We start from the raw sequence: 57108 nt of genomic DNA, 5'->3' as shown, positions 1-57108 counted from the left end.
AAGGAAGAGGATGAAGAACCTTTTCCAAATAAGAGCTATATCAAGATCGTGTCTTCCGGTAAATATTCGCATCGTGGATACTTAGATACTGACGAGAGAATTTCGGTTCGCATTGATTTACCCCACACCGAGCACAACTGGAAGATTATCTTTGAAACCGACCCCGATGATTATGATGATCTAGAGAGTAAGCAGCGTGGTCTGAATACATCTAACCCAGATTCAAAAGGTGCATTTGGTGGTATTCGTCTTCAAGATGAGAAGCTCAGTCACTGGATAACCAGTTTTGATATCGGCATCAAGATAAGACTTCCTCTGGATCCGTTTGCCCGGACCGAAATCTATAGGGTGGCTGAGATATCGGATACTTGGACAACTCAAGTGAGTCAGGAATTCTTCTACTTTAACTCCAAAGGGCTGGGATCGCTCAGTACTCTGAATTTTTACTACGATGTCGACAAAGCCGCGGGGCAGATATTCACTATCGGTTCTAGTGCTCAATATCTTTACGATGATGATAAATGGGAAGTTCTCCATCAAGCTCAATACTTTGATCGCCTGAGCGAAAAACAACTTCTGCAGTATTCGTTAGGGATTAGCGTCTTACCTTATGATGAAGATGAAGTGAGTAACATCTGGTTATCGGCCTCTTGGATACAGAAACTCTATAAGAACTGGCTATTTCTAACTGTTACTCCTCAAATCGAAGTACCGAGAGAATATGATTACAAGCTTAACCCCGGAATTTTCGTTGAGTTTGAAGCGTTCTTTTCTAAGAATAGAAAAGTCGACCGGTTGAATCGCTATATTCCTGAGCAAACAACGAATCATGAATAGTTCTTCTTCGATGATCAATTGGACGATCTTTCGAAAAACAGTGTTTAGTTGTTGAGATTGGTAGCAATATGTCAATGCCCACTCAATAAGTGGGCACTATTTGGGGCTGGTATTTATCCAGTCTATGCGCAATAAGCGATAGCGATAGCGATAGCGGATGCCAGTCTTGCATTGTTAAGTACAAGTTGAATATTGCTGTTTAAGCTGTCTCCACCAGTAAGTTCACAAACACGAGCGAGTAGGAACGGTGTTGAAGCTTTGCCGTGAATGCCTTGTTCATCCGCTTCGCGCAGAGCTTGTTCAATAGCACTATCAATCACATTTTTTGGCATAGCAAATTCAGTAGGAATTGGATTGGTAATAACTGCACCGCCTTTTAAACCCAGCTTCTGCTTGGCTTTTAATACAGAAGCAATATCGCTCGCTGAATCTAGTCGGTAGTCAACTTTGAAGTCACTGGATTGGGTATAAAACGCAGGCAAACTTTCAGTTTGATATCCAATCACAGGTACGCCATGAGTTTCTAGGTACTCTAGAGTCAGACCAAGATCGAGTATCGATTTCGCGCCTGCGCAAACCACGGCTACATTGGTTTGAGCAAGTTCTTGAAGATCTGCTGAAACATCAAAGGTGGTTTCTGCGCCACGATGCACGCCACCGATACCGCCAGTAGCAAATACACGAACGCCAGCCATATCCGCTAAGATCATAGTCGCTGCCACCGTTGTTGCACCGTGTTTTCCTGCTGCCACAATAAACGGGATATCTCGACGGCTGACTTTAGCCACGCTTTGACCCGCTTTGCCCAGCAGTTCAATTTCTTCCGGAGTTAAACCCACTTTGAGGCGACCGTTGATGATAGCGATTGTCGCTGGTGTTGCACCTGATTCACGAACAGTGTTCGAAACCTTTAATGCGGTTTCTACGTTTTGTGGGTACGGCATACCATGAGAAATGATGGTTGATTCTAGGGCAACCACAGGCTGATTATTGTCTAATGCAGCGCGTACTTCAGGGTGGATATCAAGAAAATCATTCAGCATGGTTCACCTCCATTAAACGTTTGACTGCGCGGTCTGACATGCGCGGGTTGATAGTGTCATAAGATTGCGTTGCAAGTTCAGCGCAACTAAAAGCAAATTCGATACTCTTTTTCCAAGACCACATCTCTAAAGTGGCGTGTGCTAGCCCAGCCATTAATGCATCGCCAGCACCTGTAACGTTAGTTACGCTAGTGGTTCTTGGTTTGAGTCTAAAGGTCTCTTTTTGGTTGCTAGCAAAGATGCCTTTTGAACCAAGGCTTAGAACCACTTCTTTTACACCAAGATGATGTAGCGCATCGCAAATTCGAGGGTAGTCATCTTCAGACGTCACTTTGATACCGGAAAGAAGCTCGGCCTCAATAAGGTTGGGTTTTAATAAATCGATTTGAGCTAAATAGGGTTTGAGTTTTAACGCTTTGTTTGCAGAAACAGGATCGACATAGATACGTGTATTGTCGATACAGTTAAACAGGTAGGAGAGCGCGTCTTCACTCAGGTTTGCATCGATTACAACTAAATCACTGTGTGAGATAAGAGACTTATGCTTGGTCAGTTGTTCAGCATTGAGTTGCTCCAATACTTTCATGTCATTCAGTGCGATTTGCATTTCACCTTCATTGTCATGAATAGAGAGATAGGTCGCCGTTCTGCCTTGTTGGCAACGTAGAAGGTGGCTAACACCAACGCCTGCATCTATGCAGGCAGAGACTAATTGTTCTCCCCACTGGTCGTTGCCTATACTGCTGATCAATTCGACTTTGCTACCAAGTCGAGCTAAGTTGTCCGCAATGTTACGAGCAACGCCTCCAGGGCTGTAATGAAGTGTGCCCGGATTCGAATCACCATTGAGCAAAGGTACAGAAGCCTTGCCACAAAGATCCATATTGGCACCGCCAATAACAATCGCAGTTTTTTGCGAGGCAAGAATATAACCTTTGCCTTTAATTAGTCCTTTATTGGTTAAGTTCATGATGTGACCGGCAATCGCACTGCGACTGATCATCAGTTGATCCGCCAGTTCCTGTTGTTGAATCATTGGGTTCTCGCGCAATATGGCGAGTATCTGCTGCTCTCTAGGTGTCACAAACATATATCCGTTTATCAAACATATGTCCATATTATCGACTTGTTGCTATTCGTGTTGTGGAATACGGACTTGTTCCATAAATAGAACAATATTTCATCTATTGCAGTTTAATTTGTGACCACGGCGACTTTGTTAGATCAATATACACAAGCAAAGTGCTAGTAATTGGAGAGTGCAAACAAAGTTGTGTTTGGAGATGAGTGACGTGATAATTGGCTCAATGTGTTTTAAAGGTGTTGGTTGCGGTTTTGAAAACCTTGAGTACTGAGCGCGAAAAAATAACGGTCTTTTTTCCTTCTTTAGTTCGACGTATCGGCGGCGAAAAAACGAAAGAGTTAAAAGCAATTGCAACTGAGCACAAATGTGAGCTTAAAAGGATCCGACGCTCAAGGAACTGGCAGATATCAGGTTTTTTCGAGCAACTATCTGACTACAACCAACAGCTTAAAGTCGCTGGCATAGTTACAGATACGCCATTCATAGTTGAAAAAATCAGTGAGGCTCTGAAACCTTATGAGCAAGCTTCTCTTCCTGAACGGTTAGCCGCTCTGATTTCGAAAAATGAAAATATTACTCTGGCAGAATTGATGGACAAAACGGGCTGTACTATTGCACAAGCCCGTTTAGCACGAGACGAAAATGAGCTTTAAGACTGTATGGCTCTCTTCTTGTCCTTTACTTGCTAGTGATCGTTAGTCGAGTTCTTTTAATAATTCTTTTAGCACCACTAGTACGCCACTGTCGTCGTTGCTCGGTGCGCTGAAGCGAGCAAAAGATTTAACCTCTTCATGGGCGTTTTCTACCGCATAAGAGTGGTAGCTGGCTTGTAGCATTTCCACATCATTAAAGTAGTCACCGAAGCTCATCGTTTCTTGGGAAGTAAAGCCAAGTTGATTTTGCAGATAGGCAATAGCGTCGCCCTTGGAGGCGGCAGGGTTCATTACATCTAGCCAGATTTTTGCACTGACCACGACTTTTTGAGTATCACCGAAAGCAGGGTTAATCACAGGGAAAACATGCTTTTCTGAACCTTCAAAGTGACAAATTGCAACTTTCAAGAAATCGTCTTCGATAGTCGTTAAATCTTCAACGATTTCACAACGGTGGTAGTATTTCTGCACTTCCTCTCGAGCACGTTGATCTTCCGTTTCTATGTAGGCGGAACGTTTACCACAAAGAACAATGTGTGCGCCGTCGATCGAACGAGCTGCTGCAATCAAATCATTAATGACTGCTGAGTCTAAAGGCAGACTGTAAAGCTCTTGGCCTTTATGCATCACCAAGGTGCCGTTTTCAGCAATAAACATGATCTGGTCTTTCACATCTGAAAAGGTATCCAGCAAGCTGTAGTACTGTCGGCCTGAAGCCGCGGCAAATATGATGTCTTTCTCGACGAGCTTTGGGTGAAGCGTAAAAAATTCAGGGTCAAGCTGTCCGCGGCCGTTGAGAAGTGTTCCGTCCATATCGGTTGCAATAAATTTGATGTTACGTTGTGACATATATTGAATTCTCTTGTTTGAATGCGTTTGGCTACGGAAACTAAGACGTTAATCCTGTTAAGACTGCGTACGATACAACGTATCGAAACAAATGATAAGTGCCGAATAAACCAGTTACTTAGAATTCTGCCTGAACTCATTGAGTGCATTGTTACCACAACTACCACTCAATGTGCCAATGCAGGATAAGTAAAGAAAACAAGATGAGCAAAGTTAAATGCAAAGTGGGCAAGTACTGAGCACCAAAGTCGTCCGGTGAAATGGAATATTAGTCCATATCCTAAACCTGCAAAAGTCGCGAACAGCGCAAGTAACATCCCACCACCAATATGAGCCAACCCAAACAACACGCTTGCGGTAACCAGACCGATCCACCAAGCGTAGCGACGAGAAAGAGACTGTTGAATCAACCCACGAAATAACGCTTCTTCCGCGACACAGGTAATCATCAAGTTGTTGAGTGCAAAAAGCCACCACCAGTCAGGAAGGCTAGGTTCTACTTTTAAGCCTCCGGTTAAAGAGGCTAAGGGAAGCAAACTTACGAGCATAACTATCGCCAGCAAGACACCTTTGAAATGAAGTTTCTGTTTATTCCCCAAAAGCTGCGGATAAGCTAACAGCAGGGAAAAAAACGCTATCGGTTTGTCCAAATTTAAGTACATCGTAAATGGCAGACTTTGCGGACCCGCATAGACATGATCCAAAACCAGTAAATTGTTGAAACCGGGTAGGCGATGCAAGAATAGAAGGCCACAAGTCAGGATAACAACTGTCCAACAAAGGTTGATAAGCAGCTTATTATGCTTATGTGTCACTAAAGTAGGAATGCAATGAGCAACCAAAAGTAAAACGGTAGAAATAGCCATTGCCAACGGTTCTACACGCCCAAAGATAAGCGCGCATACTAATGCTACCGCCAATAAAACAAAGGTAATGAGTTTATGGCGAGTGAACCCGCTGAAGATTGCTGCAATCAGAGGTAACCATATCCAGATGGCAGGCGTTAAGAGCATTAAACATTCCTTATTTATCAGTGAGCTTTGCCGTTGCAAGGCGAGGATAGCACTAAATCAGGGGCTGTTGCTGCTCAATAGTAAACATTCAAAAAACAAATGAGTGATGAAATTTACATGTGCTGAACATTGTGTTTGGTGATCTCGTGTAACCTAGCGCGCGAGATTGGACCTCAATATAGCTTAACCAATTACAGTGTTAGGAAAAGTAAGGATCGTGAATGACTTAGCATTGCAATTTTATATAAAGGTACAGATTTGAAAGGTATTGCCCGAAAATTGAAGAGAAGGATTGGAAGATTATTGGTCACATTGATCACTGTGGCTTTCTGTCTGCCTTTGGTGCTGGTTGTTATCTTGAAGTTTGTGAACCCGCCGACTTGGGGCTGGCAGGTATCCCGTACCTTGTTTCCTCCCAAGGGATACCCAGAGCAGACTCAGCACCAATGGGTATCGATAGATTACACATCTCCGTCGTTGCCTTTAGCGATTATGGCTTCGGAAGACCAGAGATTTCCCTATCATTGGGGCGTCGATGTTTCGGCAATACTGTCTGTGATCAGTAGCAGTGGAGACCAAGGACCAAAAAGAGGTGCGAGTACCATTACTCAGCAGACAGCAAAGAATATCTTTCTGTTCCCTAGTCATACTTATCTGCGCAAAGCCTACGAACTTTATATCGCGCTGCTGATCGAGTTAGTTTGGGGCAAAGAACGAATCATGGAAATGTATTTGAACGTTGTTGAGTTTGGCCCCGGTATTTACGGCGTTCAGGCGGCAAGTGAGCATTATTTTGGTGTTTCGGCACATCAGTTAACGCCTTATCAAGCCGCTCAATTGGCGGTTGTATTGCCAAATCCTTACAGAATTCAGCCGGTACCCATGACTCCTTATGTGCAGCAGCGAGTTCACTGGGTATTAAAGCAGATGAGCAACCTAGGCTCACTGGCATTTTAGTAAAAGCAAACGACCTATTTATTCATATTCATAAACGAGTGTAAGCGGTTCTCATATATAACTAATTGTGTTAGTAAAACGTTTTATCTATAACTATTGTTTGCGAGGTAAAACGTTTTACTTGAATTGATTACTTTGTAAATAAGCCTTTTAGAGAGTCATATTGTAGTTGAAACATGGTGTTTCCCATGGTGGTTACAATTTTAAGGAATGAATATGACGAAATATTTGCGGGCATTGGCAACTCCTCTATCTCAGTTATCGCTCATAGGGCGCGCACTGATGTTGCCAATTTCATTACTTCCAGCCGCAGGCTTATTACTTGCGTTTGGTGACAAATTTGGCATGCCATTAATGATGCATGCTGGTGGTGTGGTATTTGACAACTTGCCGTTACTTTTTGCGATTGGTTCTGCGGTAGGTTTGGCTTCAGAATCTGGGATCGCTGCTCTATCAGCAGCCGTTTCAATACTCATTATCAATTCAACAATTAGCGCTTTACTTGGCATTACTCCAGAAATGGCAAGTGCAGGTGGTAAATACGCATTAGTACTTGGTATTCCTTCGCTACAAATGGGCGTATTTGGTGGCCTGATTTCCGGTATCTTAGCGGCCTACTGCTATAAGCGTTATCACGACATTCGATTGCCTGAATTTTTAGGCTTCTTTTCCGGCAAACGATTCGTAGCCATTTCATGTGCGTTTTACTCTTTTCTATTAGGTTTAGTTTTACCCTACGTTTGGCAATACGTTCAGAATGGTATCGATGCTTTATCCACCGTTGTTAATGGCGATAACCAAATGCTATCTACCTTTATCTTCGGATTGACAGAAAGGGCACTGATTCCATTGGGTTTACACCATGTATGGTACCCATCATTCTGGTTCACTTTTGGTGAGTATGTGACACCAACAGGCGCTGTTATTAATGGCGACCAAACTATTTGGTTTAAGATGCTGACAGATGGTGTGAAATCATTCAGCTCTGATACGTACAACGATGCTGGCAAGTTTATGCAAGGGGAATTCCCTCTGATGCTTTTTGCATTACCTGCCGCATGTTTGGCGATGTATCACGAGGCACACACGAAGAACAAAAAAATAGCAGCGGGTATTTTGTTTTCGGCAGCGTTGACCTGTTTCATCACCGGAATTACTGAGCCTGTTGAGTTTACCTTTATATTCGTTGCGCCAATTTTGTATGTGTTTAATGCTGTAATGGCGGGGCTGTCATACATGATGATGTATGTGCTCGATGCACATATCGCGAAGTCATTCTCGGCAGGGCTGATAGACTATATTTCTTTTGGCATCATGCCTTCACTAAATGGTTTTGAAACGAATTGGGTCAAAGTAATCTTCATTGGTATCCCTATGGCGATGATCTATTACGGAGTCTTCCGAGTAGTGATCCGTAAGCTAGACGTAAAAACGCCGGGTAGAACGGATGTTTCTAACAATCTGGATGAAATTACCGATGAAGAACTCACGACACAAATTTTGTTAGCCATCGGCGGAATGGATAATATTGCAAGCTCAACCGCGTGTATTACGCGCCTACGGTTGTAAGTGAAAGATAAGGATAAAGTGAATCGCGATGCGTTGAGCGACTTGGGTGCGAAAGGCGTGGTCTATGTTGGTGATACTGGTATTCAAATCATATTTGGTGCACGAGCACAGTTCCTTTCTGACCAAATAGAGTCACTGCAACAGCAAATGGCATAGTGACGCGGTAACATATTGCGAAGCGATGGGGTATCCCATCGCTTTTTCTATGCGGAGTTCCGATGAATGAACTTGGCTGGCAGTAGCATGCTTTTATGATCGGAATCGCAAGGGTTACGAATACTGTCTAGCAAACGCAGTGCAGCAGATTCACCAACAGAATAAGGATCTGTGTAGACACAAGTCAAAGAGGGATGATTGAGCATTAGCTGTTCAGAATCATCAAAGCTGATTAAGGCTACGCGCTCATCAATAAACAGTTCTTTTCCTATCTCTCGACCACTTTTTCGAACACCGTTAACACAGCTTAGAGCGCTGGAAGCATCGTGACAGAGGATCGCTGTAATTTGAGTTTGCTCTGTAAGTAGCATATTCACGGCTTGAACCAGATCTTCGGAGATGAAATCTCCGTCTAAAATCCATTCCTGTTTTGAAGGTAATCCATATTGGCTTAGCGTATAACGGTAGCTAGCGATGCGTTCATCTCTGCATGGAGAGCCAGTTGTTCCGCCAACATAAGCGATACGTCGGTGTCCCTGACGAATCAGGTGCTCTGTTGCCAATTTTGCGCTGTGTGTATTGTCTGGAGTGATGTAATCAATATCGCTATCGAGTTTTGCTGAAGATAGACAAACTAATGGTATTTGAAAGCTTTCTGGTTTTCGAAGTGATAGCAGATGCTGATCATCGATAGGAGACATGATGATCCCTTCGACCCCTTGCTGATATAGGGTGAGAAGCTTTTGATCGTAGACCTCTGCGTTTTGTCCGCATTGTGTCAGATAGAGCATGTATCCATTTTGCTCAAGAACGTCGCTAATTCCCGCCACCATACGATAAGTCGAAAAGTCATTTTTGTTGTTGACCATCAAACCGATCGTTTTGGTCGATTGAGTACGTAAGTTTGCTGCAGTCTGATTTCGAACAAACCCCAACTCATCAATGGCTTTTTGAACACGAGCGATTGTCTGGGCTGAAATTCGACCTTTTTGACTCAGTACAAGTGACACAGTAGTAACCGAAACATTGGCGTGTTGAGCAACGTCTGTAATGGTTATCTTTTTATTGCTTTGCGACATAAAAGGTCCAAATCCATGTGGGTAAATGCAGTGTAACAAAAAGGTTCTTACGGGTCACAGTTGGCTATCTAAGTTGTAAAACAGATCGGCAATCTGTTTTATTTTCTCGTCGATATCGTCCGTTGAAATATTACCAAATCCGAGCACTGCGCCTTGCCAGTTGCGCAGCTTGAAATCTGGATGCTCGTAGTAACTTAATGGCCTTATGATAATCCCTTTTTTGAACGCTTTTTGTGACAATGTCACCTCATTAACATCTTTTAGCCACTTAAGCGTAACGTGAAGGCCCGCGGCTTGGCTGATAACCTCAGCATCATCACCAAAATGCTGGTTTATGGAGAGAATCATCTGATGATGTTTTTCTTTATAAAGTCTACGCATCTTTCTGATATGACGCAGAAAATCGCCTGAACTTATGAAATCAGCAAGTGCAGCTTGGATGTGTGCAGGGGAGTCTCCGGTCAATGCATCTTTTATCGCTAAGCATTTTTCGACCAAAGCGGAAGGAACGATGAGATAACCCATTCTCAAACTGTTGAACATAGTTTTGCTCAACGACCCGATATAGATAACTCGCGAATCGTGGCCGATTTCAGACGATAGACCTTGCAGACTGGTGTAAGGACGATGTGCGAACTGAAACTCACTGTCATAGTCGTCTTCAATAATCCAGTGATTCCCCTGAGTTGCCCATTCAATCAGCTTTAAACGTTGCTCCGTATTTAACGTTGTGCCCATCGGGTATTGGTTACTTGGCGTAATGTATAAAGCGCGGGCTTTACTGTTGAGAATGCTCTCCAAGTCAAAACCTACATACTCTTCAACATGAACAGGCTCAAACCGGTAGTTTAAAAGCTCAATGATTTTACGCATTTTGGAATAGCCCGGTTGTTCCATCAATACCGAATCATGGCTCTCCATTACTGCCATCAGCGCTATCATTAACGCTTGTTGCGCGCCCGACGTAATAATGATTTGGCTGGCATCGCAATGTACAGAGCGACTGGTAGCAAGATAATTTCTCAAGGCCATTCTAAGAGCACTATCACCTTGGATACCATTATTGCCAAGTAAGTATTGGCGGGTGGAGTGTAGCTGAACATACTTGTGCCACTTGGCAATAGGGAACTGATGCAGATCGGGAACACCCGGAGCAAACGCGCTGTTAATAGAAGGTATGCTTTTGTTGGTTTCGGTTGATTTGACGATGTCTGCACATGGCAAGTAGTGATCAGGCAGTTCAACCGTTACGTAGAAGCCAGAACCGGAGCGTGCTTCAATGTAACCTTCAGCAGCGAGCTGTTCATAGGCCGCAGTAACAGTATTTCTGCTGAGTTGAAGTTCTTCGGCAAGCTTACGTGTTGAAGGAAGCTTTCCTCCTTTATGCCAAAGCTGCTTAACGATTTTTTCGCGTATAGCGTGGAACAGGCTTTCCTGTTTCGATGATTTGTCGTTTTGAAGTACTAAATCGCCGGAGTCGATGGGTTGCAAAGTGGATCTGTCCTTAATCCAAAACTGGTTCTTCTTAAGGTACCAGTGTGTTGCTACATTGCAACCATGAAGTCAGATTTAGATAGGGATAGACGATGCTTTCAAATACACCGAGAACGCAGATTAAAAAAGCAGTACACAAAGCTCAGTTTGATTTGGAGAGTCTTCACCAAATTATTGATGAAAGCCTAATCGCACATATTGCGATTAATAATGAACAGGGACCGGTGGTCATTCCGATGTTAGCTTGGCGCGTGGACGATCATGTCTACATCCATGGTGCCAATAACAGCCGCTTGCTACGTTCACTAAAAAACGGGGTGCAAACCTGTTTAACTTTTACCTTGTTTGACGGATGGATACTGGCTCGGTCTGCTTTTCATCACAGCGCTCATTATCGCTCTGCTGTTGTCTTTGGTCACTTTACAGTCGTAGATGACAACAGAGAAAAAGATCGTTTGCTGAATCATTTTGTAGAACACATTGCACCTGGGCGTACGCAAGAAGTGCGTTTGAGCAACGAGAGAGAACTTAGTGCAACCATGTTACTGCGCATTCCACTAACTGAAGCATCGGTTAAAGTCAGCATAGGTGTGGTTAATGACGATAAAGAGGATTTGGATCTGCCTGTATGGGCTGGTTATTTGCCTTATCGAACCGTTGTTGGGCCACTAAAAGCGGTTGATGAGTTAAGTGATGTTGTAGAAACACCGGATTACAGCGCCGCTTACGGACATCGCTGGCACAATGCCTAAACAAAGCTAAAACGAAAAAGCTCCCTTTAAGGGAGCTTTCGGAATTCATTTTATGTTAGCCAATCATACGTTGGCTGCTTTCTTCAAATTCGTTAATCACAATTGTTTGTGCGCGTTTGAAAAAGTTAAAATCTGTTGCAGTTGCGCTTGTGTATGCGCCCATCATACGGCCGATGACCAAATCACCATTTTCCAATTTTGGTAGCATGATGTTCTCTGCAATCACATCGATACTGTCACAGGTTGGGCCTGATAAAACGCTAGGTACTAATTCGCCATCTTGCTTTAATGTCACTAGCGGATATTCAGTATGGTCAAACATCAAGCCACTGAATGATCCGTAAATGCCGTCATCTAGGTAGTACCAAATCTGGCCTTCACGTTCTGCTTGTCCCATTACTGACGCAACGCTGGTTACTGCAGGTGCGACAATGAAACGACCAGGTTCCGCAATTACCTGTACTGTTTCTGGCAACTCGTTTAACGCTTCGTTAATCGGTATGCAGAATTGGTCAATAGGCATCACCTGTTGAGTGTAAGTCACTGGGAACCCACCGCCGATATCTAGCGTACTTAGCGCTGGCAGTCCACGTTCAAACACTTGGTCCATTACTTCTTTACAGCTGCGAATTGCATCCACATATTTTTGTGGATTAGCCGTTTGAGAACCCACATGGAATGACAAACCTTTGATGTGAATGTTCCACTCTTTTGCGGTTTCAATGATCACTAACGCCTGCTCAGCAGAACAACCAAACTTTTTAGATAAATCAGCAAAAGCTTCAGTGTTGCGGAAGCTAAGGCGAACAAGCAGTTCAACTTGATCTTTGTACGGTTTGAATTTTTCTAATTCATTGAGGTTATCAACCACAAACACATTGCATCCGTAGACTAGTGCATCGCGAATGTCGCGGTCACGCTTGATTGGGTGTGTGTGGATTGTACGCTCAGCGGGTACACCTTGTTGCTGAACAAGTTCAACTTCACCTGTGGTTGCTAAATCGAAGCATGCACCTTCCTCCAAAAGTGTTTTAACAACATTTGGATGAGGGAGTGGCTTAAGAGCAAAGTGCAGTGCAACATTAGGTAATGCATTGCTTAGCGCACGATATTGAGAGCGAATAATATCGCAATCAAGAATCAGTAAAGGAGCACCAAACTTCTCTACAGAGGTTTCGATTAGGTCGATAGATTCTGCAGACAAAGCTTGAGAAGAAAAAGATTGAAAATCCAATACAGAAGCTGAATTAGCCATAGCAATTCTCCAAAATAACAAGGCACTTTTCATGGTCTTGGATGATGAAAAGTGGAGCGTCAATAAAAGCGCGTTCGCGCCGTCAAAGTCACTCTTGGATAGTTGCTCTATCGCCTTGCCACAAAACTGCTGTGATGTACTCGGATTGGCTATCATCAAGAAGCAGGGCGATAATAAGGTCATACTTTTTCTCACGCAATAAAAAATATCCCAATAAAACCAAAAATTTTTTATCGAAAAGATAATGATTGGTTGTGAATAAATATTCAGTTTTTGAATCCTCACCCTTAAGGATCTTTATTTCAATTAATGCCCAACTTTAAGTAAAACAACACCAGACAAAATCAAGAACACACCTAGATAGCGAACAAGTGAAGAAGCGTCCCCATAGACAAATACACCAACGAGGAAAGTTCCTGCTGCACCGATACCTGTCCAAACCGCGTAGGCAGTGCCCATAGGTATGCTCTTTTGCGCCAGAAATAACAGTGTTCCACTGATTGCCATAAAGCTGATGGCCATTAGAATCCCCAGCCACTTGTATTGTCCGCTTTGCGCAAGTTTCAGGCCTACGGGCCAACCAATTTCCGTCACTCCAGCTAAAACCAAATACAACCAACTCATAAACAATACACCTTCAATTTAACAAACATGATTTGCGGCTAATGGTATCTGTATCTATGATGGATAAAAGTTAATACCTATCGAATAAATTCATATGTTGAGTCTTGAACAAATTAAAATGATGGTACTAGCAGCGGAACTTGGTTCGTTTTCTGCCTGTGCGCGCAAAATGGGGAAAGTGCAGTCAGCGGTAAGTCACGGCATTAGTACTTTGGAAATAGATTTAGGAGTTGAGCTTTTTGATCGCTCTTCTCGCAATCCCAAATTAACCGTTGCCGGTGAACGGTTGATTCGAAGCGCAAGAAACTTGCTCGCGCAAGCGAATGAGTTTGAGAAAATCGCTCAATCGATAGAGCGAAAAGAAGAAGGTGCATTAACCATAGCTATTGATGATGGGGTAATGAATAAAAAACTGGCTAAGTTGTTTAAACGCTTAGATGATAAGTTTCCTTCAACTCAAATTGATGTACTAACAATTGCCTCTACAGATATTTGTCAGGAAATTGCGTCTAACAATGTCGATCTAGGTGTGATGTTTACGGAGTTAGATATGACAAAAGAAGTGGACTTCTGTTATGTCGGCAGCGTGGATTATATTGCGGTTTGTCATCCTCTTTATCCTCTTTCAAAATTAGAAGTGAAGCTTCCATCAGATTTGTCTTCATATCGGCAGATAGCAGTGCGAGGAAAGCTGAAACAAGAGTCTCACAATTTAGCCAGTATAAGTCCTAAAGTTTGGTGGAGTTCAAGCCACTACAATGTATTAGAATTGGTGAAACAACAAGTCGGTTGGGCTTACTTACCAATATTTATGGTTGAAGACTTGGTGGCATCAGGAGAACTGCATAAAGTTAGCGTTGCGTTCGACCATAAAGCATGGAACGTACCAGTAGATTTAGTGTGCAGTAAAGGCAAAGATAAAGGGCCTGTATTCAACTGGCTGTTCGATGAACTAAAGTTGATATTTAATTAAACAATAAATGTGTTATGTGACCGCTTCCATATACAGTACGTGTGAAAATAAGAGGTTGATTTACATCAATGATATTATTCAGAAAAATTGATGAAGATGATTAATACTTTTAGGTGATACTGTGTGCTATAGGCTTCTATAGTAAAGATTATTAGACCTAAAAGGATGGTTGTCATGATCGAAATCTTAAATCAACTAGATAAGCAGTTAGCAAAACCGGATATAGGTAAATTGGTATTACGTGTCAGTTTCGCATTTATGTTTTTATTACACGGTATACACAAAATCTATGGCGGTACGGACTTCATTCAAGGATTACTGGTACAGAACGGTTTACCCGCATTTATTGCATATGGTGTTTACTTAGGTGAGGTGGTTGCTCCAATTCTGATTATTGCTGGCGTATTTACGCGTTTGTCATCAATCGTCGTTATTGGTACGTGTGTAGTTGTCATTTATCTATTACATATGGGCGACTTCTTTTCGTTAAACAAATACGGAGCTTGGGCTGTTGAGGGAATAGCAGTTTATCTGTTTGCTGCTATTGCAACCTTATTCTTAGGTTCAGGTAAGTACGCGTTAAGACCTGACGCATAACACATAAGAACTAAGCCGGATGCAAGTTAGCATCCGGTTATTTTTAATACTTATAATGCACTATAACTTAATCTTGATTTACTAACTTCTAAATGGTTGAGCGAACATCTAACATCCTCAAACCACGCAACACGAGTGATTAATTTAAACACAACAAGCTTATTACCAGAGAATGCGCCAGATCCCAAAAAAGGGCTGAAATAGGTCCTATGATTTAGATACTGAATGCGCAACTCAGGCCGTCGCAGAAAGCTTTGGAGCACGTTTGAACTATGAACTCAACTCAACATTCGCCAGTTCCTTGTCTATTAGATACTTGGGCGACAACTGAAGCTGCTCTGTATCGATGGTTAACTCAGCATTGTTCCTGTCAGGACTTGGCGTATGACCTGTTGCAGGAAACCTTTCTTCGAGCATTACAAAGAGAGCGAGCATTTTGTGATATTGAAAATCAAAAAGCTTGGTTGTTCACGGTTGCGAAAAACTTACTTGTTGATGAATGGCGAAAATCGGGGCGTTTAGAATCTATTTCTGATAGCAATGACCGATATGCTTTAGACATTAGATCGGAGCGTGAGCCAATAGAAAGTCTCGCTCAGTGTCTTCCTAAAGCTCTGGCATGTTTGAGTGAGGATGACCGTTCTGTTATCGAGTTTTGTGATTTACAAGGACACAGTCAGCAAGAATTTGCGAAACTCCATCATTTAACGGTAACGGCAGTAAAGTCACGTATTCAAAGAGCACGGCCGAAGCTTCGAGCACAGCTTAAAGTGAACTGCCACATTACCTTCGATGAACAGCATAAAGTCTGCTGTTTCACACCTAAACGTTCATAGTTTTTCCTAACAAACGTTGAATCACGATCTTTTTCATTTCTTCATGAAAATTTATTGCGTCTTTTTAGCGCTTATCACGTCTTCATTAATAAGCAACGAGCGGGTTGCCCTTTAATGTTCGATGTAGGGAGAGTGAAAGATGTTCTGGGTTTTTACATCATTAGCTGATTGGTTTACGTATCAACTACTGGGATTAGATGCCGAGACTCGGTTAGGCCAAGCGGTCCATTTTTTTGTTGAAGACACCAGTAAGATCCTCGTTTTATTGGCAGTAATGATTTATTTGATAGCTCTTTTACGCGCCTCTCTCAATGTGGAGAAAGTGAGAGATTATCTCTCTGGTAAAAAACGCGTTGTTGGCTACTTTATGGGGAGTGTTTTTGGCGCTATTACTCCATTTTGTTCATGTTCAAGTATTCCGGTATTTCTTGGTTTTACGACAGCGGGCATACCACTAGGTATCACCATGGCTTTTCTTATTACTTCTCCCTTGGTGAACGAAATAGCAGTATTACTCCTCATCAGCCTCTTGGGGTGGAAGTTTACTCTTCTGTATGTATTAGCCGGTATGGTTATTGGCATGTTCAGTGGTTGGTTACTTGATTTGCTAGGAGCTGAACGTTGGCTTCAACCTTTTGCAGCTAAAGCGATGAAGAATGCGCCTAATATTGCTTCTGGAGTCGTTAATCAATGCGAAACCAGCCCGATGACATTCAAACAGCGTAATGAATTTGCGAAAAACGAAACACACGAAATTTTCAGTCGAGTGTGGAAGTGGGTTTTGATAGGTGTTGGTGTTGGTGCTGCGTTACATGGTTACGTACCAGACGGTTGGATTGAAAGCCACTTAGGGAGCAGGCAGTGGTGGTCTGTACCTGCATCAGTACTCATTGGTATACCTCTGTACTCAAATGCGACGGGTGTTATTCCAATTATGGAAAGCCTGCTACGGAACGGGTTGCCCGTAGGCACAACGCTAGCGTTTTGTATGAGTACGGTCGCTGCAAGTATTCCTGAGTTTGTGATGTTGAAACAGGTTATGCAGTGGCGTTTGCTAGGGATACTTTTTGCTTTATTACTTAGTGCATTCACGATTATCGGCTGGATGTTCAATTTAATTACTTGGGAAATTTGAAGAGGTTATATATGAAAGTGTTCAAAGTGCTTGGTTCTGGTTGTGCAAATTGTATCAACACAGCAAAACTGATTGAGAACGTGGCGGAAGCGGTAGGGGTTGATGTGAAGGTAGAAAAAGTCACGGATATGGAAGCCATTATGAACTACGGTGTTATGTCAACGCCGGCGGTTGTCTTGAATGAGCAAGTCATTCACTCAGGAGGGGTTCCCTCTGAAGAGAAAGTTAAGTCTTGGATTTAAAAATGTTAGTAATGGTGTAACTTATTTTGCTACAGTGTCACAAAATAATTTGCACCATTTTTGAAACATAACTTATTGTAAAATAGGCTTTACTTGATTTTTTCCGCATTTCTTTGCATCCAACAGGAAGTTGTCGGCGCGCTCAAAAGCTGAAACAAAAGTATCGTCTGAGGTAATTTCCACGACTCCGAAGCTGCATGTGATGTTTCTTTCTAAAGATGGGATACTCAAACATTCAATACTATCTCGGATACGTTCCGCGGCTTGAATCGCATGCTGCAAATCGTCACTTGGCAATAACAGCATGAACTCATCACCACCAAAACGCCCAATAAGGTCGGCAGGTCGTATCTCCTTACTTACATGCTGTGAAACCGTTGTTAGCACTTTGTCTCCAACTGTGTGACCAAAGGTATCGTTGATTTGTTTGAAACCATCTATATCAAATAACGCCAAAGATAACGGTTGGTTAATTCGACGACAGCGACTAATTTCATTCTTCACATTTTTAATAAAATATTGCCTCGTCTGAGCGCCAGTAAGTACATCTCTTTCTGCAAGAATTCGAAGATTTCGGTTATCAAGTAGTATATGAGGTACCCATAAGCCAAAATAGGTGTTTGCAGCAAGCAGAGATATCGTAAATTGATAAACCATCGCGTGATTTCCCAACTGCAACCATGAGACTAAGATAGCGGTCGTTGTGCTGAGTATTCCCAAACTTAGAAATGCTCGTCCAGCACTCTCGGTAAATACAATCCACATCTGAACTATGCCCAAAAAGAAGACACAGAACACTACACTGGATGCAGGATATATAGACACTAAAACACTAATGAGAGCCAGTACAACAATCGCTATGGCCTGCTTATACAGGTAATTCGATAATGACGACTGCTCATAAACAGACTTAAAATTTTCAACCAGCCAATGGCTTTCTTTGGGGTAGTATTTTGACAATATCGCAACCGTTATGGGAGCTATAACGACGACCCCAACTAAATCGCCTACCCACCAAGGGCCCCAAAGTGACATGATTTCACTTGGTAAAATGATTCCAGTAATTGCTATAACGTTGGAACCGCCAATAGCCGCTATTAGCGATGAGGTCGCTGCGATGGTGAGAAACATCAAGATCAAATAGGGTATACGGAATTGTTTTCCAGTTTGGCTGAGCTTTCTTAATATCGTTGCACCTAGCCAATAGGAAAAACAGTGTGCAGTTGCAAAGAGCAGTCCGGTTAATAATAGAGTGGAACTACTCTGATGAGCTTCATAGATGCTATCTTCCCAAAAGGTGGTTGTTATCGAGGCAAATAGAACGATTGGAATTGCTCGCCAGCCGAAAATAAGAAATACAGCGTAAGTGACTCCAGAAGGTGGAAACCATATACTCGCGTGCGGTGCATATTCCATAAGTGCCGCCGCTCGCCACAGTAATATCCAGGCTACTGTAATTAATACTGGTTTAGATAACGTACTAAACCACTTGTTTCCAAACCTCGAATGTCTTTCTGGGCAAGATCCTTCCATCCCTATACGTCCTTTATATTTGCTTTTAGTTTTTTTGGGGAAAGCACTCTATTGTTCTAAAATTTAACGAATTTATCATTTATTTAGTTGTACCATTCCAAGATTAGCTTTAGGTTTCAAATATCGCCACTTTTACTGATACTTAAGGCAGTAAATGAGATTTATACTGCTAAATTATTACTATAGATGCATACTTCCATTAAAGTTTAGTTTGATTTCCAATCACAAAGGATCGGTAATAAGTGTTTGTTAAAAGAACCACACTGTTTGCACTTTGTTCTCTTGCTTTTGCCTGTAATGTTCCTGCAAAAGGGTTTGATGTCATTGAAAATTTTTTAGAGCAGAGTTTTGCCTATACAGTGGTACTTAGTGATAGTGATGTGTTCACCGTTGGGATTAAGGATTTCAATCCAAACGAGCTTTTCAATACCGACAATCCAGAGTTGGGAACTGAAGACTCGGTTGCCAATCGAAAGAAGTATGGAATATCGACTCTACCAATGTCTTTTCGCCTAAATGACGAAGAAGAGAAAAACAAGCATGAACTCTTTTTCCGAATGTCAGGTTTAGCGACAGATGAAAATGTTAAATGGGGCAACGAAACTGTCTTTGACGATTTCCGTCAAGTCATCTTAGATGTGTATACCGCTTATCGATATGAGTACAAGTTCGACGAACACTGGACGATAACTCCGGGGATAGGTACGCATTTAATGCGTTATGAAAATACCATGGACTACAACAGTGCCACAGGTAAATCATACGCTCCCATTTTGGATGGACTGTTGTTTAACACCACAGCTTGGGCCAACATCTACGAACCCCATTTAAAGCTCAGCTATAAGAAAAATGAAGATTGGGGCAAATGGCAAGTTTCCTCTGCTGGACACTATTTCTATGGCTACGGATGGGGTGAAGCAAACCAAGGCGAAATCGGCAATAGTGAAGGATGGTATATCGTTAACAGCGCTACGCTCGTATACGACATAGAGCAAATCGGCCGCTCAATTCAATCGGTCTATAGCACAATCCGAAGGGTCGATGTAGGCAGTGATGTGTCACAACCTCTTGGTACTACTTTCTATTACGAAGCAACGGTCGGGTGGTTGATGACGCCACCATTTGAGATCAGCTTTGTTGACAATATAGGTTTAGGATTAACTTTTAACTACGGAAGTGCTTTTAAAGGAGGAAGCTTGGTATTGTTCTTTAATCAAGATTAAGACGCAATTTTGATTCTGTTTCTACCAGCTTTTTTTGCTTGATAGAGTGCTTCGTCTGCTCGTTTAATGGCTTCTTTTGCTCTTCTTTCCAAAGAACTGTCACACACACCAACACTTATTGTAATGTTTACGGATTGGCTACGATTATCTGAACGTTTCGTTGCACCATATTTATCATCTTTAGGACGACTGTCTGAATCTCGAATCACTAGGTCATATTGTTCTATGTCTTGGCGAATATGCTCCAAATACACTTTCGCTTGTTCGGCTGTTTTCCCTTTGAACAGAATCGTAAACTCCTCGCCACCGTAGCGATAAATCTTTGCTTTTCCTTTAACTAGGCGAATGCGGCTAGCCACAAGTTTCAATACATCATCACCTGTATCATGCCCATAGGAATCATTGAATGACTTGAAATGATCGATATCAACCATAGCGATGGCGAACTTGCGTCCCGGGCTTCTTAAGTCGATTTCGAGTGCGTGTCGTCCGGGTAGCTGCGTCAATTGATCGTTAAAGGCCATCTCGTGGCTGGCTGAAATTAAATAGAGCATCATCAGCGCACCAGACAACGAAAACATTGTGCTGGAAACAAACTGAAGTTGAAAAAATATAAAGGTGGTCGAAGACATCAAAATGGCGGTATAGATGAATACATCCATAATTCGATTTTTAGTCAAAACAAAGATACCTGTGATACCAACCATTGCGAGCAAGTAAAGTACCAATATAAATGGAAGCTTTGATATCTCCGGAACGGAAAACAAGAAAGTATCTTTGAGGCTTCCGTATCCGCCAGAAACATAGTAATCAACCGTTATATACGCCCAAAGACCGAAGCATGCCAATAGTATTAAGTAGACAAAAAATGCGCGGCTAAGCAAATCACCATTTTTAAATGCATAACTCAATAAACAGGCGACAGGTAACACAAAGCTGAGAATTGAGAGTTCAAGAAGAGTAGAGCCTGTATAAAGAGGGGATTGCAAACGACATTGAATCACCCAATAACTGATTAGCATGGTGCAAGCAACCATTGCCATTCGGCTTTGTTTGAAGATAAATGCAATGGCAATAGAACTGAGAAATAAAGCGTAAGGCAAGCCACCCGCTAAACCACTATTGGCGCGGGTAAGAACAATAACGTTGTTCATTCCATACCAAATAGCTGCCAAGAGCATCAACGGGAATGTAAAACGAAACCAAGGCGACGTAACTAAACTCGACGACATGCTTATAAACTAGCCAACAGAATAACTACTAATTGTGTTTATGATTAATAAACTAAGAATAACTTTATTTAATGAATTTCCAAGCTTTTTGCTAAACTTTAGTTATAAAAGCGCGCGCTTGAGCAAAGATTGTTCAAGTAGGTTCGATCTTCGTTTGATTAAAGATCATTGATGCAATAACTTTGTTAGAACATATCACATCGACACATCGGTATAGGAGAACTCGTATGCAACTGAATGTTGAAGTGCACAATTATATGGAAACACTCGTTGGACAAGTGATAGCACAAGACAAGTATGCTACGACATATAATCACGACCAATTAGCAGATCTCGCGTGCTTGGCTCTTAGCCAACTTCGTCCAATCTATATTCGATTTGATATTGATTTTCTCTCTGCCTTACCCGAAGAGCGCCTCGTTATTTTAAAAGAGCATGCACAGACAGCGGTTGAAGCAGCGGAAAGTATGATCATTGATGACAGACGTAAGGATCGTGATACCGGTATACCTATTGTTATGTCTCAAACGCAATTTGATGAAGATGCCGAGTTAGAATGGTATGAAAAACCAATTCTGGGCCATAAGCAGCACAACTTACCTTAAGGAGTTATCGTGGGATTTTTTTCTCGTTTTTTCGGTAGTAAATCAGAAGTAAAAGAAGCGTCGGTTGAACCCGTAGAGTACAAAGAGTTTTTGATTTACCAAGAGGTCATTCCTGAAGGTGGCCAGTATAGAATTGCAGGCAGAATAACTAAAGAAGAAGACGGCGAACTTAAAACTCACCGTTTCATTCGATCCGATGTACTGTCGAACAAAGCTGACGCAGAAGAACTCATGTTAAAGAAAGCGCAGATGTTCATAGATCAAATGTCTGGTCGGATCTTTTAGTTACCCATCAAGTCGTTGACAGAAATCATAAATTTAAGAGCTACAAGTGTATAGTCTTGTAGCTCTTTATTTATTTTGGCACTACGAAATTTCAATACTTGCCTATACTGGTTTGAGCTCTTACTTCAAATAAACGCTTTGTAATTTCAGCAAAATTGATAAACAGTCGCAACTTAACGTTATAACCAACAAAACTAAAATATTGTTATAAATATCTTGAGTTTGAATTAGGCGTTAGATAAAAAAGATTATTCACAGTGCCAATAGTCAAGGAATCGCTATGCAGATTGGTGTACCAAAAGAAATACTCGCGGGCGAAACGCGGGTCGCTGCTTCTCCTTCATCGGTTCAGCAGCTTGTTAAACTGGGATTTGAGGTTTCAATCGAATCTCATGCCGGTGATTTAGCCAGTTTCGATAACGCATCTTACGAACAGGCTGGAGCCAAAATCGTTTCAAAGGAAGAAGTGTGGAACTCGGAATTAATTCTGAAAGTTAATGCTCCGCTATCTAATGATGAATCGGATGAAATTGCTCTTATTAAAGAAGGCGCAACATTAGTTAGCTTTATCTGGCCAGCACAGAATCCAGAGTTAATGGAAAAACTATCCACAAAAAGTATTAACGTGCTGGCTATGGACTCTGTACCTCGTATCTCTCGTGCTCAGTCTTTAGATGCATTGTCTTCAATGGCTAACATCGCGGGTTATCGCGCTGTCGTTGAAGCGGCGCATGAGTTTGGTCGCTTCTTCACGGGGCAAATTACAGCTGCAGGTAAAGTACCACCAGCTAAAGTATTTGTTGCTGGTGCAGGTGTTGCAGGCTTAGCTGCTATCGGTGCCGCTGGTAGCCTAGGTGCAATTGTTCGAGCATTTGACGTACGCCCTGAAGTAAAAGAGCAAGTTCAGTCAATGGGTGCAGAATTCTTGGAAGTTGATTACCAAGAAAACTCGGGCTCAGGTGACGGCTATGCTAAAGAAATGTCTGACGAGTTTAATAAAAAAGCAGCAGAACTTTATGCAGAGCAAGCTAAAGATGTAGATATCATTATCACAACTGCTCTTATTCCAGGACGTCCTGCACCAAAATTAGTCACCAAAGAGATGGTTGACTCAATGAAAGCGGGTAGCGTTATTGTCGATTTAGCAGCAGCGAATGGCGGTAACTGTGAGTACACAGTGAAAGACCAAGTGATTACCACTCCGAACGGCGTAAAAATTATCGGTTATACCGATATGGTAGGCAGATTACCAACTCAGTCTTCGCAACTTTACGCAACCAACCTAGTAAATCTACTAAAACTGCTATGTAAAGAGAAAGACGGCAATATCAACATCGATTTCGAAGATGTGGTACTGCGTGGCGTTACGGTGGTTAAAGAAGGTGAAATTACTTGGCCAGCTCCACCAATTCAGGTTTCAGCACAGCCACAAGCTAAACCACAGAAAGTTGATCCTAAAGCAGCGAAAGTAGAAGAACCAACCTCTCCAGCTAAGAAAATTATTGGCTTGGCTGTTGGTGTCGGTGCGTTTGCATGGGTTGCAAGTGTTGCACCTGCTGCATTCTTAGGTCACTTCACAGTGTTTGTACTTGCATGTGTGGTGGGTTACTACGTTGTATGGAACGTGACTCACTCTCTGCATACTCCGCTAATGTCAGTAACCAACGCAATTTCAGGCATTATCGTTGTGGGCGCATTGCTACAAATCGGGCAAGGTAATGGCTTTGTAAGCTTCTTGGCATTTATCGCCGTTCTTATCGCAAGCATTAACATTTTTGGTGGCTTTACCGTTACCAAACGTATGCTTGAAATGTTCCGTAAAGACTAAAGGAGTAAGCAATGTCTGCAGGATTGGTACAAGCAGCTTATATTGTTGCTGCTTTATTCTTTATTATGAGTTTGGCCGGATTGTCGAAACAACAATCAGCTAGAGCAGGTAATTACTACGGCATTACGGGCATGGCAATCGCACTGATTGCGACTATTTTTAGCCCTAATGCTGAAGGATTTACTTGGGTCATCATCGCAATGGTGATTGGTGGCGGTATTGGTATCCATTTCGCTAAGAAAGTTGAAATGACAGAAATGCCAGAGCTAGTGGCAATTCTTCATAGCTTCGTAGGTATGGCGGCCGTGTTGGTTGGCTACAACAGCTTTTTAGATGCTCCAGAAGTGGCGACTCATGCTGAACACGTTATCCATATGGTTGAAGTGTTCATTGGTGTGTTCATCGGTGCGGTAACATTTACGGGCTCTATTGTCGCGTTTGGTAAGCTTCGTGGGATCATTAAGTCTTCTCCATTAAACTTGCCACACAAACACAAGCTAAACTTAGCGGCAATAGTTATCTCAACACTGCTAATGATTCATTTCATTAATGTTGATGGCAGCATGTTTGCAATGATCGTGATGACACTGATCGCTTTCGCTTTTGGTTATCACTTAGTTGCATCTATCGGTGGTGCCGATATGCCAGTAGTCGTTTCAATGCTGAACTCTTATTCTGGCTGGGCAGCAGCAGCGGCTGGTTTCATGTTAGCAAACGATCTATTGATTGTTACGGGCGCACTAGTAGGTTCTTCGGGTGCAATCCTTTCATACATTATGTGTAAAGCGATGAACCGCTCTTTCATCAGTGTTATTGCCGGTGGCTTTGGTCAAGAAGTAGTAATCAGCGAAGATGAAGAGCAGGGAGAGTACCGCGAAACAAATGCGGAAGATGTAGCAGATATGCTTAAAAACTCTAAGTCTGTCATCATCACTCCAGGATACGGTATGGCGGTAGCGCAAGCTCAATACCCTGTTTATGAGATTACTGAGAAACTAAGAGCATTAGGTGTAACTGTACGTTTTGGTATTCACCCTGTCGCAGGTCGTCTTCCGGGTCACATGAACGTGCTATTGGCCGAGGCTAAAGTACCGTACGATATTGTTCTTGAAATGGATGAGATCAACGATGACTTCTCAGACACAGATACTGTGTTAGTTATCGGCGCAAACGATACTGTTAACCCAGCAGCTCTTGAAGATCCAAACAGCCCAATTGCAGGTATGCCTGTACTTGAGGTTTGGAATGCGCAAAACGTTATCGTGTTTAAACGTTCTATGAATACGGGCTATGCAGGTGTTCAGAACCCATTGTTCTTTAAAGAGAATACGCAAATGTTATTCGGCGATGCTAAACAGAGCTGTAATGATATTTTGAGCCACATCTAATGGGCTGACCTTTATTGAAACGACAAAGAGCAACTGATGTTGCTCTTTTTTTTTTGCTTGGAGTAGGCCGTATTCTCAAACAAACTTGGTACAAACGTACAGGTTCAGCAAAATCCGACAATTCACACATTGCAATCAATAAAACCGTAAATAAGTATTATTGACATCGATATAACATGCTAGATGTTCATTTTGAGCATAATACGTTATAGTTTTTTAAACTTATGATTTAACGAACAATCAAATTGATAAAAGCGATTAAATTAACATTTGCCCTAATTGTGACGACTTTTTCGGCTACCACATTTGCAGATTCGCTCCCAGAGCGTATTGATCTGTTTGTGTCGCTATTTGATTATGATTCCGCCGTCGATTTTTACGATATCAGAGGAATACAAACCGACTACCCAACTCGTTTACTTACTCCTGAAAGCATGCTCCCGCAAACAGCTCAATATCCAATAAAAGATATTCAAATGTTGTACAAGCTTGCATTGAATTGTGCTGGAAACCTTCCGCTTAATCCGTTGGTAACAGAACCACTCGTTTTTACCAGAGCAACATGTAAAGGCACCCAGTTGTCTTCACGCTGGTTTGCTCGAAGTGGCCTGATTCACCCAGGTGGAGGCACATATGCTGAACGTTATGTAAAAAAGTATCCTGAAAAGCTTAATGAGCTAGAGCAATATATGCATATTCAGGAACGCGCAAAAGCTGAACCTAATACTTTATTAGGGCGTTTACAAGCGATGGATGAAGAGTCTATAACAGCATTGATCTCTGGAGCGATGATGTTCGCAGAAGGAGAGGAGCTTTGGCTTAGAAAAGGAGACGAGTATTACATTTTCGATAAAGATACGTGGGATGCGAACTCAACTCAGGCGGGATTAACATACAGTATTGCTTCAATAGACAATACTTGTTTTGTTCAACGAGGAAATATTTGCTGGAATGTTGAAGATCATTCCGATCTTTTGCGTATAAGTATGATCGGACTTGTTATCGCCAACATTTTGTTGGTGATCGGCTGGTCTATTTATCGTTGGAACAGTAAGCGGCAAGAGATGAAAAGTCGCATGCTGGTACTGCAAATACTGACACATGAACTAAGAACGCCCATCGCGAGTCTATCTCTTACTGTTGAAGGCTTTAGGCGAGAGTTTGAACGCTTACCAGATTCCTTATACGATGAGTTTCGCCGGTTGTGCGAAGACTCTAGACGTTTAAGACAGTTGGCTGAAGCAAGCAAAGACTATTTGCAATCAGACAATAAACCACTTGCAACTGATTGGGTTCCATCTGTGCAAGAATGGCTGCAGTATAAAGTGGAAGAAGAGTTTAATAATGATATTGAACTCGTCATTAATGATGATATTGCTGCGAAATTAAATGTATATTGGCTAGGCACATGCATAGACAATTTAATACGTAATGCCGTGAAGTACGGTGTTGCACCAGTGACGTTAGAAGTAATCACAAAATCTGATTCAGTGACGATTAAAGTTACTGATCAAGGGACACTAACAAACAAGGATTGGCGTCACCTACGTAAGCCATTTGTAAGTAAGAGTGGCTTAGGACTTGGCTTAACTATAGTAGAATCGATGGTCGATAGAATGGGCGGTAGAATGACCCTAATTGGCCCACCAACTACTTTTATATTGGAGATACCCTGTGAAACAGACGTTGCTTCTTGTTGAAGATGACAAAAACCTAGCTGATGGTCTTTTAGTAAGCTTAGAGCAAGCAGGATATGACTGTTTACATGCAGAAACAATCGCAGATGTTAAGCAGCATTGGGAAAAGGCTGATTTAGTGATTCTAGATCGCCAGCTTCCAGATGGTGATTCTGTTCAACATTTACCGGATTGGAAAAAGTTAAAAGATGTACCTGTCATCTTATTAACCGCGTTAGTAACAGTAAAAGATAAAGTAGCAGGCCTAGATGCAGGCGCTAACGATTATCTGACAAAACCTTTTGCTGAAGCAGAATTGTTCGCACGCGTTCGCGCTCAGTTACGTTCTCCGGAATCAGATGGTCAAGACGACACTAAAGTTGTGTTGCCAGAATTAACAATAGACAAAGCGACTCGTGATGTATTTTACAAAGGCGAATCGGTGACACTTACACGTACTGAATTTGATTTGCTGCTTTTCTTAGCGAGCAACTTGGGTCGAGTATTTACGCGTGATGAACTGTTGGATCATGTTTGGGGTTACAACCATTTCCCAACAACACGAACGGTTGATACGCACGTTCTTCAACTACGCCAGAAATTGCCAGGTCTTGAGATCGAAACATTACGAGGCGTAGGATATAAGATGAAAGCGTAATCAATGCGAAAAATAGCATTCATCGTTGGCACGCTATGTTGCGTGCCATTAACCGCAAATAGTGTAGAGTGGTTTGAAAGCAATTCACCACTGACGCAAGCTCATCAGCGTCTTCTAAATAATGATCTCGAAAATATGTTCGTTTCACTTGTAGAAGTGTGGCAGCTGGAACATAACAAAAATATCAAAAATCACCTTAATGATTTGCTGCTCCAAGCCTTAACCGTGGATTGCGGCAAAGGATTAGATGCAAACCCTTTACCTAGCTGGATCTCATCAATCAATATTCGTCGGCTCGATATAAGAAGCCCTGGCAGAGATGCCTATCAGGTACTGGTTGATGCAAAGAGTCAAAAAGAACTCAATTCCATTGAACTCACACAATGGGTGGATAAACCTTTATCTGGTGATACAACGTTTACCAAAATTAACCGTGACAACGTCACTCAAGGTTCTACGTCATTTATTAAACGTTATAACTTAAACAATAAACCAGATATGGGTTTATATCGTTTAGATATTTCTACGTCAGACAACGAGTCATGGAGCACTTGGGTTATTTTTACCGAAAGTAGAGCAAAACAGACGGTTCGCTGGGCTTCAAAAGATCAATGGACAGTAGATAAGAATGCATTACTTAATCGTTTTTGCCCTTTACCCAAGCTAGATATTAATGTCTATGACTACATTGATGGAAAATATAAAGAAGTGTGGTCAAAAGAATACGAGTCCGATTATCCAACAAATCTGGAAGCAACAGATCTTTCGCCTGATAGATACATTTTAGCGGTATCGATGACGCATCTTCGTTGGCAAGGACCGATTTCTATTGAGCAATCTCAGGTTATCAGTAAGACATATGATATTTCCGTAGAGGAATAACTAAAGTTAGTTCACAATATGCCGTTATAAACGAAAAGGAACTAACGCTTATATCGTCATGAATAATAAAATTAAATTTCTCACACTTTCTATTATGCTAAGCGCTCCTACGGCGTTTGCGGCTAACTATGCAATTGAAGCTCGCGGTGACGCAATGGGTGGAGTTGGTGTCGTATCTGGGAGCTTTCTTACCGGCCCGTTTTATAATCCCGCTTTAGTTGCAATATATCGCCGCAATGACGATGTAGGTATGATCCTTCCAAGTATTGGTTTTTCTTATGATGACCAAGATGGAATGATTGATGATTTGGATACCATTTCAGATATTCTCGATAAAGCAAATAATGGTGATTACAGCAATGTAGATCAGCTAGGAACAACTTTAGATCATATCAACGGCAGCATTCTTAACGCTGAGTTGGGTGGTGTTGTTGCATTCGCTATTCCAAACCAATTCATAGCTGCCAACGTTTACGGCAAAGCTTATTCAGAAACCTTCTCAAATCCGAAAATAGCGAGCGCGAGTTCTTGTGCTCCGTCACTTACAACTGAACAGTGCACAGTTGACCGAGCACAACGCAGTACTGTAAATGCAGTATCAGTAGCAGTTACAGAAGTAGGGATATCATTAGCCAAATACCAAACCTTTCTTGGCCAACATATAGCGTTTGGCGTGACTCCAAAGTTACAACGTATCTACACATATGTTTATGAAGCAAGCATGTCAAACTACGATTTGGCTGATGTTGCAGACAACGGCAATGGTGAAACTATGTTTAACCTTGATGCCGGTGCACTTTGGTTCTATGGGCCATTTCGAGTGGGCTTAGCTGCAAGTGACATGGTTAGTCGTGATGTACAAACACTGACAATACCATCGGCAGTGTCAGGTAATCCTTCACTTAGCTACCAATACGAAATGCGACCTCAATATACAGTGGGTGCAGGTATCGTTGCTGATTACTTTACGCTAAGTGTGGATTACGATCTCAATGAAAAAGAACGCTACGTTGATTTTAATGACAACACGCAGATGATTCGAGTTGGTGGTGAAATAGATATCCTACGACAACTAAAGCTTAGAGCAGGTTATTACAAGAATCTCGCTTATGATGATAGCGAAGGAACGATAACTGCGGGTGTTGGTATTTCACCATTGAACTTGTTCCAGCTAGATTTGGCAGCAAGCTACACCAATGAAAATGCTATGGGCGCATACATTAACTTCCTTGCGAGTTACTAATCAACTCACTATAGTAGGGCTCCTATATTAGGAGCCTTTTTTATGTTTGATGATTTCCCACCTTTAACACATGCAGAACAGCAAGAAGCAGTCGAAAAGATACAAAGTTTAATGTCTGAAGGCATGAGCACTGCACAGGCAATAAAAATAGTTGCTGATGAGATTCGAAAAGCTAAGCAACAAGAGCAACAAAACTGAGACTGATAGGGCACGTAAGTGCCTTTTTTATTACCTCCAATTTCACTTCTCACACTCATCTAAACACTTGTAGCAATTACCCCTTAGGTATTGCTGCACTCTCTGCTAGCCATTAAAACCACCGCTGTAATTGTGTAAATCACAAAACCCCCATACCAAAACACAACAAAACCGTTAGATAAAACTATAAATCTTTCACTTTCAATAAGATGCAGCAGAGTTTTTCCCTGGTAAGTTTAGTGCCTTTTCTCGTTTTGTAATAAAATTACAGATCACTTACGAGCGAGGTAATGGGCTAGTGTATTATTCTGTTTGGTTACGGTGTGATTGCTTACTTATCTCCAGAGCCTTATATACAGTTGCAAATTCGATATGGATTTAATTTATGAAGGATTATGAGTTGGTGCACTTAGTGAGCAGATAAAAGGCTACCTAGCTTGAGGTGAAATCAAGTGTTTGGAGTAATTCACTGGGCAAACGGTTGATACATTTAGCTAGTGACATTGTCACTTACCGCTTGTACAGTACGTTAAAATGCGTTGATTCAGAACTAACATTACTTAGCCTAAATAACATAGCCGTCTTTTGCTTAATAAAGTCGTTGAATTTGGCTTCTCGATGAAGCTAATTGATATAGAAAAAGAATGTTCAAGCAGTAGACCTAACCATTAAGTTCTTCTCTAAAATCAAAGACACCTATGCAAAAGCTATTTTGTGGATACAACTATAGATATACAATATGTGTGGGAGATGGATTCGTAACTCATATAGACAAATCTTTTGAAGAGATCTTCCCAGAACGTTCGAGTAGAAACTCGTAGTATCCCAAGTAAAGATGACAAACTAGGTCGAACTATCTACGAACAAATCGCGTACGCACATCTGGGCGGTAAGTTCCCAATGGAAATGAAGCTGACGCTTGAGAAAGACCAAGAGCCGTACGCAGCTGGCACATACACGCCGCACAGTTCAAGTTATGTGGTAAATAACTTTGGTGGCTTAGAGCTAAAACGCTTTGGTATGATAATCGAGCCATTAGAAGATAAGCCAATCGACATTGGTTTAAAGAAAACAATGGCATAGAACGCTCTAAAACAATCCATCAATGAGTGCGCATTATGTCCAGTTACGGTAAATTATCCTTATTTAACAAAAACTTATAGAATGATGTTTTTATACACTTTCTCAATGGGAGTGTCTAGAAATGCATAAAAATAGACTTTTTCGAGAATTTGAATGTGGGTTAAGCGTCGAAGAAACCGCTGAATTGTGTTTTAAAAGTGCGAGGACTGTCACTGATTGGGATAGAGGGCATATGATCCCGCCAGAATGCAAAAGGCTCATGCGTTTAGCAAAATGTCGTCAATTGAGTCATCTCGAGTGTTGGCAACAGTTCAAAGTGGTTCACGATAGACTAGAAATTCCTACTGGCCAGTTGGTAACACCACAACAAATTATTCTAGGCATCGCTTTAGTATCTATTCAGTCTGAGATTGAACTAAAAACTACTTCGAAATTACTAAAATTCGCTAGAGCATTGTCCAGAATTTATCATTTTTAAGTTGGTGTTAAGCTGATTTAGGCATTCAGCATGCTAAGTTAAATTTATAATACTTTATGTTTATTAATTTAATATATGTGAACTAAAACACAAATATCAACGACAAATTTTTAACTATCCGTATTTGTGACCATAAAAATTCTGTAATATATATTCAATGAGAATTGTCATGGAGTTTAAAGGAATTTTATGGATAGTGAACTTATAAAGAATATTAAAGATTTTTGTCATGTTGAAAGTCTAGATATTGCCAATGACTTATTAAGCTATAGTTATAATAGAACTAATGAAAGCTGTTTTAGATTTCAAAACTTTACGGTATCAGATAGATAATATATTTTTAGCAATAAAGAAGTTCACTGGGTTGATACAATTGAGTTAAATGTTGCATATTCATCAAAATCTATTAGTTTAATCGCTTTGGATCATGAAAATAATGAAGTTCAAATACATGCAACACAGAGAATCAGAGAAAATAATAGTGAATCGATTACTTTTGACGTATCAATGGAAGTAAAAACCATATATATAACTATTGGTCCTAGTCCAGGAGGCATATCTCTTAATTCAATAGATATAACTGGTAAAAATATGAAAGATATTGTTCAGATGATGAAGAGTATTGATAGGTTATGGGCGGCTTTCGACATTGAAAATATAAATGAAAAAGACTTAATTGATTCTGAACTGAGCGATAAGAAGGAAGAAATAAATAAACTAAATGAAACTATAAATGTATTAAATTTAAGTATTTCTGAACTTGAAGAAACTAACGAAATTTCAAAAAAACAATTAGAATCAACGAGAGTATACTTAAGTGATGATAGAAAAGAATTAGAAAGAACGAAAGCTGAGGTTAATAAAAATAAAGAATTAGAAAGATCCTTTGAGAAAGGCATTGAAGTCCTGAGTACGAAATTGACAAAATTTGAGACTGATATAGATGACAAAAGCGCAAAACTTGAATCTGTTAAACGTGAACTAGAAGAGTTTCAAAAAAAATCAGAGTTTTATAGTGAGGATTTCTCTGCTTACAAGGAAGAGCTGAAAAAGCAAAATACTATATATGTCATTTTCTTAGCCGTATTTTCTATTTGTCTTATTTGGGTTATTAATAACATTTATAGTTCTGCAATAAGTCTAGTGGATAACTATCAGTTTAATTTTGATTTGTGGTCGTTACTAGTTAGTCGATTACCGATAATTTCAATTAATATAGTAATACTAGGAATTATTTCAACTTTATTGTATCAATCTATAAATTTAATTACAGCCAATTTTGACAAGGTTGCATCTTTAAAGCAAATCCCATATTTGGTGAAAGAATGCATTGACTCGCAGTCAATAGACTTATCAATAAGCCAAGAAAATTTATTAAAAGCTCGTATAGAAAAGAAGATGGAACTCATAAGAGAGCATATAAACAAGTAACTTATTGTAGTTAAGTTTGAAATCAGTCGCATAATTCAGGACTTTTATGCGACTGATTATTATGTCCGGTTAGTATGCGCGTAAATTTTATTTATTAGTCAATTAATATGCGCATTAAATATAATGAAAATCGAATTTTTCGGGAATTTTTATGTGGCCTCAGCGTTGAACAGGCGGCAGACTTATGCTGTAAAAGCATAAGTACAGTGAAGGCTTGGGATAGGGGGCGTGAGATACCAGAATGTTGCCGTCGACTAATGCGGTTACAAACGGGGAGGGAAATTAGTCACAAGAAGAACTGGGAAGATTTCAAAATATCCCATCACCACATCGTTACACCTACAGGTGAAACTATCACTCCACAACAAATACTTCTAGCTCAAGCGCTCATGTATGGGCAAAGCCAAGAAACTTTTCAAACGAGTTCAAAACTATTAAGACTCGCTAGGGCTGTAGCGAAGATATTAGTTTTAGAGAGACGCTAAACGTCCCCAAAACAGAGAACGCCGATAGTTCGGTGGAATTTACCCCCGTAATACAGATTCGGGGGTTTTGCCTTTCCTTCAAGCGCATCACGCTTGTGCGTGCGCTCGTTCCGAGCACACACTCAATCGTAATTGCGCTTTATTAGTCAGACGGAAAGCCGCTATGCGTTAGCTGCAAAGCTATGAGCAAGTTTTGACGCTGTAGATTATTAGGTCGTTAGGCTTGGCAGGAAGGGGGGATATGTTGCCACAAAAGGCTAGGGAAGCTCCGCGCCATTTAACGACACGAGACACTCAGCATTTGTGTGGGCTTGGTGCCTCGGTCGCGTACACGCTCCCTTATCCCTTCGGGGTGGGGAAATGCACTAAAGTTGCTTAGTTTAGCCTGAGTTATTCATTGGCGAGTATATATAAGTCATCTAGCTGTTTATGCAAACAGAAGCCAGTTGCCATTGCGCATAGAACCAATTGGCTAAGCTCTTCAGTGAATCTCCAATTCTTGTAAATAGTAAAGTTCTCTATGTCCGCATCATCAATGATATGATTGATAATCTTAATAAGCTGAGCATATTTACGTTCAAGGATTGAATTACAATGTAGAGGAAAAGCAGATGGTGACAATTTTGACTTTTCACGTTCTAACTTCTCTTTTGCATGTTCAAAAATAGGCTTAATTCTCAAGTATTCCTGTTCATACTTATCGAACCAATCACCTTTAGTCCAAGCTTTGTTCCAAACAGCTATCCATTCTTCATTGGTTACACGTTTATTTAGTTGATAGCATACCCATCGAAATGCCGGTGCATCACCAATCTGCTCACTTAACTTGGGCTTACCGAATACACCTTCAAAATCTAAGTATTCTCCATCGGCTTTTTTGAGTAACTTTTGATACTCAGCATCACTATACCTGCTCATACCAAATCGAATAATTGAGAAAATTGCATCACTTGTTGATCTTACCCAGCGCTCATTATTTAGGGCATAGTTTGATAACATTTCACTACCATTGGACAGCACATGGCGTAATGGTCTTGGGTTATTGCCTCCGAGACTAGATTTGTCGTAGCTATTTTCTATGTTTCGCCCCCATTGAGACCACATTTCATAGCCAATCTCTTGGAAGGATTCTGACGCGTCATATAATTCTTTCACCACTTCAACATACACTGTAGTTGCAGATGCATGATGATTCGCTAGAGCATTCAGCTCAGTAATCGATTGAGCTTGCTTACTAATACGTAACGAGATAAAAGCAGCTATTGCTGCCCCTATAGATGCAACTGCAGAAAGAAATGCAGGTATTGTCTCAAGAATATTCATTGGTCTTACGCCTTTTACTTTTACATACGACTTGGCGACAAAACTGATATGGTAATACCCAACTAGCCGCAATCCCAAACCGAACCAAAAAATGGCTCGTGTTTTTATCCCTTTAATTAGCCAAGCTTTGCGAGTCCATCTTAAAGCGTTTGTATGGGCTGTCTTACGTTTGTCAAAGCTTCTACTTTTTGATTTATAAATATATAAACGTTTGACGAAAACATACCGACTACAATAGCAACCAAAGCCATGCTATAAAATTCGGCTGAAGTGTTTGCAGTTGCTGCGGAGACACTAACACCTTGCTTCTCTATATGCGGTGCGATTATAGAAACTAGGATTTCACTTTTTATTCCAACCCACGAAAACATCGCCATCAAACCTGAAGAAAGTACCAACGTTGAGTTTTTTAGTATCGGCATTCCCGAAACCATTATTCTCGCAATAGCACCAATTGAGCCAATAATCAGCGGAATCATTAGAAGAAAGAATGCATTAACAGCTTGAGCTACAAATCGAGTAGTTTCCTTATCAATTAAGTATATGTCTGGATTTCGAAAAGATAAGAAAACTAAAATTGTAAGGCAAAACATGAAAATACAGCCTATTACTGTAGCTTTAACTCGGTCATTTTTTAGTTCAGCTTGTCTTATGAAATACCGACGCTGTTGTTCTTCAATCTCACGATTTTTGTCATCTTCCAACTCAGAAATTTGTAACTTGAGCTGTTTGATTAATTCATCTTTATCTTGTTGCGGGATATCCACAACATTATCATTTTTTTCCAATTTTCCTCCAAAAGTCCTACGCTTCATTAAGGTGTGAGCAACGCTACCACGAAACTTAACCAAACTACCGTAAACACAAAACCCAACGATGGAATGATAAATGTCAAGCGTTAGGAATCACTCTTAAATGCTTGTATGTGAAATTTTTATAAGCTTGTAACTTTGACGTTCCTCTTGCTATTTTTCGTTTCACGCCAGACCTCTACTCTAAACTGATCTACAGCAGGAGCTGGATTTCTAGGTTGTTGAGGCTTCCGTGGTTGCTTTGGAGGCAGATGAGGAATGGCTAACTCTTCGCCATTCACGTCAACGAGCTTCAATTCCATTTGCTGTGGAAATACTTGTGTTTTCTCCAAAGATTCCTTGAGGTCATTATAAAACTCTGGAGCCTCCTTTAGCTCTGCACCGAAGATAGCTTCCGTTTCTTGCATTGCCATTTCGACAGTTAATTCACCGCGCTGAACTTTGACAAAAAGATTTTCTAGACGGGCAAGAGATTCCCCTCGCTTTCGCAACTTGGGCTGAACTCGACTTAGATCAAATGGCGAACTAGCTCTTTCGCCTAGATAATCTCCTACAGCCTTAACTTGATTATTTATTGTTTGTAGACCGGAGATGAATGAACCATATTGGGCAATGCCAAAATACAAAACACTCGCGGTAGCAAGTATTTTACCTTTGGCTTTTATTGAACCTTCTTCAACTTCTAGAACAAGAGAGTAGTCACTTAGTTCCAAGTTTTGGTCAACATATGCTTCCCATTCGTCAAAAAGCTGTGTCGAATATTTTTCAAAGTCCTCGCGAGGTAAACTTGGCACTCCGATATAGAAATCAATTGTACCTATATTTGCCATTTTTATCCCTTCCGCCAAACTACGATTGCCCTAACAGTTCTTATACGGAACCAATCCGGTAGACCGCTTTCTTATAATTACTAATTCAGTGATAGATTATCAGTATAACGTATTGTTTGTTTAGAGGTTATTTTTAATAATGTGACTAGATTATGCAAAGTATCTAAATAAGCGAATTACAGTTGATCAAGGGCAGGAATCTTTGTTCTATGTTTGTTCAACGTATAGCACTACATCAAGCGTTCTGTTATTGGTTTTCTCAGTCTCAGAACGAAACAGCACACCTAGATAGGGAATATCACCAAGCACCGGCACTTTCATGGTCACGGTTTGCGAATCTCTCGCCATCATGCCGCCAAGTGCGATGGTTTGACCGGATTTTACCGAGAGTACCGTGTCGATTTGACGCTTACTAGTGACAATGTCACTGGCTTCCACAGATTTATCAACACGACTCAGCTCTTGTTTTACCCTGAGTTTAATATCGCCATTCAAACCAATCATAGGCTGAACCCACAGCGATAATCCTACGTCTTTGCGTTCAATCGTCTGAAACGGTTTGCTGCTTCCGTCTGTCTCCGTGGTGTACGAACCGGTAATGATAGGCAGCTCCTGACCAACGCTAATCAATCCACTGTGACCGTGCAGGATACTGATTTCAGGGCGGCTCAATATCTCGGTTTTGTCGTTGGACTCAACCCAACGCACAAACGCATTAAAATCATCATTGGTCGCGGTGAAGTTGGGAGAGCCGGTCAAGAACGCAATTGCAGAGCCATCAAACGCCGTCTTAATGGCACCGGCACCAGCGGCGAGGTTTACGGTTAAGTCGCGTAAATCACCGTCAACGGTTTCGACAATCACAGCGCGTATCTTCACTTGTTTGAGTGGTTTGTCGACCGTATCGATAAACTCCGCAATATCACTGTGCATCGATTTGGGCGCGGTAATCATCAGCGCAGAGCCAGCAATGATACTGTCAACGTTGGTCACATCAGGCACATCGAGCACGGACGATTGCACAACCAGAGACTTTCTCAGCGGCTCCAGTAGGTCGTCGGCGGTGAGGTAGAGCAGCTTATACGTGCGCGTGACGATTTCATTGCCGCCAGTGAGCTTGTTGCGCTTGTCTACGCGAATGACTGAACCCGATTCAATGTAAGTGAGGTTATGAGCGCGCATGACGCTGAACCACACATCACGGAAATTCGCCGCGCCCGAGGCTTGATAAAGCTTCAAATCACCGTTAACAGATGGGTCAACGATGATGGTCTTATCAAACACCTTACTAGAGATGATAAAAAACTCGTTAAGCGTCTTACCGGCGAGGTTGGCTTCAAAGGCAAACGCTCGGGAAGCGAAGCACAGTAAGGCGAGGGCAAGAATACGTTTCATTAGTAGAGTCCACCTTTGTTGAGTGTGACATTGTCACTATTAGTGCGATTTTGGGCTGTTTTTCGGCGTTGATGGTTCTCGCTGGATGCCTCAAACGGGTCAAAGTAGCCATAGCGAGCAATGTTAAAACAGGCGCTCTCTTGAATGGCATAGGCTGAACCTTGCTGGGTGAAGCAGCTGCATTGCTTTCTCACAATCACACAAGTGAGTTCAGGATATTGATTCGCATCGAGCGTGAGTGAGTCATACACCGGCGCGGAGAACGGCAGGGAATCTAAGCGCGGAAGGAATTCTTCTATATATACTGTGTTTATATCCAGCATTTTTAAATCTTGCGTATTTTCGGCACTTTCAGGAGCTGGCGCTTCACTGTGAACGGTCTCGACCGTGGGCGGTGTGACCTGTTTTTGAAACCACGAATAGAGGTAGAACGCCGCTGCGCTGATACCCAACACGCCAACGGTTAAGCCGATAATGCCTTTCTTTAACTGCGGGTCGAGCCTGACTTTTTGCGTGTGCTTAATCGAGCTGAGATATACGCCATAGTATTTGTTATCGCGTTTCACTTTCTCTTTCTCGGCTTTGGCTAGTTCGGTTTTATTGGCAGGGTCAAAGCCTTCAATGTGAAAGTATCGATGCAGCCAGTCACCGCCGATGAATTCGTAATGGACGTAATACTGCATACGCCGACGAATGATTTGGTCAACGTCTTTAAAGTCTTGAGAGATGTAGACCAAATCAATGCCTTTGTGCCGGTGCGTGGTCACGAACTTCACATCCGGCGACACGGTTTTACCAGCAGTGCGATTGCCCCAAATGTTCTGCACTTCATCAACCAGTATCACCGAACCGGCAGGAAGCGTGTGGATCTCCGTTGGATCATCAAACGATGTCCAAGACAGGTTCAGGTGTTCAATGTCTTGGTAGGTGATGGACTCTTCATCGAGTTCAAGCACGGCTAAGGCTTCTTTAAACGAGGCGAGGCGCTTAGGGGATGCCAGTTTCTTGAACCAGTAAAGCCACTGCTTAAACGGTTCGTGCTTCTTGTAATGAAAACCCAGATAGGGCAAATCTTCTAGGGTTGCCAGACGTTGCTCTGTCTCGATGCGTAACAGTTTCGCTTCTAACTCTTTGTTGTGACTGTTTGCTGGGAAATACACGCCATAGAGCCAGCCCTGAAAGCTGTTACACACGTTGTAGTCGAGCAGCATCACCCGAATACCATGATAGAACACAGGACGGTCGGCGAAGTTGTCGTTCTCGATGATAAACTTGATGGCGTTAAGACTTTTCCCCGTACCCATACCGCCACTGAAACCGTGCAACATAACGCTGACTCCTTACGCTGGGTCGACCGGTTTACGCCACGAAGGACGATAGCCGGTAGCAGACATGAGCCCGTTTAACGTGAACGAGAACACCACACAGGTGAGCACCACGTTGATATAGGTATCCACGCCAGCCATCGCCATGAGCGCGGCAAGTTTCGGTGTCACGCCGTTCATGTTCGACTGTATGTAATCGGCTATCGAATCCATAGCCACCGACACTCCAGTGTAAGCGACCAAGGAGAACCCGACCGAGAGCGCGACATAGGTCGCCAGACCTTTGGCAATGCTGGGAATGAGAGGAACCAGCACCGTGGCTAAAAATCCAATGAAATACTGCATATTAAACGGCTCCTTGTGTGCGACCGATGATGAACAAACCCGTTAACCACGCAAAGGCGATCAATAGGGGGCGTAATAACTCTGCATAGCGACAAGCGGGATCAAACTTAAACTCAATAGTTTTACTGTCACCAAAGGCGCGAAACGAAATGCGTTCAGGCGCAGGACAAGCACCACTACCAAAGGACACACCGCCATTGAGGTACTTCTGATTCATGCGTGAGTAATCGATGCTGTCTTTCTGAACCAGCAGCGCTTCATTGTTGAGTAACTTAATGTCCTTGAAGGCGTCTTCTAACTGCGCGAACTCGGCAACGGTGCAGGTATCCTCATACTGAACTTTGAGCAGGGCGCATTGAATGACATCACCGCGACATTCAAATATCGATTTGTCACAATCGGCGTTGGCCATCGGAGGGTCGGTTTTCTCTTGCTCCTCTTCTTTGGGCTTTTCTTCTTTGCCAGTGTCATTGGGAATCAGCGCACTGTTATCGCCTTGGATAAGATGCTCCAGCATTTCACGCATTACCCCAAGTTGATGCTGGGAAAACTCATTGCCACGCGAAAGCTGTTCAAGCAGCTGACCGCCGAGGCTTTTTAAGTTGCTGTTGACGTTCTCCAGATGCTGATTAGAGAGTGACACTTCCCCAACTATCGCATTGTCACCGGCTGACAGTTCCGTATTCTCAGGCTTTTCAGTCGGTGTGGGATTTGGCTCAGGCATTGCTTCTGGCGGCTGTTGTTTCTCACACAGCTGCGGATTCAAGTCGCAGAAGTTCGGGTTATTCGTGGGGACGTTTGCGCCTGTGCCAGTTGAGCCATTACCGGCACCATTGTTTGAACCATCAAGGGGCGGCAAATCAGGGATAGGTTCATTGGTCTTTTCGGTTTTCGGTGGCAGGGCGCACGTCTCTTTGCTCGGGTCACAATAGGCAACATCTTTGGGTGCTTTTTCACACGTTAAGCCAACGATGCAGTCGCTGGGCACATAGTTGCAGCTTGAAACGATGTTGGGATGTTGTCCGGTCACATCCTGGCAAGACCATTGATAATCGGTTGTCCATAACTGCGTGTTAGGGTTGCCAATCTGACAAGCGTATTGTGCCTGCTCAAACTCTTTTTGGAACTTAGGATCGTCACAGGTGGGCGGCGGAGGTTCACACCGTACCGCAGGGTATTTCGGATACTCACCTTGAGCACAATTTTCAGCATTACTCGCATTGGACAATACCCAACGCTCATAATCTATCGATGCCAGCAACAGAGAGCCGCCGTAGCGCTCCTCAATGTTGCGTATTTCACCAACACGGATGTAGTTCTCATCGGGATTATTTGCCATACGTTTAGCGGCTTCTTCATCAGTACGCTGTACACACACGGACTTGTCTTCATAAGGTTTGAAGCTGCAATCGAGAGGCTTAATGCTGGCAAGTACCCATCTAGCCGGTTGATTGGCATAAGTATTCACGCTGGTTAAGAGTGCAATACAAATAAACCCAATAAGAACACCGTAATTACATACATTTCTAACGTCATAACGTGCCATCCTTAAACCCTCAAGTTCGATCAAAAAAGGGCTGAATACACAGCCCTTGAGTCAGCAAGCAAAGGCGACTTTAACCGCCGATTTTGCCCCATGCTTTTTTCGCAATGGTGAGCAACAGATAAGCGCCGCCCAGCGTGCCAATGACCACGCCAAACTCGCCAATACTGGCAACTGCGCTTGTCACATCAGGAGCCGCAGCAGACGCCGCGCCAGAAGCCATAACAAGAGCCGAAGCCAAGACAACACGTTTTACATTCATCGTTTTCATAGGATTATTTCCTTTTTTAGTGGTGGTTAATCTTCTTCCAACACCAACAAATGGCGAGAAACAACACGGTTTCAGGCATCACTTGTTTGAGTTGGTCGAGGGTCATATAAGGCGGCGCAAGCTCGGTTTTCACCTCTGCCAGCGTCACCAATTGGTAGCCGGTCGAACAGTCTTTATTGTCACAAGTAATGAGATAAGTGCCTGAATTAAGCCTCATTACTTGGTCATGCCCGAGGCTTTGAAATGCGTTTTGATTTCATCATCAACCGGCACCAACTCGGTCACGATAGCGCCCGACAACGGGTCGTTTGGGTTGATTTCCATTTTCAATTCGTACTCACGGCGAGGCACTAACGCGCCGGTTTTCTCCAGCTTGAGCGCGTACTGGTAATCAAGCTGAATAGGGTGGTCAAACTGCGGATTCACATCGCCCGATTCGCCTAATGTGCGGCGTTTGAACTTCTCCACGTTAATTTCACGCAGTGGACGCGAGATATTGAGCTGCGCACCATCACCACGGAAACTGTTCCAAATGATGTCCACGCCTAACACAAATACACCTTTACTCATGATTTACACTCCAATGGGTCGACTGACCGGTTTGTAATGGACTGGATTAATGCCGTATAGGTATCGGGGAAGCTGAACTTGCGCCCGTCCCGTTGCAGTAATCCAATGACCTTGGGAATATCGCCGTCGAACTCTTCAATCAGCGAATTAAGAATTTTTCCGTACTGGCGGCGCATCCAATACGCTGCGGTTAACACATCACAAGCGACACGCTTTTCAGGACGAGGCTTGGTATTAAAGGCTGGAGCGCTACTTATAGACGCACTAAAGGCATTTAAAGCTGCGAACGCGCCATCAGGATTTAATAGGGCATCGATGTCCCATTTTTTCAGCTCACACTCGGTGCGATACCAGACCATGCCGTTCTGCGCGAGATTCTGCTCCAGCGCTTTGTTGTAGATGCGCCAGTAAATGCGCGAGGTTCGAGAGCCGACCGAGACCATTTCTTGGCTGTAATGCTTCGCGCCATGCTCACCAAAGCGGTATTTGTGGTTCTCGTTGACCGTTGGAGAAATGCCACGTGAAGCGGTTCTAAACGCATCCTCATAAGCGGCTTTTAACGCATAGTCACAATCAAACAAGCCGTGATAATCGTCATACGCTAAGTCGAGACGCGCCAATTGTTGAACGCCTAACACATTAGATAACCAGCCGTGCAACTCCCACGCTTGCAACTTGGCAAACACGTGCTTGCAGCCCGTACCATTGATTTGAAAATGCACCGTGTCTTGGTTGCCACCAATCCCCACAAATCCGCAAAAATCTTCACCGTCTGCGGTCGTGAGTTTCATCGACTCGGTGTAGAACTGAAAACCAAACCCACGCGGCGCGTTCATGGTTAAACCAAGTACATGAGTAACGAACAATTTCAAACAACGGTCTAAATACTCTTGATACTGAATGCGGAAGAAATTGCGGTAAGCCTCGATGTCGTCAGCACTGTGCGCACGAAAATCGGTATTGAACACCGGCTCTTGTGGGAAAAAGCGCGCTATGGGATTTATCATCAAAGTGTTACGGCGTGACTTTTTCTTCACGTCAGGGTCATGCTGATGTGTGTCCATGTAAGTAGCACGTGCACAGTGGCGCAAGTCTTTTACTTTCATGGTGAAACAGAGGTAATCAATACTGACAGCCATCGAAAACCCCTAAGTTCATGCGCTGTTGCGCGGTGGTGTTGGTAATGTCGACCAACTCGTAATACGGGATTTCGGCGTCAGCCCAAGCACACAGATGATTCATACTGCGAAAAACGTCCCATTCGGTCGAACCGTACACAAGTACGGATACCGAATAATCGGGCAGTAAGTCATAGTAAATCTTGGTGGTGAGCTTGAGCATTTATCGAATCCCAGCCTATAATCGAATTGCTGTATTTCGCTAGAGATTAGATTACCGATAGTGGTAATTGCAATACGCTCAAAGTGCTGATTATTAGCCAAAAATGGTAAAAAATGAGGATTGTCCATGTATCAAAACTTGCTGATTGAAGCCTATAAAACGGCGCAAAACTACCAACAAGACAAGCAAATTGCGCAGGATTTAGAGGTTCCAGCGACTAGAATCTGTGAATTTCGCAAAGGAAAGCGCTATATGTCTGATGAACAAGCAATTTTTCTGGCTGAAAAAACAAAAATAGCACCAGAACTGGCACTCATTGGTTGTCACGTTGACCGCAGCAAAAGTGTGATCTCAAAAGAGGTCTGGGAGCGTATGGCAAAAAAGTTCAGTAAGTACGGATTACAAAGGTTTTCAATGAGTTACGGAGCAATTGTTATGGGATATGGTATGATTCAACAATCCATTAATCAGTGCGCATTATGGTTATGATTTATGTTGAGTGGTTTGTCGTCAGTACCATTGCGTAAGCACTGGCGACCTTGAAGCAGCAAAGAGTGGGCGAAAGACTTGCTCATTCTCGCAGCCTAAGCTGCGTAGATGCTAGGAGAGAGAATCTCTTTGCCATGAAAGCCCGTAATATAAATTGCATAATGCGTACTTAAGCACTCTGTTCTAAAAAAAACTGCTATATTGGGTTAAGGACATAACTTAAGGATAAATTGATGACTTATCAGGATAATTGTTTTTTAAAAGCAATAGAGAATCTTTATAGTAAGCGTGTGCAACTTGGAGCCTTTCCCCCAACTATTTTTGATAAAAAGGATGATCAATCTTGGGAAGAATTTTTAAGCGAACTAGAAATTGCCAAACCTCGCTTGGAGCAATTCTGTGAAGGGAAATCTACTCTAACTATTCAAAAAAATGAGAAGGAAGGCACTATATTTATATGTGCTGATACTAATCTTTTATGAAGCTCGATTTTCTCTGCTATACGCTCGCGTGTAGAGAGAAAATGAGTAGCCAAGCGCTCTCATAATTCGACTTTACGTAGACGTCAATCGCGCGGCAGTTTTCACTGCCGTTTTTTGTGCCTGTAAACCTGAGCGCAGGATGACGACGACGACGACTGAGGAGGAGGAAGAAGGCGCGAAGCGGTTCGGGTTCCTGTTATACCCGAACTAACTCCGGACTTCCGGAATCACGCGCCCTTAAATTTAGCTTCTATTGAACCAACTTCACCATAGCTTGAGTAGTACTCTTCTTCAGTTAACCCATTAATTTTACTGAAAAACTCCACATGATCAGGGAGCATTTTCCATGAGTACATGGTAATTACTTCGCTTGGAACTTTAGCCATAGCTGTGTTTAAAATGAACTCTTCCAAATTCATTCTCTTATTGCGAATGCCAGAGCAAATTTCATTAGGTGTAATCTTTAGAACGTTACTTAACTGAACAACTTGAGTAGCTTTTGGTTCAGTCGTTCCATTTTCCCATTTCAAGTATGTTTGCTTGGTAATTCCTATCGCTTCTGCAACTTCTTCCTGACTTAGATTAAGTTCATTTCTAGCCGTTTTAAGTACATCTTTAATCATCATATTAACCATAAAAGTAAACCTTAATTTAATTATACATACACATTTCTACACTCTTATGTTAGGGTAAATAAAAGTATTCATCCAGATATATATTTATATACTTGACAGGTTTTTGAGAGTGCTAAATTTCTTCATCGACTGGTTAACAGTCCAACAATTTTATCCTGAGGGTGGTTTGCCACTCGTGGGTAAAAGTGTCATGGAAGAAATCGATTCAGAAACAGGTGAACGGCTTTCATCGTTCGTAAAAACTAAAGGGCTCGAAGGTTCATTTAGTACCACATTGAAGGTTCGTTGTGATGGCTTCACCGTTAGAATCGAAGGTAACCCGTCACGATGGCAACGTATGGATAATCTCTTTGGTCTTCGGTCACTGGATGAATGTATTGATATATACAATCACATCTTAGCTAAATTTAATCTTCCACCTTTTACTGCGAATACAAAGGTTTACTTCGGTCAAACTCCAGAAGATAAAAAGCCACGTCTTATTGGGGATGGTGCTGAAATTACACGTATAGACTGGACTCGAAACCATAAAGTAGGCAAGGGCAGAGAAGTTACGTTTATACGGGCAATGTCATCAACAACCCTCGGTCGTAGTAGAATGCCAACGCCTTATCCTGATTTTACCAGTTGCTACTGGGGAAAACGTTCTTGGAAACTATCGAAAATCTACTCTAAAGCACACGAACTAAAGAATCACTTACGAAAAGATAAACGCAAAAAAGACGGCGTATCAGAAGAACAGCTTAACTACGTAGAAAAACTCATCTCATACTGCGAGCAGCATGGTGTCGTTCGAGAAGAACACCAATTAAGCCAGAAGCATTTAAAACGATATAACTTACAGTTTTACGGAAAAACCACGCTAGAAGACTTCATCGAACATATAAAAGATCTTGAGAAAACTATGAATACACTGACCGCAACTCATGACACGCATAAATCGATATCAGATCAACTACTTGAACAAGGAATCGTAAACAGCAGACTGGCAGCCAATACGACTCAAAGCGTTGCGTTGATGTGGCAACTTGGACAAAAAATCGAGAAAAACAGCCAATATTATGTGCATCGACCACGACTAAAAAGCATCGGTATCGATATAGCTTTACCGTTTGATGCGACACGTATCTGTCCAACACTCAGACGTTCAGAAGTCATAGAAGTTGAAGCGTTGGGCATACCAGACTGGTATCAATTACCGGTTGTAGAGAAATCTAACGTTTTACCATTTAAAGCAATCGCATAGAGAAATATCAGCATAAGTTCTGAAATGTGTGCATTGTGTGTCGCAGACGCGCGGGCACGCATGCAGAACGATGACGACACGAGGAATAACACATGCTTAAAATCGAAATCTTCCCAGAAAACGTTCGCGTTGAAACTCGAAACATACCAAGCAAAGAAGATCGCCCAGGGCGAATCATCTACGAACAAATCGCTTACGCGCATCTAGGTGGTAAGTTCCCAGTCGAAATGAAACTGACGCTTGAGAAAGACCAAGAGCCATACGCAGCAGGAAGTTACACGCCACACAGTTCAAGTTACGCCGTGAATAACTTTGGCGGCTTAGAGCTAAAGCGCTTTGGAATGATACTGGAAGCCTTAGAAGACAAGCCGTTAGACATTGGATTAAGGAAAACATCCGCATAGGACATTTTAAAATAGCTCATACCTAAGTGCGCATTATGGTTATGATTTATGTTGAGTGGTTTGTCGTCAGTACCATTGCGTAAGCACTGGCGACCTTGAAGCAGCAAAGAGTGGGCGAAAGACTTGCTCATTCTCGCAGCCTAAGCTGCGTAGATGCTAGGAGAGAGAATCTCTTTGCCATGAAAGCCCGTAATATAAATTGCATAATGCGTACTTAAGCACTCTGTTCTAAAAAAAACTGCTATATTGGGTTAAGGACATAACTTAAGGATAAATTGATGACTTATCAGGATAATTGTTTTTTAAAAGCAATAGAGAATCTTTATAGTAAGCGTGTGCAACTTGGAGCCTTTCCCCCAACTATTTTTGATAAAAAGGATGATCAATCTTGGGAAGAATTTTTAAGCGAACTAGAAATTGCCAAACCTCGCTTGGAGCAATTCTGTGAAGGGAAATCTACTCTAACTATTCAAAAAAATGAGAAGGAAGGCACTATATTTATATGTGCTGATACTAATCTTTTATGAAGCTCGATTTTCTCTGCTATACGCTCGCGTGTAGAGAGAAAATGAGTAGCCAAGCGCTCTCATAATTCGACTTTACGTAGACGTCAATCGCGCGGCAGTTTTCACTGCCGTTTTTTGTGCCTGTAAACCTGAGCGCAGGATGACGACGACGACGACTGAGGAGGAGGAAGAAGGCGCGAAGCGGTTCGGGTTCCTGTTATACCCGAACTAACTCCGGACTTCCGGAATCACGCGCCCTTAAATTTAGCTTCTATTGAACCAACTTCACCATAGCTTGAGTAGTACTCTTCTTCAGTTAACCCATTAATTTTACTGAAAAACTCCACATGATCAGGGAGCATTTTCCATGAGTACATGGTAATTACTTCGCTTGGAACTTTAGCCATAGCTGTGTTTAAAATGAACTCTTCCAAATTCATTCTCTTATTGCGAATGCCAGAGCAAATTTCATTAGGTGTAATCTTTAGAACGTTACTTAACTGAACAACTTGAGTAGCTTTTGGTTCAGTCGTTCCATTTTCCCATTTCAAGTATGTTTGCTTGGTAATTCCTATCGCTTCTGCAACTTCTTCCTGACTTAGATTAAGTTCATTTCTAGCCGTTTTAAGTACATCTTTAATCATCATATTAACCATAAAAGTAAACCTTAATTTAATTATACATACACATTTCTACACTCTTATGTTAGGGTAAATAAAAGTATTCATCCAGATATATATTTATATACTTGACAGGTTTTTGAGAGTGCTAAATTTCTTCATCGACTGGTTAACAGTCCAACAATTTTATCCTGAGGGTGGTTTGCCACTCGTGGGTAAAAGTGTCATGGAAGAAATCGATTCAGAAACAGGTGAACGGCTTTCATCGTTCGTAAAAACTAAAGGGCTCGAAGGTTCATTTAGTACCACATTGAAGGTTCGTTGTGATGGCTTCACCGTTAGAATCGAAGGTAACCCGTCACGATGGCAACGTATGGATAATCTCTTTGGTCTTCGGTCACTGGATGAATGTATTGATATATACAATCACATCTTAGCTAAATTTAATCTTCCACCTTTTACTGCGAATACAAAGGTTTACTTCGGTCAAACTCCAGAAGATAAAAAGCCACGTCTTATTGGGGATGGTGCTGAAATTACACGTATAGACTGGACTCGAAACCATAAAGTAGGCAAGGGCAGAGAAGTTACGTTTATACGGGCAATGTCATCAACAACCCTCGGTCGTAGTAGAATGCCAACGCCTTATCCTGATTTTACCAGTTGCTACTGGGGAAAACGTTCTTGGAAACTATCGAAAATCTACTCTAAAGCACACGAACTAAAGAATCACTTACGAAAAGATAAACGCAAAAAAGACGGCGTATCAGAAGAACAGCTTAACTACGTAGAAAAACTCATCTCATACTGCGAGCAGCATGGTGTCGTTCGAGAAGAACACCAATTAAGCCAGAAGCATTTAAAACGATATAACTTACAGTTTTACGGAAAAACCACGCTAGAAGACTTCATCGAACATATAAAAGATCTTGAGAAAACTATGAATACACTGACCGCAACTCATGACACGCATAAATCGATATCAGATCAACTACTTGAACAAGGAATCGTAAACAGCAGACTGGCAGCCAATACGACTCAAAGCGTTGCGTTGATGTGGCAACTTGGACAAAAAATCGAGAAAAACAGCCAATATTATGTGCATCGACCACGACTAAAAAGCATCGGTATCGATATAGCTTTACCGTTTGATGCGACACGTATCTGTCCAACACTCAGACGTTCAGAAGTCATAGAAGTTGAAGCGTTGGGCATACCAGACTGGTATCAATTACCGGTTGTAGAGAAATCTAACGTTTTACCATTTAAAGCAATCGCATAGAGAAATATCAGCATAAGTTCTGAAATGTGTGCATTGTGTGTCGCAGACGCGCGGGCACGCATGCAGAACGATGACGACACGAGGAATAACACATGCTTAAAATCGAAATCTTCCCAGAAAACGTTCGCGTTGAAACTCGAAACATACCAAGCAAAGAAGATCGCCCAGGGCGAATCATCTACGAACAAATCGCTTACGCGCATCTAGGTGGTAAGTTCCCAGTCGAAATGAAACTGACGCTTGAGAAAGACCAAGAGCCATACGCAGCAGGAAGTTACACGCCACACAGTTCAAGTTACGCCGTGAATAACTTTGGCGGCTTAGAGCTAAAGCGCTTTGGAATGATACTGGAAGCCTTAGAAGACAAGCCGTTAGACATTGGATTAAGGAAAACATCCGCATAGGACATTTTAAAATAGCTCATACCTAAGTGCGCATTATGTATGTTATGTTAAATGTGGTTTTCTAGGATCGAATAGCGTACCTGTATTGCACCGATAACTACTCTGTTCCCTCTGCATTTTACATAACTGGCATTTACCATAAAATACCTAATAACTACATTTATCATCTGTGATTAAAAATGTAGTTATTAGGATGTAAACCTTTCTATAACTGATGAGATTTCATTGATACGCATCGGTTTAATTCATGCCGGCTTTTAGGCATTCATTGTTTGCGCTACCATCGATGCTTTGAAAAGTACTCTGAGATAAAATCGATATAAGCCCTGACAGCTTGAGATAAATATTTTCTCGATGAATACAAAGCGTAAATCTTGAGCTTGCTTGGTTGCCAATCAGGTAAAACATGAACCAGTGAACCCGATTCTATCTCTGAAGAAACTAGATACGTAGGTTGAAGTGTCACCCCCATCCCACACTTTGCAGCATGCAATAGTACTGTAGCCTCATTTGCAGATAAGCAAGGTTCAATTTCAATAGACTCATGCTGTTCACCATAGCTTAAATGCCATACATGTTGTTCGAAATGTTTATAACCAAGACATTTGTGACTCAACAAATCTCTTGGGTTAATAATTGTCGTATGCTCAGCGATATATTCTGGTGAAGCGACTAAAACCGATTGGCAATCACCAATTGGTTTACCAATCAAGGAAGGATCAGGATTTGAAGAGATTCTTATCGCTAAGTCTATCTGCTGCTCAACCAGATCAGTGACTGTATCTTCGACATTAATATCTACAACTATATCTGGATAATTGTCCATAAAGAGCTTTGTGGCTGGTACTAACTGGGAAAATCCAAAAGACATACTGGTTGAAACTTTTATTCTGCCTTTTAGAGAATCTGATGAACCAGAGTGAGTAATATCTGCAAGTTCTTCGCCGGCAAGAAGCCAGCTTTCCACCTGCATTAAACAGTTTTTGCCTGCTGACGTTAAAGTCACCTTTCTCGTTGTGCGATGTAGCAACCGAACGTTTAGCCACTCTTCCATCGACTCTATATAACGGGTAACCATGGGTCGTGACATACTCAGTCTGTCCGCTGTCATAGTAAAGCTACCTGATTGTGCGACATCAATGAACACTCTTGCGGCTTTTAATCTATCCATGTGATTAGTACGTTTTATGAAACACTGATGTCTATAATTAGATATTTTTCTGAACTTATCAATTTAATATATTAGTAAGCATATTAATGAAAACATCATTTGGAAGCGACAATATGACTAATATTCACTATTTCTATGACCCTATGTGCGGTTGGTGTTACGGAGCTACAGCTTTAATTCAAGCAATAGAAGAAAATCCATCGATGAAATTAATTTTTCATCCAGGTGGAATGATTGAAAAAAGAAGTATTTCTGAACAATTTAAGCAACACATCATGAATGCAGACCCTAGAATTGCGGCTTTGACTGGTGTTGAGTTTGGTGAAAGCTACATTTCGCGCCTAAGGGACAGTGAACATTTTATTGTTGACTCATACTTACCTATCAAGGCTATTCTGATTGCGGAATCTCTTGGTGTAAGCAGCTTTAGAGCACTAAAAGCGATTCAACACGCTCATTATGTTCAAGGAGTGGAAGTCTATAAGCTAGAAGAACTACAAAATATAATGAGTCAGTTCGATATTGATATTACCGTATGGCTTGAATTAATGGTCGCGAATTCTAGCCATACATTACTTGAAGATAACATCAGTCATTGTCATTCATTAATGCAAACTTTGTCGGTGTCTGGATATCCAACACTGATTGCAGAACACGAAGGTTCTCTTGTCAAATTGCCACATGAGCAGTATTACGGACGCCTAAACGAATGGAAAAGCTTATTGACGACAATTTAAGCAGTAAGAATATGGTCTATTCCGCTACTTCTCTTAGAAATGGAAAGTTATTGAATATTGCTAATTTAGTAACTCAATAACTTTTGATGACTCCAGATTATTAGGCTAAAATGACTTACCTATTGACTGAAATCTAGTAAAGAATTTTAACCATGAAGTTTTCTTTACTAGATTTAAAGAGGCAAAAAATTAACTACCAGCAAGTTTTACTTTCATACCTTTTTTCTCAAGGTGTGCTTTAATTTTATCGCGCATATCACCCTGAATTTCAATTTCACCATCTTTGACTGAACCGCCACATCCACATATTTTTTTAAGCTCTGCTGCCAACAATTTTAGTGGCGCATCATCTAGATCTAGCCCTTTAACAATGCTTACGCCTTTTCCTTTTCGGCCTTTTGTTTCACGGTGAATTCGAACAATGCCATCTCCTTTAGGTCGTTCAACTTTTTCAGGTTCCTGCTTAATACGACCAGTCTCGGTCGAATATACTAGAGTCATACTACTTTCTCTGCTGAGCTGCTGCTCTTTGTTTTGCCAATAAGTGTGCTTCAATATGTTTTTGTAACGCCAATTTAGAGCCTTTAATTAAACGTCCATTAAAAAAGCAGTACCAACCGTTAGCTTGCCCAGTATCGTTCTTTAAGGTGAACCCATTAAAGTTCTCTTCTTTTGAGCCCTGGACTTCTCTTGCTTTACCTACAGACTCAAATTCACTAGGGTCAATTAATGATGCAGTATCACACCACCAGTCGATGCTTTTTTTTACAGCGGCTAAGTTACCAGACAGGACATGGTTCTTGATTCGAACCTGCCATATATCTGCGGACTGTTTAGCTGTCTGAAGAGTGAAACCTCTATAACTCGCATTAGCCATACTTTAATCTGCTCATATTGATGTATTAACTAAATAATAATTGTATATGCCTGGTTATCAAGTATATTATTTAACAAATGCTTAAGTTATAGTGCCTTAAGATGAAAAAAAAGCTAACTTGCGTCACAGATCAAAACATTCTAAAACATAAGCTTACCGAGTTTAATAAGACGGTAAGTCTAGAACAAATGAATGACCTAACACAACATTCTTATGCACATAACTCTCTGTTAGCGCTAAAGAATGATTGGAATTTGTTTGTGAGTTTCTGCCAAAGTAAGTCTGTTATGGCACTTCCCGCTTCAGTCACAGCTACTCGCTTATTTCTCGAATCTGAAGCTAAAGTGCGTAAATATAGCTCGATAAGACGCTACAGTGTCACTATTGGTCTAATTCATCGCTTGTTGGCGCTAAAAGACCCTACAAATAATCCACAGGTAAGACAATCACTTATGGCTCTTCGGCTTAATAAAAAGGGAGACGAAGAACAAGCAACGAGTTTTACCAGTGTTCACTTAGAAGCGTTATATTCAAGCTATTCAACTTCTAAGTCGGTAAAAGAGATCAGAGATTTAGCGATTTACCATGTGATGTTTGAATGTGCCTTGAAGCGCTCCGAACTGAAAAGCCTAACGTTCAGCCAGATCGAAACTAATAATGAATATTTGGTTTTATCATTTGGACAATCTCATTACCAACTCTCCCGAAACGCAACAAATTGTTTGAACAAATGGCTAAAAATAGTCACTCGTGATAGCAATTATGTTTTTCGGTCGATAGATAAACACGGTAACGTTGCAAACAATATTCTCAATGATTCTTCGATATTTCGAATTCTAAGAAATGCTGGTACTTTACTCGGTAAACCAGAACTTAAATTCTCTGGCCAATCAGCGAGAGTTGGTGCTGTTCAGGAATTGTCTGAACAAGGCTATAAAATCAAAGAAATTCAGGAGTTTGGAAGATGGCTTAGTCCAGCTATGCCATACCAATATGTAGGTAATAAAGGCACAGCTGAACAAGAGAAGCTTAAATTTTTCTCATTTAAGCCTTGGGAATAAGAGAACTCTTTACACACTGAGCCAAAAAGTCGGAAAACTTATGACCGTTGTGCTCTAGCATTTTAGGAAACATTGAAATTGGCGTCATTCCTGGGAATGTATTGACTTCATTTAAATACACATCCCCTTCTGAAGTAAGGAAAAAATCGATGCGTGAAAGGTGTCTTAACTTCATATGTTTAAACACTTTTACAGCACTTTGATGGATAACTTGGCGCTGTTCATCTGTAAGATTTTTCGCTTCTACTTCTGTAGTTGAGTGGCTGTCCACACTGTATTTTTCTTCATAGGTATAGAAAGCATCCTCTGGCGCAATGATTTCACCTGGTTGAGAAATGTGCAATTCACCATTAATCTCGTACGCCGCCACTTCAAGCTCACGAGGTTTCACAGCTTTTTCGACTAGAACCTGCTCCGAATAACCAAATGCAGCATCTACGGCGCCTGCTATATCTTCAGTCTTTGTGACCTTGTAACAGCCGACTGATGATCCCTGACGGGCTGCTTTGATAAACACTTTACCCCATTTATTGAACGCTTTTTTTGCGAGATCATAGGACTCTTGAGTGTTCTCAGTTAAGAATAAATAAGGCGTATTTGGAATGCCTAATGCGTCATACCATAGCTTAGAAGTGATTTTGTTGAAGCTATTGCTGCTGGCTTCAGGAGCACAACCCAGATAAGGGATTCCTGCCAATTCTAGCATTGACTGAATATCACCCGTCTCGCCCGGATACCCATGAATACATGGAACGACAAAATCCACTTTCTTCACGAAGCTGTCACTATTTAGTGTCGCGGTATTGGTATCTAAATAAACGAGCTCGTTGTTTTCTGCGAACCAACCATCTTGATTCATTTCGACACGAATGACTTCGAATTCAGGAGTTAATGCTAATTGCTGCTGCAGATAATTAGCAGAAACAAGAGATACAGCATGCTCTGAAGATCCGCCGCCGCATAAAAGAAGGATTGTTGTCTTTGTCATTGATATATCCGTGACATCTTTGAGTAAATTGCTCGTCTATCATAGTAAATTCAAGTGGAACTTACACCGTTATTAGCAACTGTTTGAATTAACTGCTTAGATAACAGTCAAAAGGGGCAAAAATGCCCCTTCACATTTAATCAGCAACGCTTAATTCAACTTGTTAAGCGTTGGAAATTCTGAATTCTTGATAGAGTCGATACTTTTCGCAAACGGCTTCAAAGATTGGAAGTCTGCAGGCAGCTCAGAGATAGCCTTTACTGCTTCTTGACGCGTTGCATAATCACCAAAAAGAATCGTGTACCACTTAGTACCATTGACTACTTTGTAGTTTTCCCAAATTGGCTGACCATCTTTTGGCAATTTGCTAGCAAATTGGTCGACTTTATTTTGGCTGCCAACAGCGACAACTTGAATTGTGTATCCGTAGCGAGGATTCATCGCAACTTGTTTTGCCGTAGGTGGAGTGATAGAAACCATAGCGTTTTTAGGACTCATCTTAACCACTTTCTTTTCCACCGGTTGTGGAGCTGTTTGAATGGCCTGAGGCGCTACGTTTGATTCTGTAATACCTGTCGCCATGCCTGAATCAGAGACAACAGGCTGTTGAACTGTAGCGACATTGTAATCTTCGCGGTGACTTTCTGAAGTGACATCAGTGGTATATGAACCTGATGAACATGCAGCTAAAATTGCTGACAAGCCTACTATTGAAATTTTTTTCATGGAATTATTAACGCTCTGATTGTAATTAATTAAATCATGCCGATTGAGGCGCCTAGAATCAAGCTTAGGCCACTAATATATAACGGTAACGTGTGATTTAGAACACAAAGTAGCCTTTGAACTGTGCTGTTATGATCACAGTGATACTAAATACGCAAACAGATATATCATTAATTGGTTAGGATATAAGCACAGTCAATTTATGGCGAGATTATCATGAACAATTTAAGTCAGTTGCTTAAACCTCAATCAGTCGCTGTAATTGGTGCATCTATTCGCCCTTTTCGCTCTGGCAACATCGTTATGAAGAACCTTCTTCAGGGCGGATTTGACGGAGCCATTATGCCCGTTACTCCCTACTATCCTTCGGTGTGTGGTGTTCTGGCCTACAAAACTATTGCTTCACTTCCCTTGGTGCCAGACATCGCCATTCTATGCACTCATGCCAGCCGTAATGTGTCCATAATAAGGCAATTAGCTGACCTCGGAGTCGCAAATGTCATTGTATTATCGTCTGATATGTACACTTTGGACGCACAAGGTTTTGAGATACAAGCTCAATGTAATGAAATAGCAAAACAGTCGGGTATGCGTATATTAGGCCCTAATAGCCTGGGCTTAATTTTACCTTGGGCAAATTTCAACGGATCTTTTTCACCTGTCACAGCAACTAAGGGCAATATCGCTTTTATTTCTCAATCTGCCGCTGTCTGTACAACGATCCTTGACTGGGCTAACGACAAACAAATTGGCTTCTCTGCATTTGTATCTTTGGGGAATGCAACAGACATAGATTTCGCAGATTTACTCGATTGCCTCAGTACTGACAAACATACCGACGCAATTTTGTTGTACGTGGATACGATCAGAGACGCCAGACGGTTTATGTCTGCCGCAAGGGCCGCATCACGCAATAGAAGAATACTTGTTTTAAAAGGCGGCAGAACAAAAGCCGGTAAGAAAGCGGCACAAATGCATACTGGCGGAGATGATACGCTCGATATCATTTACGATTCGGCAATTCGCCGCACAGGTATGTTGAGAGTAAACAATACCCATGAATTATTTGCCGCTGTAGAAACCTTAACCCACTCAGTACCATTACGCGGTGAACGACTTGCCATTATCACCAACGGTGGTGGTCCAGCAATCATGGCAACCGATACATTGTTAGATCACGGTGGACGTTTAGCTGAACTAGAAGATTCTGTTTACGAAGCATTGAACCAGTGCCTGCCGCAAAGCTGGTCACACGGAAACCCCATCGATATCGTAGGCGACGCGGATCATAACCGCTATATCAACGCGTTAAAAGCGGTGTTGGATAGTGATAACGCAGATGCCATTTTGATCATGCACAGCCCTTCAGCCATTGCACAATCAGAACAAACCGCTCAAGCGATCATAGACATAGTTAAATCTCATCCAAGAGCAAGACGGTTTAACATTCTGACGAACTGGTCCGGTGAACTCACTGCGAGACCAGCAAGGCAATTATTTAACCAAGCAGGTATTCCAACATACAGAACTCCTGAAAGTGCTGTAGTGGCCTTCATGCATTTGGTTGAATACCGAAGAAACCAAAAACAGCTGATGGAGACACCAACAACCTCTGAGGCTGTGCACGTGTCCGAGGTCAATGCGGCTAAATTGTGGATTGATGAACATTTAGACAATAACGATAAGCTACATCTAGATACCCATCAAATCGGTAACTTTCTGAAATGTTTCAACTTCAATCTACTACCCACATGGATCGCAAGTGATGCGAGTGAAGCTGTCCATATTGCAGAAACGATCGGCTATCCCGTAGCCGTAAAATTGCGATCTCCGGATATCGCACATAAATCAGATGTTCAAGGCGTGATGCTGAACCTAAGAACATCACATGAAGTATCCAGTGCAGCTGAGGCTATATTTGACCGAGCGCAGCTTCACTACCCCTCAGCCAATATCCATGGCCTACTTGTTCAAGGCATGGCGAAACTTGCTGGCGGTGAAGAGTTAAGAATCAAAGTTAAGCACGATAGTACTTTTGGCCCTGTCATTTTGCTTGGTCAGGGTGGTTCAGAATGGAATGAAGCTACGGATGCTGCGGCAGCGCTTCCTCCACTAAACATGACTCTTGCGCGTTACCTTATTGTGCGTGCTATTCGCAGTGGGAAGATTCGTCTGCAAAAGCTTCCTGTACCGATTGATATTAACGGGCTTTCTGAGTTTCTTGTGCGTATTTCACAGATGGTAGTTGAATGTCCTCAAGTCTTTGAATTGGATATTCATCCTGTACTGGTAAACGGTAACCAATTCACCATACTTGATGCCGACTTAACCTTGAAGAAATTTAAAGGT

General features: G+C 41.8%; 64 protein-coding genes (2 of these 64 only partly in view). 35 read left to right on the top strand and 29 right to left on the bottom strand.

The annotated features are described in order from the left end of the window. Positions 1-837 carry the 3' portion of a hypothetical protein gene (locus tag AAGA51_RS17970; protein ID WP_052404612.1) on the top strand. Its footprint begins 318 nt before the window's first position, so 837 of the gene's 1155 nt are visible here — the last part of the coding sequence; its start codon lies beyond the left edge, outside the window; the stop codon is at positions 835-837. 122 nt (positions 838-959) lie between these two features. Here the strand turns inward: AAGA51_RS17970 and AAGA51_RS17965 are convergent, their stop codons facing one another. Further along, the gene (locus AAGA51_RS17965) at positions 960-1880 is read right to left on the bottom strand and encodes a pseudouridine-5'-phosphate glycosidase (RefSeq protein WP_042486963.1); all 921 of its coding nucleotides are present in this window, start codon (positions 1878-1880) and stop codon (positions 960-962) included. Beyond that, positions 1870-2985: a PfkB family carbohydrate kinase gene (locus tag AAGA51_RS17960; RefSeq protein ID WP_255209388.1), complete on the bottom strand. Its 1116-nt coding sequence runs from the start codon at positions 2983-2985 to the stop codon at positions 1870-1872. The genes AAGA51_RS17965 and AAGA51_RS17960 overlap by 11 nt, the downstream gene beginning before the upstream one ends. Before the next feature lie 194 nt (positions 2986-3179). Here AAGA51_RS17960 and AAGA51_RS17955 point away from each other — a divergent pair, with 194 nt between their 5' ends. After that, complete coding sequence (locus AAGA51_RS17955; RefSeq protein ID WP_342291633.1) at positions 3180-3617, top strand: ribosome recycling factor family protein; 438 nt, start codon at positions 3180-3182, stop codon at positions 3615-3617. A gap of 42 nt (positions 3618-3659) precedes the next feature. Here the strand turns inward: AAGA51_RS17955 and AAGA51_RS17950 are convergent, their stop codons facing one another. Together AAGA51_RS17950 and AAGA51_RS17945 are read right to left on the bottom strand one after the other, a co-directional pair. Next, the gene (locus tag AAGA51_RS17950; protein WP_042486965.1) at positions 3660-4466 is read right to left on the bottom strand and encodes a Cof-type HAD-IIB family hydrolase; all 807 of its coding nucleotides are present in this window, start codon (positions 4464-4466) and stop codon (positions 3660-3662) included. 167 nt (positions 4467-4633) lie between these two features. Next, positions 4634-5479 (bottom strand): CPBP family intramembrane glutamic endopeptidase, encoded by an 846-nt coding sequence (locus AAGA51_RS17945; RefSeq protein ID WP_042486969.1) that lies wholly within the window; start codon positions 5477-5479, stop codon positions 4634-4636. Between the two features lie 279 nt (positions 5480-5758). Here AAGA51_RS17945 and mtgA point away from each other — a divergent pair, with 279 nt between their 5' ends. The 3 genes from mtgA (at position 5759) to AAGA51_RS17930 (ending at position 8161) form a co-directional block, all read left to right on the top strand. Continuing rightward, a complete protein-coding gene (gene mtgA / locus AAGA51_RS17940; protein ID WP_415679617.1) occupies positions 5759-6436 on the top strand; it encodes a monofunctional biosynthetic peptidoglycan transglycosylase in 678 nt (225 codons plus the stop codon). A 216-nt stretch (positions 6437-6652) separates the two neighbouring features. Next, positions 6653-8005, top strand: a complete 1353-nt coding sequence (locus tag AAGA51_RS17935) for a PTS transporter subunit EIIC (protein WP_255209390.1) — start codon at positions 6653-6655, stop codon at positions 8003-8005. Further along, a complete protein-coding gene (locus AAGA51_RS17930; protein ID WP_255209391.1) occupies positions 8006-8161 on the top strand; it encodes a hypothetical protein in 156 nt (51 codons plus the stop codon). It abuts the gene before it with no gap. Between the two features lie 47 nt (positions 8162-8208). On the opposite strand, the gene malI is transcribed toward AAGA51_RS17930, so the two are convergent. Further along, complete coding sequence (malI, locus tag AAGA51_RS17925; protein ID WP_042486972.1) at positions 8209-9240, bottom strand: Mal regulon transcriptional regulator MalI; 1032 nt, start codon at positions 9238-9240, stop codon at positions 8209-8211. Between the two features lie 54 nt (positions 9241-9294). After that, on the bottom strand, positions 9295-10731 hold the full coding sequence (locus AAGA51_RS17920) for a PLP-dependent aminotransferase family protein (protein WP_156102054.1): 1437 nt from the start codon (positions 10729-10731) through the stop codon (positions 9295-9297). Between the two features lie 95 nt (positions 10732-10826). Here AAGA51_RS17920 and AAGA51_RS17915 point away from each other — a divergent pair, with 95 nt between their 5' ends. After that, entirely contained in the window at positions 10827-11486 is a 660-nt protein-coding gene (locus tag AAGA51_RS17915) for a pyridoxamine 5'-phosphate oxidase family protein (RefSeq protein ID WP_042486979.1), read from the top strand. Positions 11487-11541: 55 nt separating this feature from the next. Here the strand turns inward: AAGA51_RS17915 and AAGA51_RS17910 are convergent, their stop codons facing one another. Together AAGA51_RS17910 and AAGA51_RS17905 are read right to left on the bottom strand one after the other, a co-directional pair. Further along, on the bottom strand, positions 11542-12741 hold the full coding sequence (locus tag AAGA51_RS17910; RefSeq protein ID WP_042486982.1) for a type III PLP-dependent enzyme: 1200 nt from the start codon (positions 12739-12741) through the stop codon (positions 11542-11544). A gap of 306 nt (positions 12742-13047) precedes the next feature. Further along, a complete protein-coding gene (locus AAGA51_RS17905; protein WP_042486985.1) occupies positions 13048-13365 on the bottom strand; it encodes a DMT family transporter in 318 nt (105 codons plus the stop codon). Between the two features lie 94 nt (positions 13366-13459). Between AAGA51_RS17905 and AAGA51_RS17900 the strand changes: the two genes are divergently transcribed. The 5 genes from AAGA51_RS17900 to AAGA51_RS17880 all read left to right on the top strand — a co-directional run bounded on the left by AAGA51_RS17900 (position 13460) and on the right by AAGA51_RS17880 (position 17148). Next, the gene (locus AAGA51_RS17900; protein ID WP_042486989.1) at positions 13460-14338 is read left to right on the top strand and encodes a LysR family transcriptional regulator; all 879 of its coding nucleotides are present in this window, start codon (positions 13460-13462) and stop codon (positions 14336-14338) included. 174 nt (positions 14339-14512) lie between these two features. Continuing rightward, a complete protein-coding gene (locus tag AAGA51_RS17895) occupies positions 14513-14935 on the top strand; it encodes a DoxX family protein (RefSeq protein ID WP_042486991.1) in 423 nt (140 codons plus the stop codon). Positions 14936-15207: 272 nt separating this feature from the next. Then, positions 15208-15771: a sigma-70 family RNA polymerase sigma factor gene (locus AAGA51_RS17890; protein ID WP_042486993.1), complete on the top strand. Its 564-nt coding sequence runs from the start codon at positions 15208-15210 to the stop codon at positions 15769-15771. Positions 15772-15910: 139 nt separating this feature from the next. Then, positions 15911-16906 (top strand): permease, encoded by a 996-nt coding sequence (locus tag AAGA51_RS17885; RefSeq protein ID WP_042486995.1) that lies wholly within the window; start codon positions 15911-15913, stop codon positions 16904-16906. An 11-nt stretch (positions 16907-16917) separates the two neighbouring features. Continuing rightward, positions 16918-17148 carry a thioredoxin family protein gene (locus tag AAGA51_RS17880; RefSeq protein ID WP_042486998.1) on the top strand — a complete coding sequence of 77 codons (231 nt, stop codon included), beginning with the start codon at positions 16918-16920 and terminating at the stop codon, positions 17146-17148. A 72-nt stretch (positions 17149-17220) separates the two neighbouring features. Here the strand turns inward: AAGA51_RS17880 and AAGA51_RS17875 are convergent, their stop codons facing one another. After that, positions 17221-18681, bottom strand: a complete 1461-nt coding sequence (locus tag AAGA51_RS17875; protein WP_081878726.1) for a sensor domain-containing diguanylate cyclase — start codon at positions 18679-18681, stop codon at positions 17221-17223. A 263-nt stretch (positions 18682-18944) separates the two neighbouring features. On the opposite strand from AAGA51_RS17875, the gene AAGA51_RS17870 reads away from it, so the two are divergent. Continuing rightward, positions 18945-19904, top strand: a complete 960-nt coding sequence (locus AAGA51_RS17870) for a Solitary outer membrane autotransporter beta-barrel domain (RefSeq protein WP_081878733.1) — start codon at positions 18945-18947, stop codon at positions 19902-19904. Here the strand turns inward: AAGA51_RS17870 and AAGA51_RS17865 are convergent. Then, on the bottom strand, positions 19901-21136 hold the full coding sequence (locus AAGA51_RS17865) for a GGDEF domain-containing protein (protein WP_156102055.1): 1236 nt from the start codon (positions 21134-21136) through the stop codon (positions 19901-19903). The genes AAGA51_RS17870 and AAGA51_RS17865 overlap by 4 nt on opposite strands. Positions 21137-21363: 227 nt before the next feature. On the opposite strand from AAGA51_RS17865, the gene AAGA51_RS17860 reads away from it, so the two are divergent. The 13 genes from AAGA51_RS17860 (at position 21364) to AAGA51_RS17800 (ending at position 33376) form a co-directional block, all read left to right on the top strand. Further along, positions 21364-21741: a late competence development ComFB family protein gene (locus tag AAGA51_RS17860; RefSeq protein WP_042487006.1), complete on the top strand. Its 378-nt coding sequence runs from the start codon at positions 21364-21366 to the stop codon at positions 21739-21741. 9 nt (positions 21742-21750) lie between these two features. Then, a complete protein-coding gene (locus AAGA51_RS17855; RefSeq protein WP_042487009.1) occupies positions 21751-22026 on the top strand; it encodes an HlyU family transcriptional regulator in 276 nt (91 codons plus the stop codon). 280 nt (positions 22027-22306) lie between these two features. After that, complete coding sequence (locus AAGA51_RS17850; RefSeq protein ID WP_042487013.1) at positions 22307-23854, top strand: Re/Si-specific NAD(P)(+) transhydrogenase subunit alpha; 1548 nt, start codon at positions 22307-22309, stop codon at positions 23852-23854. 11 nt (positions 23855-23865) lie between these two features. After that, positions 23866-25242 carry a Re/Si-specific NAD(P)(+) transhydrogenase subunit beta gene (pntB, locus tag AAGA51_RS17845; protein WP_042487015.1) on the top strand — a complete coding sequence of 459 codons (1377 nt, stop codon included), beginning with the start codon at positions 23866-23868 and terminating at the stop codon, positions 25240-25242. Positions 25243-25487: 245 nt separating this feature from the next. Further along, positions 25488-26942 (top strand): sensor histidine kinase VxrA, encoded by a 1455-nt coding sequence (gene vxrA / locus AAGA51_RS17840; protein ID WP_042487018.1) that lies wholly within the window; start codon positions 25488-25490, stop codon positions 26940-26942. Next, the gene (vxrB, locus tag AAGA51_RS17835; protein WP_042487021.1) at positions 26917-27576 is read left to right on the top strand and encodes a response regulator transcription factor VxrB; all 660 of its coding nucleotides are present in this window, start codon (positions 26917-26919) and stop codon (positions 27574-27576) included. Before vxrA ends, vxrB begins: the two co-directional genes overlap by 26 nt. A gap of 3 nt (positions 27577-27579) precedes the next feature. Beyond that, entirely contained in the window at positions 27580-28458 is an 879-nt protein-coding gene (locus AAGA51_RS17830; RefSeq protein ID WP_042487025.1) for a DUF2861 family protein, read from the top strand. A gap of 58 nt (positions 28459-28516) precedes the next feature. After that, positions 28517-29701, top strand: a complete 1185-nt coding sequence (locus AAGA51_RS17825) for a conjugal transfer protein TraF (protein WP_042487027.1) — start codon at positions 28517-28519, stop codon at positions 29699-29701. Positions 29702-29743: 42 nt separating this feature from the next. After that, a complete protein-coding gene (locus tag AAGA51_RS17820) occupies positions 29744-29899 on the top strand; it encodes a YoaH family protein (protein WP_081878727.1) in 156 nt (51 codons plus the stop codon). 780 nt (positions 29900-30679) lie between these two features. Continuing rightward, positions 30680-30982, top strand: a complete 303-nt coding sequence (locus AAGA51_RS17815; protein WP_042487030.1) for a single-stranded DNA-binding protein — start codon at positions 30680-30682, stop codon at positions 30980-30982. A 121-nt stretch (positions 30983-31103) separates the two neighbouring features. After that, positions 31104-31460: a phage protein gene (locus AAGA51_RS17810; protein WP_042487032.1), complete on the top strand. Its 357-nt coding sequence runs from the start codon at positions 31104-31106 to the stop codon at positions 31458-31460. A 420-nt stretch (positions 31461-31880) separates the two neighbouring features. After that, positions 31881-32891, top strand: coding sequence for a hypothetical protein (locus AAGA51_RS17805; RefSeq protein ID WP_342291632.1), 1011 nt, complete (start codon positions 31881-31883; stop codon positions 32889-32891). Positions 32892-32998: 107 nt separating this feature from the next. Continuing rightward, entirely contained in the window at positions 32999-33376 is a 378-nt protein-coding gene (locus tag AAGA51_RS17800; RefSeq protein ID WP_342291631.1) for a DUF3653 domain-containing protein, read from the top strand. A 390-nt stretch (positions 33377-33766) separates the two neighbouring features. On the opposite strand, the gene AAGA51_RS17795 is transcribed toward AAGA51_RS17800, so the two are convergent. The 12 genes from AAGA51_RS17795 to AAGA51_RS17740 all read right to left on the bottom strand — a co-directional run bounded on the left by AAGA51_RS17795 (position 33767) and on the right by AAGA51_RS17740 (position 43131). Continuing rightward, positions 33767-34699, bottom strand: a complete 933-nt coding sequence (locus tag AAGA51_RS17795) for a hypothetical protein (protein ID WP_042487037.1) — start codon at positions 34697-34699, stop codon at positions 33767-33769. A gap of 140 nt (positions 34700-34839) precedes the next feature. Further along, complete coding sequence (locus AAGA51_RS17790) at positions 34840-35487, bottom strand: hypothetical protein (protein ID WP_042487040.1); 648 nt, start codon at positions 35485-35487, stop codon at positions 34840-34842. Between the two features lie 146 nt (positions 35488-35633). Next, positions 35634-36341 carry a hypothetical protein gene (locus tag AAGA51_RS17785; protein WP_042487043.1) on the bottom strand — a complete coding sequence of 236 codons (708 nt, stop codon included), beginning with the start codon at positions 36339-36341 and terminating at the stop codon, positions 35634-35636. Between the two features lie 207 nt (positions 36342-36548). Next, complete coding sequence (locus tag AAGA51_RS17780) at positions 36549-37736, bottom strand: hypothetical protein (RefSeq protein ID WP_042487047.1); 1188 nt, start codon at positions 37734-37736, stop codon at positions 36549-36551. Further along, positions 37736-39064, bottom strand: coding sequence for a zonular occludens toxin domain-containing protein (locus AAGA51_RS17775; RefSeq protein WP_042487050.1), 1329 nt, complete (start codon positions 39062-39064; stop codon positions 37736-37738). The genes AAGA51_RS17780 and AAGA51_RS17775 overlap by 1 nt, the downstream gene beginning before the upstream one ends. Before the next feature lie 12 nt (positions 39065-39076). Next, positions 39077-39406: a DUF2523 domain-containing protein gene (locus AAGA51_RS17770; protein WP_042487053.1), complete on the bottom strand. Its 330-nt coding sequence runs from the start codon at positions 39404-39406 to the stop codon at positions 39077-39079. 1 nt (position 39407) lies between these two features. After that, the gene (locus AAGA51_RS17765) at positions 39408-40952 is read right to left on the bottom strand and encodes a virulence factor TspB C-terminal domain-related protein (RefSeq protein WP_042487056.1); all 1545 of its coding nucleotides are present in this window, start codon (positions 40950-40952) and stop codon (positions 39408-39410) included. 70 nt (positions 40953-41022) lie between these two features. Next, entirely contained in the window at positions 41023-41220 is a 198-nt protein-coding gene (locus tag AAGA51_RS17760; RefSeq protein ID WP_042487059.1) for a major capsid protein, read from the bottom strand. A 16-nt stretch (positions 41221-41236) separates the two neighbouring features. Next, complete coding sequence (locus tag AAGA51_RS17755; protein ID WP_042487063.1) at positions 41237-41437, bottom strand: hypothetical protein; 201 nt, start codon at positions 41435-41437, stop codon at positions 41237-41239. Next, a complete protein-coding gene (locus tag AAGA51_RS17750; RefSeq protein ID WP_042487067.1) occupies positions 41437-41790 on the bottom strand; it encodes a DUF1293 family protein in 354 nt (117 codons plus the stop codon). The genes AAGA51_RS17755 and AAGA51_RS17750 overlap by 1 nt, the downstream gene beginning before the upstream one ends. Further along, the gene (locus AAGA51_RS17745) at positions 41787-42929 is read right to left on the bottom strand and encodes a replication initiation factor domain-containing protein (protein WP_042487070.1); all 1143 of its coding nucleotides are present in this window, start codon (positions 42927-42929) and stop codon (positions 41787-41789) included. Before AAGA51_RS17745 ends, AAGA51_RS17750 begins: the two co-directional genes overlap by 4 nt. Next, positions 42913-43131 carry a hypothetical protein gene (locus tag AAGA51_RS17740; RefSeq protein WP_042487073.1) on the bottom strand — a complete coding sequence of 73 codons (219 nt, stop codon included), beginning with the start codon at positions 43129-43131 and terminating at the stop codon, positions 42913-42915. Before AAGA51_RS17740 ends, AAGA51_RS17745 begins: the two co-directional genes overlap by 17 nt. A gap of 126 nt (positions 43132-43257) precedes the next feature. Between AAGA51_RS17740 and AAGA51_RS17735 the strand changes: the two genes are divergently transcribed. Next, positions 43258-43620 carry a DUF3693 domain-containing protein gene (locus AAGA51_RS17735; protein ID WP_042487076.1) on the top strand — a complete coding sequence of 121 codons (363 nt, stop codon included), beginning with the start codon at positions 43258-43260 and terminating at the stop codon, positions 43618-43620. Between the two features lie 233 nt (positions 43621-43853). Beyond that, complete coding sequence (locus tag AAGA51_RS17730) at positions 43854-44102, top strand: hypothetical protein (RefSeq protein ID WP_042487080.1); 249 nt, start codon at positions 43854-43856, stop codon at positions 44100-44102. 227 nt (positions 44103-44329) lie between these two features. Here AAGA51_RS17730 and AAGA51_RS17725 read toward each other — a convergent pair whose 3' ends face one another. Then, entirely contained in the window at positions 44330-44737 is a 408-nt protein-coding gene (locus AAGA51_RS17725; RefSeq protein ID WP_255209392.1) for a helix-turn-helix transcriptional regulator, read from the bottom strand. Between the two features lie 109 nt (positions 44738-44846). Between AAGA51_RS17725 and AAGA51_RS17720 the strand changes: the two genes are divergently transcribed. The 3 genes from AAGA51_RS17720 (at position 44847) to AAGA51_RS17710 (ending at position 46914) form a co-directional block, all read left to right on the top strand. Beyond that, entirely contained in the window at positions 44847-45983 is a 1137-nt protein-coding gene (locus AAGA51_RS17720) for a phage/plasmid replication protein, II/X family (RefSeq protein ID WP_042487083.1), read from the top strand. A 92-nt stretch (positions 45984-46075) separates the two neighbouring features. Further along, positions 46076-46387, top strand: a complete 312-nt coding sequence (locus tag AAGA51_RS17715; RefSeq protein ID WP_042487086.1) for a single-stranded DNA-binding protein — start codon at positions 46076-46078, stop codon at positions 46385-46387. Between the two features lie 278 nt (positions 46388-46665). After that, on the top strand, positions 46666-46914 hold the full coding sequence (locus AAGA51_RS17710) for a hypothetical protein (protein WP_042487080.1): 249 nt from the start codon (positions 46666-46668) through the stop codon (positions 46912-46914). Between the two features lie 227 nt (positions 46915-47141). Here AAGA51_RS17710 and AAGA51_RS17705 read toward each other — a convergent pair whose 3' ends face one another. Next, a complete protein-coding gene (locus tag AAGA51_RS17705) occupies positions 47142-47549 on the bottom strand; it encodes a helix-turn-helix transcriptional regulator (protein ID WP_255209392.1) in 408 nt (135 codons plus the stop codon). A gap of 109 nt (positions 47550-47658) precedes the next feature. Here AAGA51_RS17705 and AAGA51_RS17700 point away from each other — a divergent pair, with 109 nt between their 5' ends. Continuing rightward, positions 47659-48795, top strand: coding sequence for a phage/plasmid replication protein, II/X family (locus tag AAGA51_RS17700; RefSeq protein ID WP_042487083.1), 1137 nt, complete (start codon positions 47659-47661; stop codon positions 48793-48795). A 92-nt stretch (positions 48796-48887) separates the two neighbouring features. Further along, on the top strand, positions 48888-49199 hold the full coding sequence (locus AAGA51_RS17695) for a single-stranded DNA-binding protein (protein ID WP_042487086.1): 312 nt from the start codon (positions 48888-48890) through the stop codon (positions 49197-49199). Between the two features lie 277 nt (positions 49200-49476). Here AAGA51_RS17695 and AAGA51_RS17690 read toward each other — a convergent pair whose 3' ends face one another. After that, on the bottom strand, positions 49477-50370 hold the full coding sequence (locus AAGA51_RS17690; protein ID WP_042487089.1) for a LysR family transcriptional regulator: 894 nt from the start codon (positions 50368-50370) through the stop codon (positions 49477-49479). A gap of 113 nt (positions 50371-50483) precedes the next feature. Here AAGA51_RS17690 and AAGA51_RS17685 point away from each other — a divergent pair, with 113 nt between their 5' ends. Next, complete coding sequence (locus AAGA51_RS17685; RefSeq protein WP_042487092.1) at positions 50484-51107, top strand: DsbA family protein; 624 nt, start codon at positions 50484-50486, stop codon at positions 51105-51107. 189 nt (positions 51108-51296) lie between these two features. Here AAGA51_RS17685 and yciH read toward each other — a convergent pair whose 3' ends face one another. Continuing rightward, positions 51297-51608: a stress response translation initiation inhibitor YciH gene (gene yciH, locus AAGA51_RS17680; RefSeq protein ID WP_042487096.1), complete on the bottom strand. Its 312-nt coding sequence runs from the start codon at positions 51606-51608 to the stop codon at positions 51297-51299. A 1-nt stretch (position 51609) separates the two neighbouring features. After that, positions 51610-51984 (bottom strand): DUF3319 domain-containing protein, encoded by a 375-nt coding sequence (locus tag AAGA51_RS17675; RefSeq protein WP_042487098.1) that lies wholly within the window; start codon positions 51982-51984, stop codon positions 51610-51612. Positions 51985-52085: 101 nt separating this feature from the next. On the opposite strand from AAGA51_RS17675, the gene AAGA51_RS17670 reads away from it, so the two are divergent. After that, on the top strand, positions 52086-53045 hold the full coding sequence (locus AAGA51_RS17670) for a tyrosine-type recombinase/integrase (RefSeq protein WP_042487099.1): 960 nt from the start codon (positions 52086-52088) through the stop codon (positions 53043-53045). On the opposite strand, the gene AAGA51_RS17665 is transcribed toward AAGA51_RS17670, so the two are convergent. Both AAGA51_RS17665 and AAGA51_RS17660 read right to left on the bottom strand, forming a co-directional pair. Next, positions 53029-54033 carry a D-alanine--D-alanine ligase gene (locus AAGA51_RS17665; protein WP_042487102.1) on the bottom strand — a complete coding sequence of 335 codons (1005 nt, stop codon included), beginning with the start codon at positions 54031-54033 and terminating at the stop codon, positions 53029-53031. The genes AAGA51_RS17670 and AAGA51_RS17665 overlap by 17 nt on opposite strands. Before the next feature lie 150 nt (positions 54034-54183). Beyond that, complete coding sequence (locus AAGA51_RS17660) at positions 54184-54759, bottom strand: SPOR domain-containing protein (RefSeq protein WP_042487105.1); 576 nt, start codon at positions 54757-54759, stop codon at positions 54184-54186. 216 nt (positions 54760-54975) lie between these two features. Here AAGA51_RS17660 and AAGA51_RS17655 point away from each other — a divergent pair, with 216 nt between their 5' ends. Beyond that, positions 54976-57108 carry the 5' portion of a bifunctional acetate--CoA ligase family protein/GNAT family N-acetyltransferase gene (locus AAGA51_RS17655; protein ID WP_042487108.1) on the top strand. 558 nt of this gene lie beyond the right edge of the window, so only the first 2133 of its 2691 coding nucleotides appear in the window; the start codon lies at positions 54976-54978; the stop codon falls past the right edge of the window.

Origin of the sequence: Vibrio diazotrophicus (genome assembly GCF_038452265.1) — a bacterium.
GTDB lineage: Bacteria > Pseudomonadota > Gammaproteobacteria > Enterobacterales > Vibrionaceae > Vibrio > Vibrio diazotrophicus.
Note: the sequence above shows the minus strand (reverse complement) of the source record. Positions and strands in the feature narration are given on the sequence as shown.

Bases quoted from the DNA above. Each gene is read 5' to 3' on its own strand.
- AAGA51_RS17965 (WP_042486963.1), bottom strand. From the start codon at position 1,880: ATGCTGAATGATTTTCTTGATATCCACCCTGAAGTACGCGCTGCATTA.
- AAGA51_RS17950 (WP_042486965.1), bottom strand. From the start codon at position 4,466: ATGTCACAACGTAACATCAAATTTATTGCAACCGATATGGACGGAACA.
- AAGA51_RS17945 (WP_042486969.1), bottom strand. From the start codon at position 5,479: ATGCTCTTAACGCCTGCCATCTGGATATGGTTACCTCTGATTGCAGCA.
- AAGA51_RS17935 (WP_255209390.1), top strand. From the start codon at position 6,653: ATGACGAAATATTTGCGGGCATTGGCAACTCCTCTATCTCAGTTATCG.
- malI (WP_042486972.1), bottom strand. From the start codon at position 9,240: ATGTCGCAAAGCAATAAAAAGATAACCATTACAGACGTTGCTCAACAC.
- AAGA51_RS17915 (WP_042486979.1), top strand. From the start codon at position 10,827: ATGCTTTCAAATACACCGAGAACGCAGATTAAAAAAGCAGTACACAAA.
- AAGA51_RS17910 (WP_042486982.1), bottom strand. From the start codon at position 12,741: ATGGCTAATTCAGCTTCTGTATTGGATTTTCAATCTTTTTCTTCTCAA.
- AAGA51_RS17905 (WP_042486985.1), bottom strand. From the start codon at position 13,365: ATGAGTTGGTTGTATTTGGTTTTAGCTGGAGTGACGGAAATTGGTTGG.
- AAGA51_RS17900 (WP_042486989.1), top strand. From the start codon at position 13,460: ATGTTGAGTCTTGAACAAATTAAAATGATGGTACTAGCAGCGGAACTT.
- AAGA51_RS17895 (WP_042486991.1), top strand. From the start codon at position 14,513: ATGATCGAAATCTTAAATCAACTAGATAAGCAGTTAGCAAAACCGGAT.
- AAGA51_RS17890 (WP_042486993.1), top strand. From the start codon at position 15,208: ATGAACTCAACTCAACATTCGCCAGTTCCTTGTCTATTAGATACTTGG.
- AAGA51_RS17885 (WP_042486995.1), top strand. From the start codon at position 15,911: ATGTTCTGGGTTTTTACATCATTAGCTGATTGGTTTACGTATCAACTA.
- AAGA51_RS17880 (WP_042486998.1), top strand. From the start codon at position 16,918: ATGAAAGTGTTCAAAGTGCTTGGTTCTGGTTGTGCAAATTGTATCAAC.
- AAGA51_RS17875 (WP_081878726.1), bottom strand. From the start codon at position 18,681: ATGGAAGGATCTTGCCCAGAAAGACATTCGAGGTTTGGAAACAAGTGG.
- AAGA51_RS17865 (WP_156102055.1), bottom strand. From the start codon at position 21,136: ATGTCGTCGAGTTTAGTTACGTCGCCTTGGTTTCGTTTTACATTCCCG.
- AAGA51_RS17860 (WP_042487006.1), top strand. From the start codon at position 21,364: ATGCAACTGAATGTTGAAGTGCACAATTATATGGAAACACTCGTTGGA.
- AAGA51_RS17850 (WP_042487013.1), top strand. From the start codon at position 22,307: ATGCAGATTGGTGTACCAAAAGAAATACTCGCGGGCGAAACGCGGGTC.
- pntB (WP_042487015.1), top strand. From the start codon at position 23,866: ATGTCTGCAGGATTGGTACAAGCAGCTTATATTGTTGCTGCTTTATTC.
- AAGA51_RS17830 (WP_042487025.1), top strand. From the start codon at position 27,580: ATGCGAAAAATAGCATTCATCGTTGGCACGCTATGTTGCGTGCCATTA.
- AAGA51_RS17825 (WP_042487027.1), top strand. From the start codon at position 28,517: ATGAATAATAAAATTAAATTTCTCACACTTTCTATTATGCTAAGCGCT.
- AAGA51_RS17820 (WP_081878727.1), top strand. From the start codon at position 29,744: ATGTTTGATGATTTCCCACCTTTAACACATGCAGAACAGCAAGAAGCA.
- AAGA51_RS17810 (WP_042487032.1), top strand. From the start codon at position 31,104: ATGCATAAAAATAGACTTTTTCGAGAATTTGAATGTGGGTTAAGCGTC.
- AAGA51_RS17800 (WP_342291631.1), top strand. From the start codon at position 32,999: ATGCGCATTAAATATAATGAAAATCGAATTTTTCGGGAATTTTTATGT.
- AAGA51_RS17795 (WP_042487037.1), bottom strand. From the start codon at position 34,699: ATGAATATTCTTGAGACAATACCTGCATTTCTTTCTGCAGTTGCATCT.
- AAGA51_RS17785 (WP_042487043.1), bottom strand. From the start codon at position 36,341: ATGGCAAATATAGGTACAATTGATTTCTATATCGGAGTGCCAAGTTTA.
- AAGA51_RS17780 (WP_042487047.1), bottom strand. From the start codon at position 37,736: ATGAAACGTATTCTTGCCCTCGCCTTACTGTGCTTCGCTTCCCGAGCG.
- AAGA51_RS17775 (WP_042487050.1), bottom strand. From the start codon at position 39,064: ATGTTGCACGGTTTCAGTGGCGGTATGGGTACGGGGAAAAGTCTTAAC.
- AAGA51_RS17770 (WP_042487053.1), bottom strand. From the start codon at position 39,406: ATGCAGTATTTCATTGGATTTTTAGCCACGGTGCTGGTTCCTCTCATT.
- AAGA51_RS17765 (WP_042487056.1), bottom strand. From the start codon at position 40,952: ATGGCACGTTATGACGTTAGAAATGTATGTAATTACGGTGTTCTTATT.
- AAGA51_RS17760 (WP_042487059.1), bottom strand. From the start codon at position 41,220: ATGAAAACGATGAATGTAAAACGTGTTGTCTTGGCTTCGGCTCTTGTT.
- AAGA51_RS17755 (WP_042487063.1), bottom strand. From the start codon at position 41,437: ATGAGGCTTAATTCAGGCACTTATCTCATTACTTGTGACAATAAAGAC.
- AAGA51_RS17750 (WP_042487067.1), bottom strand. From the start codon at position 41,790: ATGAGTAAAGGTGTATTTGTGTTAGGCGTGGACATCATTTGGAACAGT.
- AAGA51_RS17745 (WP_042487070.1), bottom strand. From the start codon at position 42,929: ATGGCTGTCAGTATTGATTACCTCTGTTTCACCATGAAAGTAAAAGAC.
- AAGA51_RS17740 (WP_042487073.1), bottom strand. From the start codon at position 43,131: ATGCTCAAGCTCACCACCAAGATTTACTATGACTTACTGCCCGATTAT.
- AAGA51_RS17735 (WP_042487076.1), top strand. From the start codon at position 43,258: ATGTATCAAAACTTGCTGATTGAAGCCTATAAAACGGCGCAAAACTAC.
- AAGA51_RS17730 (WP_042487080.1), top strand. From the start codon at position 43,854: ATGACTTATCAGGATAATTGTTTTTTAAAAGCAATAGAGAATCTTTAT.
- AAGA51_RS17725 (WP_255209392.1), bottom strand. From the start codon at position 44,737: ATGGTTAATATGATGATTAAAGATGTACTTAAAACGGCTAGAAATGAA.
- AAGA51_RS17715 (WP_042487086.1), top strand. From the start codon at position 46,076: ATGCTTAAAATCGAAATCTTCCCAGAAAACGTTCGCGTTGAAACTCGA.
- AAGA51_RS17710 (WP_042487080.1), top strand. From the start codon at position 46,666: ATGACTTATCAGGATAATTGTTTTTTAAAAGCAATAGAGAATCTTTAT.
- AAGA51_RS17705 (WP_255209392.1), bottom strand. From the start codon at position 47,549: ATGGTTAATATGATGATTAAAGATGTACTTAAAACGGCTAGAAATGAA.
- AAGA51_RS17695 (WP_042487086.1), top strand. From the start codon at position 48,888: ATGCTTAAAATCGAAATCTTCCCAGAAAACGTTCGCGTTGAAACTCGA.
- AAGA51_RS17690 (WP_042487089.1), bottom strand. From the start codon at position 50,370: ATGGATAGATTAAAAGCCGCAAGAGTGTTCATTGATGTCGCACAATCA.
- AAGA51_RS17685 (WP_042487092.1), top strand. From the start codon at position 50,484: ATGACTAATATTCACTATTTCTATGACCCTATGTGCGGTTGGTGTTAC.
- yciH (WP_042487096.1), bottom strand. From the start codon at position 51,608: ATGACTCTAGTATATTCGACCGAGACTGGTCGTATTAAGCAGGAACCT.
- AAGA51_RS17675 (WP_042487098.1), bottom strand. From the start codon at position 51,984: ATGGCTAATGCGAGTTATAGAGGTTTCACTCTTCAGACAGCTAAACAG.
- AAGA51_RS17670 (WP_042487099.1), top strand. From the start codon at position 52,086: ATGAAAAAAAAGCTAACTTGCGTCACAGATCAAAACATTCTAAAACAT.
- AAGA51_RS17665 (WP_042487102.1), bottom strand. From the start codon at position 54,033: ATGACAAAGACAACAATCCTTCTTTTATGCGGCGGCGGATCTTCAGAG.
- AAGA51_RS17660 (WP_042487105.1), bottom strand. From the start codon at position 54,759: ATGAAAAAAATTTCAATAGTAGGCTTGTCAGCAATTTTAGCTGCATGT.